60 protein-coding genes and 1 pseudogene (1 of these 61 cut by a window edge) are annotated in these 55,555 nt (G+C 62.7%); 54 read left to right on the top strand and 7 right to left on the bottom strand.

Annotated features, from left to right (window positions below):
* The 39 genes from rpoC to dsbD form a co-directional block, all read left to right on the top strand.
* On the top strand, positions 1–3,267 hold the 3' portion of the coding sequence (gene rpoC, locus G3N59_RS32685) for a DNA-directed RNA polymerase subunit beta' (protein ID WP_205986967.1). It extends 993 nt beyond the left edge of the window; 3,267 of the gene's 4,260 nt are visible here — the last part of the coding sequence; its start codon lies off the left edge, out of view; its stop codon occupies positions 3,265–3,267.
* Between the two features lie 281 nt (positions 3,268–3,548).
* On the top strand, positions 3,549–3,875 hold the full coding sequence (locus tag G3N59_RS32680) for a hypothetical protein (protein WP_205986966.1): 327 nt from the start codon (positions 3,549–3,551) through the stop codon (positions 3,873–3,875).
* A gap of 206 nt (positions 3,876–4,081) precedes the next feature.
* Positions 4,082–5,929: a DNA helicase RecQ gene (gene recQ, locus G3N59_RS32675; protein ID WP_205986965.1), complete on the top strand. Its 1,848-nt coding sequence runs from the start codon at positions 4,082–4,084 to the stop codon at positions 5,927–5,929.
* A 365-nt stretch (positions 5,930–6,294) separates the two neighbouring features.
* Positions 6,295–6,675, top strand: coding sequence for a 30S ribosomal protein S12 (gene rpsL, locus G3N59_RS32670; protein WP_027821136.1), 381 nt, complete (start codon positions 6,295–6,297; stop codon positions 6,673–6,675).
* 184 nt (positions 6,676–6,859) lie between these two features.
* Positions 6,860–7,330 carry a 30S ribosomal protein S7 gene (gene rpsG, locus G3N59_RS32665; RefSeq protein ID WP_006053291.1) on the top strand — a complete coding sequence of 157 codons (471 nt, stop codon included), beginning with the start codon at positions 6,860–6,862 and terminating at the stop codon, positions 7,328–7,330.
* Positions 7,331–7,478: 148 nt separating this feature from the next.
* Entirely contained in the window at positions 7,479–9,581 is a 2,103-nt protein-coding gene (gene fusA, locus G3N59_RS32660) for an elongation factor G (protein WP_167065681.1), read from the top strand.
* A gap of 83 nt (positions 9,582–9,664) precedes the next feature.
* The gene (tuf, locus tag G3N59_RS32655; RefSeq protein ID WP_205986964.1) at positions 9,665–10,855 is read left to right on the top strand and encodes an elongation factor Tu; all 1,191 of its coding nucleotides are present in this window, start codon (positions 9,665–9,667) and stop codon (positions 10,853–10,855) included.
* Between the two features lie 137 nt (positions 10,856–10,992).
* Positions 10,993–11,304, top strand: a complete 312-nt coding sequence (gene rpsJ, locus G3N59_RS32650) for a 30S ribosomal protein S10 (protein ID WP_027819357.1) — start codon at positions 10,993–10,995, stop codon at positions 11,302–11,304.
* A gap of 199 nt (positions 11,305–11,503) precedes the next feature.
* Entirely contained in the window at positions 11,504–12,163 is a 660-nt protein-coding gene (gene rplC, locus G3N59_RS32645) for a 50S ribosomal protein L3 (RefSeq protein ID WP_167065684.1), read from the top strand.
* Entirely contained in the window at positions 12,163–12,783 is a 621-nt protein-coding gene (gene rplD / locus G3N59_RS32640; RefSeq protein WP_027819355.1) for a 50S ribosomal protein L4, read from the top strand. The genes rplC and rplD overlap by 1 nt, the downstream gene beginning before the upstream one ends.
* Positions 12,780–13,094 carry a 50S ribosomal protein L23 gene (gene rplW, locus G3N59_RS32635; RefSeq protein ID WP_167065687.1) on the top strand — a complete coding sequence of 105 codons (315 nt, stop codon included), beginning with the start codon at positions 12,780–12,782 and terminating at the stop codon, positions 13,092–13,094. Before rplD ends, rplW begins: the two co-directional genes overlap by 4 nt.
* A gap of 2 nt (positions 13,095–13,096) precedes the next feature.
* Complete coding sequence (rplB, locus tag G3N59_RS32630; RefSeq protein ID WP_205986963.1) at positions 13,097–13,924, top strand: 50S ribosomal protein L2; 828 nt, start codon at positions 13,097–13,099, stop codon at positions 13,922–13,924.
* 10 nt (positions 13,925–13,934) lie between these two features.
* Positions 13,935–14,210: a 30S ribosomal protein S19 gene (gene rpsS / locus G3N59_RS32625; protein WP_027797286.1), complete on the top strand. Its 276-nt coding sequence runs from the start codon at positions 13,935–13,937 to the stop codon at positions 14,208–14,210.
* A gap of 12 nt (positions 14,211–14,222) precedes the next feature.
* Entirely contained in the window at positions 14,223–14,552 is a 330-nt protein-coding gene (gene rplV / locus G3N59_RS32620; protein WP_004199272.1) for a 50S ribosomal protein L22, read from the top strand.
* 11 nt (positions 14,553–14,563) lie between these two features.
* Positions 14,564–15,337: a 30S ribosomal protein S3 gene (gene rpsC / locus G3N59_RS32615; RefSeq protein WP_205986962.1), complete on the top strand. Its 774-nt coding sequence runs from the start codon at positions 14,564–14,566 to the stop codon at positions 15,335–15,337.
* A gap of 2 nt (positions 15,338–15,339) precedes the next feature.
* Positions 15,340–15,756 (top strand): 50S ribosomal protein L16, encoded by a 417-nt coding sequence (gene rplP, locus G3N59_RS32610; protein WP_205986961.1) that lies wholly within the window; start codon positions 15,340–15,342, stop codon positions 15,754–15,756.
* Between the two features lie 11 nt (positions 15,757–15,767).
* A complete protein-coding gene (gene rpmC, locus G3N59_RS32605; RefSeq protein WP_027819350.1) occupies positions 15,768–15,962 on the top strand; it encodes a 50S ribosomal protein L29 in 195 nt (64 codons plus the stop codon).
* Entirely contained in the window at positions 15,959–16,231 is a 273-nt protein-coding gene (gene rpsQ, locus G3N59_RS32600; protein WP_028206516.1) for a 30S ribosomal protein S17, read from the top strand. The genes rpmC and rpsQ overlap by 4 nt, the downstream gene beginning before the upstream one ends.
* 355 nt (positions 16,232–16,586) lie before the next feature.
* Positions 16,587–16,955, top strand: a complete 369-nt coding sequence (gene rplN / locus G3N59_RS32595) for a 50S ribosomal protein L14 (RefSeq protein ID WP_205986960.1) — start codon at positions 16,587–16,589, stop codon at positions 16,953–16,955.
* Between the two features lie 9 nt (positions 16,956–16,964).
* The gene (rplX, locus tag G3N59_RS32590; RefSeq protein ID WP_027819348.1) at positions 16,965–17,273 is read left to right on the top strand and encodes a 50S ribosomal protein L24; all 309 of its coding nucleotides are present in this window, start codon (positions 16,965–16,967) and stop codon (positions 17,271–17,273) included.
* 16 nt (positions 17,274–17,289) lie between these two features.
* Positions 17,290–17,829 (top strand): 50S ribosomal protein L5, encoded by a 540-nt coding sequence (gene rplE / locus G3N59_RS32585; RefSeq protein ID WP_028206519.1) that lies wholly within the window; start codon positions 17,290–17,292, stop codon positions 17,827–17,829.
* Positions 17,830–17,836: 7 nt separating this feature from the next.
* Positions 17,837–18,142 (top strand): 30S ribosomal protein S14, encoded by a 306-nt coding sequence (gene rpsN / locus G3N59_RS32580; protein WP_027819346.1) that lies wholly within the window; start codon positions 17,837–17,839, stop codon positions 18,140–18,142.
* A 14-nt stretch (positions 18,143–18,156) separates the two neighbouring features.
* Positions 18,157–18,552: a 30S ribosomal protein S8 gene (gene rpsH / locus G3N59_RS32575; protein WP_205986959.1), complete on the top strand. Its 396-nt coding sequence runs from the start codon at positions 18,157–18,159 to the stop codon at positions 18,550–18,552.
* Positions 18,553–18,570: 18 nt separating this feature from the next.
* A complete protein-coding gene (gene rplF, locus G3N59_RS32570; RefSeq protein ID WP_205986958.1) occupies positions 18,571–19,101 on the top strand; it encodes a 50S ribosomal protein L6 in 531 nt (176 codons plus the stop codon).
* Between the two features lie 12 nt (positions 19,102–19,113).
* Entirely contained in the window at positions 19,114–19,479 is a 366-nt protein-coding gene (gene rplR, locus G3N59_RS32565) for a 50S ribosomal protein L18 (protein WP_205986957.1), read from the top strand.
* 14 nt (positions 19,480–19,493) lie between these two features.
* Positions 19,494–20,012 carry a 30S ribosomal protein S5 gene (gene rpsE / locus G3N59_RS32560; protein WP_027819342.1) on the top strand — a complete coding sequence of 173 codons (519 nt, stop codon included), beginning with the start codon at positions 19,494–19,496 and terminating at the stop codon, positions 20,010–20,012.
* 10 nt (positions 20,013–20,022) lie between these two features.
* Positions 20,023–20,205: a 50S ribosomal protein L30 gene (gene rpmD, locus G3N59_RS32555; RefSeq protein WP_010106952.1), complete on the top strand. Its 183-nt coding sequence runs from the start codon at positions 20,023–20,025 to the stop codon at positions 20,203–20,205.
* A gap of 30 nt (positions 20,206–20,235) precedes the next feature.
* Positions 20,236–20,670: a 50S ribosomal protein L15 gene (rplO, locus tag G3N59_RS32550; protein WP_028222618.1), complete on the top strand. Its 435-nt coding sequence runs from the start codon at positions 20,236–20,238 to the stop codon at positions 20,668–20,670.
* A 59-nt stretch (positions 20,671–20,729) separates the two neighbouring features.
* Positions 20,730–22,076: a preprotein translocase subunit SecY gene (secY, locus tag G3N59_RS32545; protein ID WP_205986956.1), complete on the top strand. Its 1,347-nt coding sequence runs from the start codon at positions 20,730–20,732 to the stop codon at positions 22,074–22,076.
* Positions 22,077–22,082: 6 nt separating this feature from the next.
* Entirely contained in the window at positions 22,083–22,301 is a 219-nt protein-coding gene (infA, locus tag G3N59_RS32540; protein ID WP_004521905.1) for a translation initiation factor IF-1, read from the top strand.
* Between the two features lie 20 nt (positions 22,302–22,321).
* Positions 22,322–22,438 (top strand): 50S ribosomal protein L36, encoded by a 117-nt coding sequence (rpmJ, locus tag G3N59_RS32535; protein WP_205986955.1) that lies wholly within the window; start codon positions 22,322–22,324, stop codon positions 22,436–22,438.
* Positions 22,439–22,485: 47 nt separating this feature from the next.
* A complete protein-coding gene (gene rpsM / locus G3N59_RS32530) occupies positions 22,486–22,851 on the top strand; it encodes a 30S ribosomal protein S13 (protein ID WP_103706958.1) in 366 nt (121 codons plus the stop codon).
* A 28-nt stretch (positions 22,852–22,879) separates the two neighbouring features.
* A complete protein-coding gene (rpsK, locus tag G3N59_RS32525) occupies positions 22,880–23,284 on the top strand; it encodes a 30S ribosomal protein S11 (RefSeq protein ID WP_006052224.1) in 405 nt (134 codons plus the stop codon).
* 166 nt (positions 23,285–23,450) lie between these two features.
* Positions 23,451–24,074: a 30S ribosomal protein S4 gene (rpsD, locus tag G3N59_RS32520; RefSeq protein WP_205986954.1), complete on the top strand. Its 624-nt coding sequence runs from the start codon at positions 23,451–23,453 to the stop codon at positions 24,072–24,074.
* 124 nt (positions 24,075–24,198) lie between these two features.
* Positions 24,199–25,176 (top strand): DNA-directed RNA polymerase subunit alpha, encoded by a 978-nt coding sequence (rpoA, locus tag G3N59_RS32515; RefSeq protein WP_158951561.1) that lies wholly within the window; start codon positions 24,199–24,201, stop codon positions 25,174–25,176.
* A gap of 139 nt (positions 25,177–25,315) precedes the next feature.
* Positions 25,316–25,708, top strand: a complete 393-nt coding sequence (rplQ, locus tag G3N59_RS32510) for a 50S ribosomal protein L17 (RefSeq protein ID WP_167065719.1) — start codon at positions 25,316–25,318, stop codon at positions 25,706–25,708.
* 310 nt (positions 25,709–26,018) lie between these two features.
* Positions 26,019–28,454 carry a family 20 glycosylhydrolase gene (locus G3N59_RS32505; RefSeq protein WP_205986953.1) on the top strand — a complete coding sequence of 812 codons (2,436 nt, stop codon included), beginning with the start codon at positions 26,019–26,021 and terminating at the stop codon, positions 28,452–28,454.
* Positions 28,455–28,729: 275 nt separating this feature from the next.
* The gene (gene cutA / locus G3N59_RS32500; RefSeq protein WP_205986978.1) at positions 28,730–29,041 is read left to right on the top strand and encodes a divalent-cation tolerance protein CutA; all 312 of its coding nucleotides are present in this window, start codon (positions 28,730–28,732) and stop codon (positions 29,039–29,041) included.
* Positions 29,034–31,010, top strand: a complete 1,977-nt coding sequence (dsbD, locus tag G3N59_RS32495) for a protein-disulfide reductase DsbD (RefSeq protein WP_205986952.1) — start codon at positions 29,034–29,036, stop codon at positions 31,008–31,010. The genes cutA and dsbD overlap by 8 nt, the downstream gene beginning before the upstream one ends.
* A gap of 89 nt (positions 31,011–31,099) precedes the next feature.
* Here dsbD and hemB read toward each other — a convergent pair whose 3' ends face one another.
* Positions 31,100–32,098 carry a porphobilinogen synthase gene (gene hemB, locus G3N59_RS32490; protein ID WP_205986951.1) on the bottom strand — a complete coding sequence of 333 codons (999 nt, stop codon included), beginning with the start codon at positions 32,096–32,098 and terminating at the stop codon, positions 31,100–31,102.
* Between the two features lie 442 nt (positions 32,099–32,540).
* A complete protein-coding gene (gene yihA / locus G3N59_RS32485; protein ID WP_205986950.1) occupies positions 32,541–33,200 on the bottom strand; it encodes a ribosome biogenesis GTP-binding protein YihA/YsxC in 660 nt (219 codons plus the stop codon).
* A 236-nt stretch (positions 33,201–33,436) separates the two neighbouring features.
* On the opposite strand from yihA, the gene G3N59_RS32480 reads away from it, so the two are divergent.
* The 5 genes from G3N59_RS32480 (at position 33,437) to msrQ (ending at position 39,699) form a co-directional block, all read left to right on the top strand.
* Entirely contained in the window at positions 33,437–34,102 is a 666-nt protein-coding gene (locus tag G3N59_RS32480; protein ID WP_205986949.1) for a c-type cytochrome, read from the top strand.
* 177 nt (positions 34,103–34,279) lie between these two features.
* Positions 34,280–36,496 carry a cytochrome c biogenesis protein ResB gene (locus G3N59_RS32475; RefSeq protein ID WP_205986948.1) on the top strand — a complete coding sequence of 739 codons (2,217 nt, stop codon included), beginning with the start codon at positions 34,280–34,282 and terminating at the stop codon, positions 36,494–36,496.
* Between the two features lie 67 nt (positions 36,497–36,563).
* Positions 36,564–37,796, top strand: coding sequence for a c-type cytochrome biogenesis protein CcsB (ccsB, locus tag G3N59_RS32470; protein ID WP_205986947.1), 1,233 nt, complete (start codon positions 36,564–36,566; stop codon positions 37,794–37,796).
* 174 nt (positions 37,797–37,970) lie between these two features.
* Entirely contained in the window at positions 37,971–38,981 is a 1,011-nt protein-coding gene (gene msrP, locus G3N59_RS32465; protein WP_205986977.1) for a protein-methionine-sulfoxide reductase catalytic subunit MsrP, read from the top strand.
* Between the two features lie 25 nt (positions 38,982–39,006).
* The gene (gene msrQ / locus G3N59_RS32460; RefSeq protein ID WP_205986946.1) at positions 39,007–39,699 is read left to right on the top strand and encodes a protein-methionine-sulfoxide reductase heme-binding subunit MsrQ; all 693 of its coding nucleotides are present in this window, start codon (positions 39,007–39,009) and stop codon (positions 39,697–39,699) included.
* A gap of 116 nt (positions 39,700–39,815) precedes the next feature.
* Here msrQ and lysA read toward each other — a convergent pair whose 3' ends face one another.
* Together lysA and G3N59_RS32450 are read right to left on the bottom strand one after the other, a co-directional pair.
* Entirely contained in the window at positions 39,816–41,087 is a 1,272-nt protein-coding gene (lysA, locus tag G3N59_RS32455; RefSeq protein ID WP_205986945.1) for a diaminopimelate decarboxylase, read from the bottom strand.
* A 73-nt stretch (positions 41,088–41,160) separates the two neighbouring features.
* Positions 41,161–41,490 (bottom strand): lipoprotein, encoded by a 330-nt coding sequence (locus G3N59_RS32450; RefSeq protein ID WP_205986944.1) that lies wholly within the window; start codon positions 41,488–41,490, stop codon positions 41,161–41,163.
* A 35-nt stretch (positions 41,491–41,525) separates the two neighbouring features.
* On the opposite strand from G3N59_RS32450, the gene cyaY reads away from it, so the two are divergent.
* Positions 41,526–41,843, top strand: coding sequence for an iron donor protein CyaY (cyaY, locus tag G3N59_RS32445; protein WP_205986943.1), 318 nt, complete (start codon positions 41,526–41,528; stop codon positions 41,841–41,843).
* Positions 41,844–41,987: 144 nt separating this feature from the next.
* Here cyaY and G3N59_RS32440 read toward each other — a convergent pair whose 3' ends face one another.
* Positions 41,988–44,441, bottom strand: a complete 2,454-nt coding sequence (locus G3N59_RS32440) for a penicillin-binding protein 1A (RefSeq protein ID WP_205986942.1) — start codon at positions 44,439–44,441, stop codon at positions 41,988–41,990.
* 291 nt (positions 44,442–44,732) lie between these two features.
* Between G3N59_RS32440 and G3N59_RS32435 the strand changes: the two genes are divergently transcribed.
* The 8 genes and pseudogenes from G3N59_RS32435 to ugpQ all read left to right on the top strand — a co-directional run bounded on the left by G3N59_RS32435 (position 44,733) and on the right by ugpQ (position 53,002).
* The gene (locus G3N59_RS32435; protein WP_205986941.1) at positions 44,733–45,767 is read left to right on the top strand and encodes a pilus assembly protein PilM; all 1,035 of its coding nucleotides are present in this window, start codon (positions 44,733–44,735) and stop codon (positions 45,765–45,767) included.
* A complete protein-coding gene (locus tag G3N59_RS32430) occupies positions 45,764–46,453 on the top strand; it encodes a fimbrial assembly family protein (protein WP_205986940.1) in 690 nt (229 codons plus the stop codon). The genes G3N59_RS32435 and G3N59_RS32430 overlap by 4 nt, the downstream gene beginning before the upstream one ends.
* On the top strand, positions 46,450–47,331 hold the full coding sequence (locus tag G3N59_RS32425) for a hypothetical protein (protein WP_205986939.1): 882 nt from the start codon (positions 46,450–46,452) through the stop codon (positions 47,329–47,331). Before G3N59_RS32430 ends, G3N59_RS32425 begins: the two co-directional genes overlap by 4 nt.
* Positions 47,328–48,923 carry a type IV pilus secretin PilQ gene (gene pilQ / locus G3N59_RS32420; RefSeq protein WP_241024596.1) on the top strand — a complete coding sequence of 532 codons (1,596 nt, stop codon included), beginning with the start codon at positions 47,328–47,330 and terminating at the stop codon, positions 48,921–48,923. Before G3N59_RS32425 ends, pilQ begins: the two co-directional genes overlap by 4 nt.
* A 152-nt stretch (positions 48,924–49,075) precedes the next feature.
* Positions 49,076–49,630, top strand: a complete 555-nt coding sequence (locus tag G3N59_RS32415) for a shikimate kinase (protein WP_205986974.1) — start codon at positions 49,076–49,078, stop codon at positions 49,628–49,630.
* A gap of 72 nt (positions 49,631–49,702) precedes the next feature.
* Positions 49,703–50,794, top strand: coding sequence for a 3-dehydroquinate synthase (gene aroB, locus G3N59_RS32410; RefSeq protein ID WP_205986975.1), 1,092 nt, complete (start codon positions 49,703–49,705; stop codon positions 50,792–50,794).
* A gap of 275 nt (positions 50,795–51,069) precedes the next feature.
* Positions 51,070–52,197 (top strand): annotated as a pseudogene (locus G3N59_RS32405) (deoxyguanosinetriphosphate triphosphohydrolase); the annotation flags it as partial.
* Between the two features lie 49 nt (positions 52,198–52,246).
* A complete protein-coding gene (ugpQ, locus tag G3N59_RS32400; RefSeq protein WP_205986938.1) occupies positions 52,247–53,002 on the top strand; it encodes a glycerophosphodiester phosphodiesterase in 756 nt (251 codons plus the stop codon).
* A gap of 96 nt (positions 53,003–53,098) precedes the next feature.
* Here ugpQ and G3N59_RS32395 read toward each other — a convergent pair whose 3' ends face one another.
* Positions 53,099–53,476, bottom strand: a complete 378-nt coding sequence (locus tag G3N59_RS32395; protein WP_205986937.1) for a DUF883 family protein — start codon at positions 53,474–53,476, stop codon at positions 53,099–53,101.
* A 420-nt stretch (positions 53,477–53,896) separates the two neighbouring features.
* Complete coding sequence (locus tag G3N59_RS32390) at positions 53,897–54,622, bottom strand: OmpW family outer membrane protein (RefSeq protein ID WP_205986936.1); 726 nt, start codon at positions 54,620–54,622, stop codon at positions 53,897–53,899.
* A gap of 189 nt (positions 54,623–54,811) precedes the next feature.
* On the opposite strand from G3N59_RS32390, the gene G3N59_RS32385 reads away from it, so the two are divergent.
* A partial coding sequence (locus G3N59_RS32385; RefSeq protein WP_205986935.1) for a transposase occupies positions 54,812–55,555 on the top strand: 744 nt, incomplete at its 3' end.

Here is a 55,555-nt window from a genome sequence, read left to right as displayed (position 1 = left end):
AAGGGTAAGGGCGGTCGTTTCCGTCAGAACCTGCTGGGTAAGCGCGTGGACTACTCGGGCCGTTCGGTCATCGTGGTGGGCCCGACGCTCAAGCTGCATCAGTGCGGTCTGCCCAAGCTGATGGCGCTCGAACTGTTCAAGCCGTTCATCTTCAACAAGCTGGAAACGATGGGCGTCGCGACGACCATCAAGGCTGCGAAGAAGGAAGTCGAGAACCAGACGCCGGTGGTGTGGGACATCCTCGAAGAGGTGATCCGCGAACATCCGGTCATGCTGAACCGTGCACCGACGCTTCACCGTCTTGGCATTCAGGCTTTCGAGCCGGTGCTGATCGAAGGTAAGGCTATCCAGCTGCACCCGCTCGTTTGCGCGGCGTTCAACGCCGACTTCGACGGTGACCAGATGGCTGTTCACGTTCCGCTGTCGCTCGAAGCGCAGATGGAAGCGCGCACGCTGATGCTGGCGTCGAACAACGTCCTGTTCCCGGCCAACGGCGATCCGTCGATCGTGCCGTCGCAGGATATCGTGCTGGGCCTGTACTACGCCACGCGTGAAGCGATCAATGGCAAGGGCGAAGGCATGACGTTCACGGGCGTCTCGGAAGTGCTGCGCGCCTACGAGAACAAGGAAGTCGAGCTGGCTTCGCGTGTGAACGTGCGTATTACCGAAATGGTCCACAACGAGGACAAATCGGAAGGCGCACCGGCATTCGTGCCGAAGATCACGCTGTACGCGACGACTGTCGGCCGTTCGATCCTGTCGGAAATTCTGCCGCCGGGTCTGCCGTTCTCGGTGCTGAACAAGCCGCTGAAGAAGAAGGAAATTTCGCGCCTGATCAACACGGCATTCCGCAAGTGCGGTCTGCGCGAAACGGTGATCTTCGCTGACCAGCTGATGCAGTCGGGTTTCCGCCTGGCAACGCGCGCCGGTATTTCGATCTGCGTGGACGACATGCTCGTACCGCCGCAGAAGGAAACCATCGTCGGCGACGCCGCGAAGAAGGTGAAGGAATACGACCGTCAGTACATGTCGGGTCTCGTCACCGCGCAGGAACGCTACAACAACGTGGTCGACATCTGGTCGAACACGTCGGAAGCGGTCGGCAAGGCGATGATGGAGCAGCTCGCGACGGAACCGGTTATCGACCGTGACGGCAACGAAACGCGTCAGGAATCGTTCAACTCGATCTACATGATGGCCGACTCGGGCGCGCGGGGTTCCGCAACCCAGATTCGCCAGCTGGCGGGTATGCGCGGCCTGATGGCGAAGCCGGACGGCTCGATTATCGAAACGCCGATTACCGCGAACTTCCGTGAAGGTCTGAACGTGTTGCAGTACTTCATCTCGACCCACGGTGCACGTAAGGGTCTGGCTGATACGGCACTGAAGACCGCGAACTCGGGTTACCTGACGCGTCGTCTCGTCGACGTGACGCAGGATCTCGTGGTCGTCGAAGAAGATTGCGGCACGTCGAACGGCGTGGCGATGAAGGCACTCGTGGAAGGCGGTGAAGTCGTCGAAGCGCTGCGCGACCGTATTCTCGGCCGTGTGGCAGTGGCAGACGTCGTCAACCCGGAAACGCAGGAAACGATCTACGCTTCGGGCGACCTGCTCGACGAAGACGCGGTCGAAGAAATCGAACGCCTCGGTATCGACGAAGTGCGCGTGCGCACGCCGCTGACCTGCGAAACGCGTTACGGTCTGTGCGCATCGTGCTATGGCCGCGACCTGGGTCGTGGTTCGCGCGTGAACGTCGGCGAAGCTGTCGGCGTGATCGCAGCACAGTCGATCGGTGAACCGGGCACGCAGCTGACGATGCGTACGTTCCACATCGGTGGTGCGGCATCGCGTGCAGCAGTGGCTTCGTCGGTTGAAGCCAAGTCGAACGGTACGGTCCGCTTCACGGCGACGATGCGTTACGTCACGAATGCGAAGGGCGAGCAGATCGTCATTTCGCGTTCGGGCGAAGCCATCATTGCCGACGATCATGGCCGCGAGCGCGAGCGTCACAAGGTGCCGTACGGCGCGACGCTGCTGCAACTCGACGGCGACGTGATCAAGGCGGGTACGCAGCTCGCAACGTGGGATCCGCTGACGCGCCCGATCATCACCGAGTACGGTGGTACGGTGAAGTTCGAAAACGTCGAAGAAGGCGTGACGGTTGCCAAGCAGATCGACGATGTGACGGGTCTCTCGACGCTGGTCGTGATCGACGTGAAGCGCCGTGGTTCGCAGGCTTCGAAGAGCGTGCGTCCGCAGGTCAAGCTGCTCGACGCGAACGGCGACGAAGTCAAGATCCCGAACACCGAGCATTCGGTGCAGATCGGCTTCCAGGTCGGCGCTCTGATCACGGTGAAGGACGGTCAGCAAGTGCAGGTCGGTGAAGTGCTCGCACGTATCCCGACTGAAGCGCAGAAGACGCGTGACATTACCGGTGGTCTGCCGCGTGTGGCGGAACTGTTCGAAGCACGTTCGCCGAAGGACGCAGGTATCCTGGCGGAAGTCACGGGTACGACGTCGTTCGGTAAGGACACGAAGGGCAAGCAGCGTCTCGTTATCACGGACCTCGAAGGCAATCAGCACGAGTTCCTGATCGCGAAGGAAAAGCAGGTTCTGGTTCACGATGCACAGGTCGTCAACAAGGGCGAAATGATCGTGGACGGCCCGGCCGATCCGCACGACATCCTGCGTCTGCAGGGTATCGAAGCGCTGTCGCGTTACATCGTTGACGAAGTGCAGGACGTGTACCGTCTGCAGGGCGTGAAGATTAACGACAAGCACATCGAAGTGATCGTGCGTCAGATGCTGCGCCGCGTTCAGATTACCGACAACGGCGATACGCGTTTCATCCCTGGCGAACAAGTCGAGCGTTCGGACATGCTCGACGAAAACGACAAGATGATCGCGGAAGACAAGCGTCCGGCGACGTACGAGAACGTGCTGCTCGGTATTACGAAGGCATCGCTCTCGACCGACTCGTTCATCTCGGCGGCATCGTTCCAGGAAACGACCCGCGTGCTGACCGAAGCGGCGATCATGGGCAAGCGCGACGATCTGCGTGGCCTGAAGGAAAACGTCATCGTCGGCCGTCTGATTCCGGCTGGTACGGGTCTCGCCTTCCACAAGGCGCGCCGTGCGAAGGAATCGTCGGATCGCGAGCGTTTCGACCAGATCGCAGCGGAAGAAGCGTTCGAATTCGGTACGCCGGAAGCCCCGGCCGCCGAAGAGCCGCAAGTGCAGCCGCAGCAACATACGACGGACGAGTAAAGCGAAACGTTACGGCTGGCGGTGCAAACCGCCTGCTGTAGCGCTCGTAGCGCAAGTACGTCACCAAGCCGTCTGGTTCACGCCAGACGGCTTTTTTATTGGCGCAATCGTTTAGGTGTTCTGTATAACGTCATCGCGAGTATGCGGCGTCGCGCCGCAGTGCTGGCAGGGTCGCTGCGCGCGGCGGCGCCACGTGCTAACGTAGCGCGCCACGTCCGACTTTGCGCGTTGTTTCGTACTACCGGACAGGCGGCATCTATCTGAATCTGGAGGCGGTAATCATGTGGTTCGTCGGGATCGGTCTCATCCTGAATCTGGTGGCGTGCATCGCCAACTTTTCGCATCTGCTGCATTTCGTCGGCAAGGAACAGGCCGCGAACTTCTTCGCCACGTTCCTCGTTTTGTGGGCATTCCTGATCATCGGCTTCATCATGCAGCTCGCACGCAAGGCGAAGATGGGCGCGTTGCTGCTGATCGTCGGCTCGCTCGTGTTCATGGTGGGCAGTGCCATGATGTTGCCGCTCGGTTTGCTGGTGGCGGTGTCGTTCGTCGCGGGGATCGTCACGATCATCGGCGCGCTGCAGGTCATGCGCCGGCGCGAGGCTTGAACGCGCGGCGCAATGGCGCCGGCTGATTCGAGCGTGTTTTGACTGAAGGGCGTGCATGTTTCGTGCACGCCTTTTTGCATTTCTGCAGCCGTTTTCTGCCGTTCAACCCTGGCCGGATGGCCAATCTTCGTGACCGCGGCGGTTAAGGCGCGTGAGGGTTGGTAAAATCCGGTCCACCGCCTTCGCTCCACTCAGTCGCCGCCTTCATGTCCCGTTCCCTCGAAATCCTTAACGAAGTCTTCGGTTATCCCGCTTTTCGAGGGCAGCAAGGCGAGATTGTCGAACACGTCGCGGGCGGGGGCGATTCGCTGGTGCTCATGCCCACCGGCGGCGGCAAGTCGCTCTGCTACCAGATTCCGGCGCTCGTGCGCCATGAGGCCGGGCAGGGCGCGGGCATCGTCGTCTCGCCGCTGATCGCGCTGATGCAGGATCAGGTGGCGGCGCTCACCGAAGTCGGCGTGCGCGCGGCGTATCTCAATTCGACGCTCAGCGGCGCCGAAGCGGCGGCCACTGAGCGCGCGCTGCGCGAAGGCGATCTCGACCTGCTTTACGTGGCGCCGGAACGTCTGATGACGTCGCGCTTTCTCGATCTGCTCGAACGCACCCGCATCGGCCTGTTCGCGATCGACGAGGCGCATTGCGTGTCGCAATGGGGGCACGATTTCCGCCCCGAGTACATCCAGCTTTCGGTGCTGCACGAGCGTTTCCCGAACGTGCCGCGCATCGCGCTCACGGCCACCGCCGACGCCATCACGCGCGACGAGATCGTGCATCGTCTCGCCCTCGACGACGCGCGCATCTTCGTTTCCAGCTTCGATCGGCCGAACATCCGCTATCGCATCGTCGAAAAAGACAACGCGCGCACCCAGCTGCTCGACTTTATCCGCGCGGAGCACACGCGCGCGGACGGCACGACCGACGCCGGCGTGATCTATTGCCTGTCGCGACGCAAGGTCGAGGAAACCGCCGAGTGGCTAAAGGGCCAGGGCATCCGCGCGCTGCCGTATCACGCCGGCATGGAATTCGAGGTGCGCCAGAAGCACCAGGAGCTGTTCCAGCGCGAAGAAGGCGTGGTGATGTGCGCGACCATCGCGTTCGGCATGGGTATCGATAAACCCGATGTGCGCTTTGTCGCTCACCTGGATCTGCCCAAGAGCGTGGAAGGCTACTACCAGGAAACCGGCCGCGCGGGCCGCGACGGGCTGGCGGCCAATGCGTGGATGGCCTACGGTCTCGGCGACGTAGTGCAGCAGCGCAAGATGATCGACGAGTCCGACGCCGACGATCAGCACAAGCGCGTGCAGACCGGTAAGCTCGACGCGCTGCTCGGCCTGTGCGAGACGGCCACCTGCCGGCGCGTGCGTCTGCTCGCGTATTTCGGCGAAGAGAGCAAGCCGTGCGGCAACTGCGATAACTGTATCGAGCCGCCGGCGACCTGGGATGCCACGCGCGAGGCGCAGATGGCGCTGTCCTGCGTGTTCCGCGCGCAGCGTGCGAGCGGCTTCAATTTCGGCGCCGGGCATCTGATCGACATTCTGCGCGGCAATCGCAGCGAGAAGATCATGCAGCGCGGGCACGAGAAGATTTCCACCTTCGGCATCGGCGCCGCGCTGTCCGAACCCGAATGGCGCGCGATCTTCCGGCAACTGGTGGCGTTCGGCTATCTCACCGTCGATCACGACGGCTACGGCGCCCTCGTGCTCACCGAAGCCAGCAAGGCGGTGCTCAAGGGCGAGCAGAACGTCACGATGCGCCGCTATGTGAAACCTACGCGCACGCGTGCGTCGTCGAGCCGCACCAGCGAGCGCGCCGATCCGACCCTGGGCATGAGCCCGCGCCAGCGTTCGCGCTGGGAGCGCCTGCGGCTGTGGCGCACGGAAACCGCGAAGAGCGAGGGCGTGCCGGCCTACGTCATCTTCCATGACGCCACGCTGGCGGAAATTGCGCGTAACGGTCCCGAATCGGTGGACGAGCTGCGTGACATCCCGGGCATCGGCGCGCGCAAGCTCGAGCGTTTCGGCGAGGAGCTGGTCGAAGTCGTCGGCGACGATTGAGCGCGGGGTTGCGCGCCGTCCCATCGGCTCTGCGTGCCGTATCGCCGCTATTTAGCGCGCCGATTAACGGTGAGCGGTGGTTTTAATGCGGCCGCACCGTCGCGCTTCTGTCATATTCTCTGTCGTCCGAAATACCTCAAGTCGTTGACTTGCTTGGTATTTTCGGAATATCATGCTGGGTTCCGGTTCTTGGGATGTCTGCGCTCGTCGACAGTTTCGCCAATCCGTTGGCGAATCGTGGTGGATCTGGCGCAGATGTCGATGCTGTATTCCAGACCCGGAGTTCTCGTAAGAGTTTAGATGCGTGGTTTTCCGCTTTGCCCGGAAATAAATGCGTCGATTTTGTTCAATTTCAGGAATAAACAATGCCAACCATCAATCAACTGGTTCGCAAAGGCCGCACTTCGGAAGTCACGAAGAGCAAGTCGCCGGCCCTGCAGGACTGCCCTCAGCGTCGCGGCGTGTGCACCCGCGTGTACACGACGACGCCGAAGAAGCCGAACTCGGCACTTCGTAAAGTTGCAAAGGTTCGTCTGACGAACGGCTTCGAAGTCATTTCGTACATCGGCGGTGAAGGCCACAACCTGCAGGAACACTCGGTTGTGCTGATCCGCGGCGGCCGTGTGAAGGACTTGCCGGGTGTGCGTTACCACATGGTTCGCGGCTCGCTGGATACCCAGGGCGTCAAGGATCGTAAGCAGGCTCGTTCGAAGTACGGCGCGAAGCGCGCGAAGGCTGCGAAGTAAGAGTCGAGCGTCGTCTGCGCTTTCGGGCGTTGGCGATACAAGCGACAGGTGCCGGATTGGCCGGTGCTGTCGAGTAAGTGGTCACCCGACCAGGCTGGTAAGTCGTAATGGATGAATCGGGTTAGTTGGTGGCCGCGGAGCGTGGGTTGATCCCCGCTTCAACTGAAAAGTTAAAGGAAGAAACATGCCGCGTCGTCGCGAAGTCCCCAAGCGGGAAGTGTTGCCGGATCCGAAGTTCGGTAACGTTGATGTAGCCAAGTTCATGAACGTGCTGATGCTCTCCGGCAAGAAGTCGGTTGCCGAGCGTATCGTGTACGGCGCTTTCGAACAGATCCAGACCAAGGGTGGCAAGGACCCGCTGGAAGTGTTCACTGTCGCGCTCAACAACGTGAAGCCGGTGGTGGAAGTGAAGAGCCGCCGCGTTGGTGGTGCGAACTATCAGGTTCCGGTCGAAGTGCGCCCCTCGCGTCGTATGGCATTGGCGATGCGTTGGCTGCGTGAAGCCGCGAAGAAGCGCAGCGAGAAGTCGATGGCCCTGCGTCTGGCAGGTGAACTCTCCGAAGCGGCCGAAGGCCGTGGCGGCGCGATGAAGAAGCGCGACGAAGTTCACCGGATGGCAGAAGCGAACAAGGCGTTCTCGCACTTCCGCTTCTAAGAGAAACCCCTTCTGGGGTTGGCTCAAAAGACGGAAAAAATTCCGGGCGGGTGCGCTTATCAAGCGCCTCGCCCGTTTGTGTTCAGGCGCGTTGGGATCGACCCAGTCGGGTTCGACCCCGGCGCGCACCTCCCGATAGAGGATCAAAGTGGCTCGCAAGACTCCTATCGAGCGCTACCGTAACATCGGTATTAGCGCTCACATCGACGCCGGCAAGACGACGACGACCGAGCGCATTCTGTTTTACACCGGCGTGAACCACAAGATTGGTGAAGTTCACGACGGCGCCGCGACCATGGACTGGATGGAGCAGGAGCAGGAGCGTGGCATCACGATTACCTCCGCTGCTACGACCGCGTTCTGGAAGGGCATGGGCGGTAACTACCCTGAGCACCGCATCAACATCATCGACACCCCGGGCCACGTCGACTTCACGATTGAAGTTGAGCGCTCGATGCGCGTGCTCGACGGTGCATGCATGGTTTACTGCGCAGTGGGCGGCGTTCAGCCCCAGTCGGAAACCGTGTGGCGCCAGGCTAACAAGTACAAGGTTCCCCGTCTCGCGTTCGTCAACAAGATGGACCGTACGGGCGCAAACTTCTTCAAGGTCTACGACCAGCTGAAGACGCGTCTGAAGGCGAACCCGGTTCCGGTCGTTGTGCCTATCGGCGCAGAAGACACGTTCCAGGGCGTGGTCGACCTGATCAAGATGAAGGCGATCATTTGGGACGAAGCGTCGCAAGGCACGAAGTTCGACTACGTCGACATCCCCGCAGAACTCGTTGACTCGTGCAACGAATGGCGCGAAAAGATGATCGAGTCGGCTGCTGAAGCCAGCGAAGAGCTGATGGAAAAGTACCTCGGCGGCGAAGAGCTGTCCGAAGCGGAAGTCGTCAAGGCCATCCGCGACCGTACCATCGCTTGCGAAATCCAGCCGATGCTGTGCGGCACCGCGTTCAAGAACAAGGGCGTGCAGCGTATGCTCGACGCCGTGATCGACTTCCTGCCGTCGCCGGTGGACATTCCCCCGGTCACGGGCGAACTCGAAAACGGCGAGAAGGCAGAGCGCCGCGCAGCTGACGACGAAAAGTTCTCGGCACTCGCGTTCAAGATCATGACCGACCCGTTCGTCGGCCAGCTGATCTTCTTCCGCGCGTACTCGGGCGTCGTCAACTCGGGCGACACCGTGCTGAACTCGACCAAGGGCAAGAAGGAACGCCTCGGCCGTATTCTGCAGATGCACGCGAACAACCGTGAAGAAATCAAGGAAGTTCGTGCAGGCGACATCGCCGCAGCCGTTGGCCTGAAAGAAGCAACCACGGGCGACACGCTGTGCGACCCGCAAAACCCGATCATCCTGGAACGCATGATTTTCCCGGAGCCGGTGATTTCGCAGGCCGTCGAGCCGAAGACCAAGGCTGACCAGGAAAAGATGGGCCTCGCCCTGAACCGCCTGGCACAGGAAGACCCGTCGTTCCGCGTCCAGACGGACGAGGAATCGGGCCAGACCATCATTTCGGGTATGGGCGAGCTCCACCTCGAAATTCTGGTCGACCGTATGAAGCGTGAATTCAACGTGGAAGCGACCGTCGGCAAGCCGCAGGTTGCATACCGCGAAACGATCCGCTCCACGGCGAAGGACGTCGAAGGCAAGTTCGTCAAGCAGTCGGGCGGTCGCGGCCAGTTCGGTCACGCTGTCATCACGCTTGAGCCGAACGAGCAAGGCAAGGGCTACGAGTTCCTGGACGAGATCAAGGGTGGTGTGATCCCCCGCGAATTCATCCCGGCAGTGGACAAGGGTATCCAGGAAACGCTGAAGGCAGGCGTGCTGGCGGGCTTCCCGGTTGTCGACGTCAAGGTTCACCTGACGTTCGGTTCGTACCACGACGTTGACTCGAACGAAAATGCGTTCCGCATGGCCGGTTCGATGGCGTTCAAGGAAGCAATGCGCAAGGCGCAGCCGGTCATCCTCGAACCGATGATGGCCGTCGAAGTCGAAACGCCGGAAGACTACATGGGCAACGTGATGGGCGACCTGTCGGGCCGTCGCGGTATCGTCCAGGGCATGGAAGACATGGTTGGCGGCGGCAAGATCGTTCGCGCCGAAGTGCCGCTGTCGGAAATGTTCGGCTACTCGACGTCGCTGCGCTCGCTGTCGCAAGGCCGCGCAACGTACACGATGGAATTCAAGCACTACGCAGAAGCACCGCGTAACGTGGCCGACGCGATCATTAGCGCGAAGGCGAAGTAAGCATCGGCGCAAGGCGAGTCCGGCATGGGCTGGACTCGCCCCGCACTGTCACCGATTCACCACTTTTTTGAAAGAAGAGAAACATGGCAAAAGGTAAATTCGAACGGACCAAGCCGCACGTCAACGTCGGCACGATCGGTCACGTTGACCACGGCAAGACCACGCTGACGGCAGCAATCACGACGGTTCTGACGCAGAAGTTTGGCGGCGAAGCGAAGGCATACGACCAGATCGATGCAGCGCCGGAAGAAAAGGCACGTGGTATTACCATCAACACCGCACACGTCGAGTACGAAACGGCTAACCGCCACTACGCACACGTCGACTGCCCGGGCCACGCTGACTATGTGAAGAACATGATCACGGGCGCGGCACAGATGGACGGCGCGATCCTGGTTTGCTCGGCAGCTGACGGCCCGATGCCGCAGACGCGTGAGCACATCCTGCTGGCACGTCAGGTTGGCGTTCCGTACATCATCGTCTTCCTGAACAAGTGCGACATGGTCGACGACGCCGAGCTGCTCGAGCTGGTCGAAATGGAAGTGCGCGAGCTTCTCTCGAAGTACGACTTCCCGGGCGACGACACCCCGATCGTCAAGGGTTCGGCCAAGCTGGCGCTGGAAGGCGACAAGGGCGAACTGGGCGAAGTGGCGATCATGAGCCTGGCAGACGCACTCGACACGTACATCCCGACGCCGGAGCGCGCAGTTGACGGCGCCTTCCTGATGCCGGTTGAAGACGTGTTCTCGATCTCGGGTCGCGGCACGGTGGTGACGGGTCGCGTTGAGCGCGGCATCGTCAAGGTCGGCGAAGAAATCGAAATCGTCGGTATCAAGCCGACGGTGAAGACGACCTGCACGGGCGTGGAAATGTTCCGCAAGCTGCTCGACCAGGGTCAGGCAGGCGACAACGTCGGTATCCTGCTGCGCGGCACGAAGCGTGAAGACGTCGAGCGTGGCCAGGTTCTGGCCAAGCCGGGTTCGATCCAGCCGCACACGCACTTCACGGCTGAAGTGTACGTGCTGAGCAAGGACGAAGGCGGCCGTCACACGCCGTTCTTCAACAACTACCGTCCGCAGTTCTACTTCCGTACGACGGACGTGACGGGCTCGATCGAGCTGCCGAAGGACAAGGAAATGGTCATGCCGGGCGACAACGTGTCGATCACGGTGAAGCTGATCGCTCCGATCGCGATGGAAGAAGGTCTGCGCTTCGCAATCCGCGAAGGTGGCCGTACCGTCGGCGCTGGCGTCGTCGCGAAGATCATCGAGTAAATCGAGTAGAATACTCGGCTTGCTGTAGAAGTTGATGTACCCAGGGACCACCCCGCGGCGCCTTGCCGCGGGGTGGTCCTACGCTCTTTATATTGTCTGGCGGCGCAAGTCCGCCTCGCTCTTTTTAAGGAATCATCATGCAGAACCAAAAAATCCGTATCCGCCTGAAAGCTTTCGACTACCGCCTGATCGACCAGTCGGCTGCTGAAATCGTCGAAACGGCGAAGCGTACGGGCGCAATCGTTCGCGGTCCGGTGCCGCTGCCGACGCGTATCCAACGTTTCGACATCCTGCGTTCGCCGCACGTCAACAAGACGTCGCGCGACCAGCTCGAAATCCGCACCCACCTGCGCCTGATGGACATCGTCGACCCGACGGACAAGACCGTTGACGCGCTGATGAAGCTGGACCTCCCGGCTGGCGTGGACGTCGAAATCAAGCTGCAGTAAGAGTCTCCAGCGCGGCCAGGATAGCCTGATCGCGCTAAGTCTTTGATTGCTTGCGGAAAACGTGGGAGGACGTTATACTTGACGTCTTTTCGCGCATTCGCGCAAAAAATCGGTGTGTCTTTGCGGGCCTTTACCCCGGAAACATGCCGGTACTTTGTAAATTAGCCCCGACCAATCGCAGTCGGGAATGGAGAAAACGATGAGCCTTGGACTCGTAGGTCGCAAGGTTGGCATGACGCGTATCTTCACGGCTGACGGGGATTCGATTCCCGTGACCGTGCTGGACGTGTCCGACAACCGCGTGACGCAGATCAAGACTGTTGAAACCGACGGCTACACGGCCGTTCAGGTTGCGTTCGGTACGCGCCGCGCTTCGCGCGTGACGAAGCCGATCGCAGGTCATCTCGCCAAAGCCGGTGTTCAAGCCGGTGAAATCCTCAAGGAATTCCAGATCGATGCCGCCAAGGCAGCCGAGCTGTCGAATGGCGCCGTGATCGGTGTGGATCTCTTCTCGGAAGGCCAGAAGGTCGATGTGCAAGGCACCTCGATCGGTAAGGGCTACGCCGGTACCATCAAGCGTTACAACTTTGCTTCGGGTCGTGCTTCGCACGGTAACTCGCGCTCGCACAATGTGCCGGGCTCGATCGGTATGGCGCAGGATCCGGGTCGTGTTTTCCCGGGTAAGCGCATGACCGGTCACATGGGTGACGAAACCGTGACGGTGCAAAACCTCGAAATCGCCCGTATCGACGCAGAGCGCAAGCTGCTGCTGGTCAAGGGTGCTGTCCCCGGTGCTAAGGGTGGCAAGGTTTTCGTGACGCCGGCTGTCAAGGCACGCGTCAAGAAAGGAGCGCAATAATGGAACTGAAGCTCCTGAACGCTAATGGTCAGGATGGCGCAGCAGTTAACGCGTCGGACGTCGTGTTCGGCCGTGACTACAACGAAGCGCTGATTCACCAGATCGTTGTCGCCTATCAGGCGAACGCGCGCAGCGGTAACCGCGCGCAGAAGGACCGTGAGCAGGTCAAGCACACCACCAAGAAGCCGTGGCGTCAGAAGGGTACGGGCCGCGCTCGTGCCGGTATGTCGTCGAGCCCGTTGTGGCGTGGCGGTGGTCGCATCTTCCCGAATTCGCCGGAAGAAAACTTCGCTCACAAGGTCAACAAGAAGATGCATCGCGCAGGCCTCTGCTCGATCTTCTCGCAGCTGGCCCGTGAAGGCCGCATCTCGGTCGTCGAAGAGTTTTCGCTCGAAGCACCGAAGACGAAGCTGCTGGCCGAAAAGTTCAAGGCCATGGGTCTCGAATCCGTGCTGGTCATCACCGACACGGTCGACGAGAACCTGTTCCTGGCGTCGCGCAACCTGCCCCACGTGGCAGTCGTTGAGCCGCGCTTTGCCGACCCGCTCTCGCTGATCTACTTCAAGAAGATCCTGATCACGAAGGCTGCGGTTGCCCAGATCGAGGAGTTGCTGTCATGAGCGAGATTCGCAAGAACGATCATCGTTTGATGCAGGTCCTGCTCGCACCGGTGATCTCCGAAAAGGCGACCCTGGTGGCTGAGAAGAACGAGCAAGTCGTCTTCGAAGTCGCGCCGGACGCGAACAAGCAGGAAGTCAAGGCTGCTGTCGAGCTGATGTTCAAGGTCGAAGTCAAGTCGGTGAACATGCTTGTCCAGAAGGGCAAGGCCAAGCGTTTCGGCCGTTTCAACGGTAAGCGCAAGGACGTCAAGAAGGCGTATGTCTGCCTGAAGCCCGGCCAGGAAATCAACTTTGAAGCGGAGGCCAAGTAATCATGGCAATCGTTAAAGTTAAGCCGACTTCGCCGGGTCGCCGCGCGATGGTCAAGATCGTCAACAAGGACCTCCATAAGGGTGCGCCGTTCGCAGCGCTGCTCGAAAAGAAGTCCTCGAAGGCCGGTCGTAACAACAACGGTCGTATCACGACGCGTCACCAGGGTGGTGGTCACAAGCAGCACTACCGCGTGATCGATTTCCGTCGCAACAAGGACGGTATCGCAGCGAAGGTTGAGCGTCTTGAATACGATCCGAACCGTAGCGCGAACATCGCGCTGGTTCTGTACGCAGACGGCGAGCGCCGCTACATCATCGCGCCGAAGGGCGTGACGGTTGGCACGGCTCTCATGTCGGGTTCGGAAGCGCCGATCCGCGCAGGTAACACCCTGCCGATCCGCAACATTCCGGTCGGTACGACGATCCACTGCATCGAAATGCTGCCGGGCAAGGGCGCGCAGATCGCGCGTTCGGCTGGTACGTCGGCAATGCTGCTGGCACGCGAAGGCATCTACGCTCAGGTTCGCCTGCGCTCGGGTGAAATCCGCCGTGTGCACGTTGAATGCCGCGCAACGATCGGTGAAGTCGGCAACGAAGAGCACAGCCTCCGTCAAATCGGTAAGGCTGGCGCGAACCGCTGGCGCGGTATCCGCCCGACGGTCCGTGGCGTTGCAATGAACCCGGTCGACCACCCGCACGGTGGTGGTGAGGGCAAGACTGCTGCTGGTCGCGATCCGGTTAGCCCGTGGGGCACGCCGGCTAAGGGCTACCGCACCCGCAGCAACAAGCGCACGACGAGCATGATCGTCCAGCGCCGTCACAAGCGTTAAGGAGTAGGCAATGGCACGTTCTATTAAGAAAGGTCCGTTCTGCGACGCCCATTTGCTGAAGAAGGTTGAGGCGGCTGCAGCAACGCGCGACAAGAAACCGATCAAGACCTGGTCGCGTCGTTCGACGATCCTGCCGGATTTCATCGGCCTGACGATCGCCGTTCATAACGGCCGTCAACACGTTCCCGTGTATGTCACGGAAAACATGGTCGGCCACAAGCTTGGCGAGTTCGCACTGACCCGTACGTTCAAGGGTCACGCAGCCGACAAGAAGGCCAAGAAATAAGGGGCAATCAAGATGGAAGTGAAGGCAATTCATCGCGGTGCCCGCATCTCGGCGCAGAAGACGCGTCTTGTGGCTGACCAGATCCGCGGTCTGCCGGTCGACAAGGCACTGAACGTTCTGACGTTCTCGCCGAAGAAAGCGGCAGGCATCGTGAAAAAGGTTGTGCTGTCGGCAATCGCCAATGCAGAGCACAACGAAGGTGCTGACATCGACGAGCTCAAGATCAAGAGCATCTACGTCGATAAGGCTGCTTCGCTGAAGCGTTTTACCGCACGCGCTAAGGGTCGCGGTAACCGCATCGAGAAGCAATCGTGTCACATCACTGTGACGGTCGGGAATTAAGGAGCCATACGATGGGACAGAAAATTCATCCGACTGGCTTCCGTTTGGCCGTCAGCCGCAATTGGGCTTCGCGTTGGTACGCGAACAACAACAATTTCGCGGCGATGTTGAAGGAAGACATCGGTGTTCGTGAATACCTGAAGAAGAAGCTGAAGAACGCTTCGGTGGGCCGTGTTGTGATCGAGCGTCCGGCTAAGAACGCTCGTATCACGATTTACAGCTCGCGTCCGGGTGTGGTTATCGGCAAGAAGGGCGAGGACATCGAACTCCTCAAGGCCGAACTGCAAAAGCGCATGGGCGTGCCGGTTCACGTCAACATCGAAGAAATTCGCAAGCCGGAAACGGATGCGCAACTGATCGCCGACTCGATTACGCAACAGCTCGAGCGCCGCATCATGTTCCGTCGCGCAATGAAGCGCGCGATGCAGAACGCGATGCGTCTGGGTGCCCAAGGCATCAAGATCATGAGCGCCGGCCGTCTGAACGGTATCGAAATCGCACGTACCGAATGGTACCGCGAAGGTCGAGTGCCGCTTCACACGCTGCGTGCTGACATCGACTACGCAACCTCGGAAGCGAAGACGACGTACGGCATCATCGGCGTGAAGGTTTGGGTCTACAAGGGCGACACGCTCGGCCGTAACGACGCACCGGTGGTTGAAGAAGTCGCCGAAGAAAAGCGTCCGCGCCGCAACGCTCGTCCGGGTGGCGACCGTCGTGGCCGTGAAGGCGCGCCGGGTGCCCGTCGTGGCGCACCGCGTCGTGACGGCAAGACTGGAGAATAACGATGCTGCAACCGAAACGCAGGAAGTATCGCAAAGAGCAGAAGGGTCGTAACACCGGCGTCGCAACTCGCGGCAACGCAGTTTCGTTCGGTGAATTCGGTCTGAAGGCTATCGGTCGTGGTCGTCTGACCGCACGCCAGATTGAGTCGGCACGTCGTGCAATGACGCGTCACATCAAGCGTGGTGGCCGCATCTGGATCCGTATCTTCCCGGATAAGCCGATCTCGCAAAAGCCGGCGGAAGTACGTATGGGTAACGGTAAAGGTAACCCTGAGTACTACGTCGCTGAGATTCAGCCGGGCAAGATGCTGTATGAAATGGATGGTGTGTCCGAAGAACTGGCCCGTGAAGCCTTCCGTCTGGCTGCAGCCAAGCTGCCGCTGAAGACGGTCTTCATGGTTCGCCAGCTCGGCGCCTAAGGAGTGATTTGATGAAGGCATCTGAACTTCTTCAGAAAGACAAGGCCGCGCTCGATCAAGAGCTGTCGGACCTCTTGAAGGCGCAATTCGGCCTGCGCATGCAACTCGCGACCCAGCAGCTCACGAACACGAGCCAGCTGAAGAAGGTTCGTCGCGACATCGCACGTGTGCGGACCGTCCTGACTCAGAAGGCGAACCAGAAATGAACGAAAGCGTGAAAACCTCGCTTAAGCGGACGCTGGTCGGCAAAGTCGTCAGCAACAAGATGGACAAGACGGTCACCGTTCTGGTCGAGCGCCGCGTCAAGCACCCGATCTACGGCAAGTACGTCGTGCAGTCGAAGAAGTACCACGCTCACGACGAAGCGAACACGTACAACGAGGGTGACCTCGTTGAAATCCAGGAGACCCGTCCTCTCTCGAAGACGAAGGCCTGGACCGTGTCGAAGCTGATCGAAGCAGCACGCGTCATCTAAAAAATGACGCAAACCCCGGGGAGCCGAAGTTGGCACCATCCCCGGGGAGTAGAAGTTGTTGAAATCGCTAAAGATTTCGCTTGCGAGACCAAGATTATAGAGTTATAGTCTTGGTCTTCCCTCTTTATGGGCGCGTTGTTGGCAAAGCAACGGGCGGTGTAGTGAGGGAAGTGGTTCGGACGCCAGTCCGGATCTGCAAGATTCACCGGAATGCGATGGCCGGTTTCGTTTGCCGTCGCTGCTGTTCTTACCCAAGCAGCTGAGCGGTCGTTCTAGTGGCGGCGCGGCTGACGGGACCAAGACTGACCGGATGTGCCATGGTGGCGCAACCGGATTAAGTTGGGAAAGATAAACCATGATCCAGACCGAAACTCGGCTTGAAGTAGCCGACAACACGGGTGCGCGTGAAGTCATGTGCATCAAGGTGCTCGGCGGCTCGAAGCGTCGTTATGCCAGCATTGGCGACATCATCAAGGTGACCGTCAAAGAGGCAACGCCGCGTGGGCGCGTGAAAAAGGGCGAAATCTACAACGCTGTTGTGGTTCGCACCGCGAAGGGCGTGCGCCGTCAAGACGGCTCGCTGATCAAGTTCGATGGCAACGCCGCCGTGCTTTTGAATACCAAGCTTGAGCCGATCGGCACCCGTATCTTCGGGCCGGTTACGCGTGAGCTGCGTGGTGAACGATTCATGAAGATCGTTTCGCTTGCGCCGGAAGTGCTGTAAGGAGTCGCGATGAACAAGATTCGCAAGGGTGACGAAGTTATTGTCGTCACTGGCAAAGACAAGGGCAAGCGCGGCGTCGTAGTGGCGATTGGCGAAGAGCGCGTTACTGTCGAAGGCATCAACATTGCTAAAAAGCATGTTAAGCCGAACCCCATGAAGGGTACGACGGGTGGCGTGGAAGCCAAGGCTATGCCGCTGGCTATCTCGAACGTCGCATTGGTCGACGCGAACGGCAAGCCGTCGCGCGTGGGCATCAAGGTCGAAGGGGACAAGAAGGTTCGTTTCCTGAAGACGACCGGTGCTGTCCTGAGCGCCTGACGCTGCGGAGTAAAAAATGGCACGTTTGCAAGAATTTTACAAAGAGAAGGTCGTTCCTGGCCTGATCGAGAAGTTCGGTTACAAGTCGGTCATGGAAGTGCCGCGCCTCACCAAGATCACCCTGAACATGGGTGTTGGTGAAGCCGTCGCTGACAAGAAGGTCCTTGAGCACGCCGTTGGCGACCTCACGAAGATCGCCGGCCAGAAGCCTGTTATCACCAAGTCGCGTAAGGCAATCGCTGGTTTCAAGATCCGCGAAAGCTACCCGATTGGCACGATGGTTACCCTGCGTGGCAATGCCATGTACGAATTCCTGGACCGTTTCGTTACGGTTGCGCTGCCCCGCGTGCGCGACTTCCGTGGCGTGTCGGGCAAGGCATTCGACGGCCGTGGTAACTACAACATCGGTGTGAAAGAGCAGATCATTTTCCCCGAAATCGACTACGACAAGATCGACGCACTGCGTGGGCTGAACATCAGCATCACGACGACCGCGAAGACTGACGAAGAAGCAAAGGCACTGCTCGCCGGCTTCAAGTTCCCGTTCCGCAACTGAGGTTACCGTGGCTAAACTGGCACTGATCGAACGTGAAAAGAAGCGCGCTCGTCTGGCAGCGAAATTTGCACCGAAGCGTGCAGAGCTGAAGGCGATCATCGACGACCAAAGCAAGTCGGAAGAAGAGCGTTACGCAGCTCGCCTCGAACTGCAACAACTGCCCCGTAACTCGAACCCGACCCGCAAGCGTAACCGCTGCGCGATCACGGGTCGTCCGCGTGGCACGTTCCGCAAATTCGGTCTCGCACGTAACAAGATTCGTGAAATCGCGTTCCGTGGTGAGATCCCTGGCATCACCAAGGCGAGCTGGTAATAGGAGAAACATAAATGAGCATGAGTGATCCTATCGCCGATATGCTGACTCGCATCCGCAATGCGCAGATGGTCGAGAAGGTTTCGGTTGCTATGCCCTCGTCGAAAGTGAAGATTGCGATTGCGCAGGTTCTGAAGGACGAAGGTTATATCGACGACTTCGCGGTGAAAACCGAAGGTGCGAAGTCGGAATTGAACATCGCGTTGAAGTACTACGCTGGCCGTCCGGTTATCGAGCGCATTGAACGCGTTTCGAAGCCTGGTCTGCGCGTGTACCGCGGCCGCAACGACATCCCGTCGGTCATGAATGGCCTGGGTGTTGCGATCGTCTCGACGCCGAAGGGTGTGATGACGGACCGCAAGGCGCGCGCTACTGGCGTCGGCGGCGAAGTTATCTGCTACGTCGCTTAAGACCTAAGGAGAAGAAACATGTCTCGAGTAGGTAAGAGCCCGGTCGCGCTGCAAGGCGCAGAAGCGACGCTCAGCGACGAGAAGATTACCGTCAAGGGCGCGCTGGGTACGATTTCGCAAGCTGCGAACGGCCTCGTGAAAGTGGTCAACGACAACGGCGTGCTCAAGTTTGAGCCGGCGGACGACAGCCGCGAAGCGAATGCGATGTCTGGCACGATGCGCGCGATCGTCGCGAACATGGTGCATGGCGTGACGAAGGGTTTTGAGCGCAAGCTGACGCTGGTTGGCGTTGGTTACCGTGCTCAGGCACAAGGCGACAAGCTGAACCTGTCGCTGGGTTTCTCGCACCCGGTGGTGCACCAGATGCCGGAAGGCGTGAAGGCTGAAACCCCGTCGCAAACGGAAATCGTGATCAAGGGGATCGACAAGCAGAAAGTTGGCCAGACCGCAGCCGAAGTGCGCGGTTATCGCCCGCCGGAGCCCTACAAGGGCAAGGGTGTGCGTTACGCCAACGAGGTCGTGATCCTCAAAGAAACGAAGAAGAAGTAAGGGTGCGCAATCATGGATAAGACTCAAACTCGCCTGCGCCGCGCTCGTCAGACGCGTCTCAAGATCGCTGAGCTGCAGGTCGCGCGCCTGGCCGTGCATCGCACGAACACGCACATCTACGCGCAAGTGTTCTCGCCGTGCGGCACCAAGGTGCTCGCCAGCGCGTCGACGCTTGAAGCCGAAGTGCGTGCGCAACTGGCTGACCAGTCGGGCAAGGGCGGCAACGTCGCGGCAGCCTCGCTGATCGGCAAGCGTATTGCAGAAAAGGCTAAGGCCGCCGGCATCGAATCCGTCGCCTTTGACCGCTCGGGTTTCCGCTATCACGGCCGCGTCAAGGCGCTGGCTGATGCTGCGCGCGAAGCCGGGCTCAAGTTCTAAGGAAGGAATTCGTCATGGCAAAGATGCAAGCGAAAGTTCAGGCTGACGAACGCGACGACGGCCTTCGCGAAAAAATGATTTCGGTCAATCGCGTGACCAAGGTTGTGAAGGGCGGCCGTATTCTCGGTTTCGCCGCTCTGACCGTGGTTGGCGATGGTGATGGCCGCGTCGGTATGGGCAAGGGCAAGTCGAAAGAAGTGCCGGTTGCTGTCCAGAAGGCGATGGAACAAGCTCGTCGCAACATGTTCAAGGTGCCCCTGAAGAACGGCACCCTGCAACACGAAGTGCACGGCAAGCATGGCGCATCGGTCGTCCTCCTCGCTCCGGCGAAGGCAGGTACGGGCGTGATCGCCGGCGGCCCGATGCGCGCAGTGTTCGACGTGATGGGCGTGCAGAACGTCGTGGCAAAGAGCCACGGTTCGACGAACCCGTACAACCTCGTGCGTGCAACGCTGGACGGTCTGCGCAAGCAGTCGACGCCGGCTGACATCGCGGCGAAGCGCGGCAAGTCCGTCGAAGAAATTCTGGGCTAAGGTGGGCACCATGTCTGAAAAAACTGTCAAGGTTCAGCTCGTCAAGAGCCTGATTGGGACCCGCGAAACGCACCGTGCCACTGTGCGCGGTCTCGGCCTGCGCCGCCTGAACTCGGTTTCCGAGCTGCAGGACACGCCGGCTGTGCGCGGCATGATCAACAAGGTCTCGTACCTCGTTAAGGTCATCGGCTAAGCGGTCGACCAAAGACTCCAGGAGTTGAAAATGGAATTGAATAACCTGAAGCCGGCAGAAGGCGCGAAGCACGCTAAGCGTCGTGTCGGCCGCGGCATCGGCTCTGGCCTCGGCAAGACCGCAGGTCGTGGTCACAAGGGTCAGAAATCGCGTTCGGGCGGCTTTCATAAAGTCGGCTTCGAAGGCGGTCAGATGCCTCTGCAGCGTCGCCTGCCGAAGCGTGGCTTCACCTCGCTGACGAAGGAATTCGTCGGTGAAGTGCGCCTTGCTGACATCGAGAAGCTGCCGGTCGACGAAATCGATCTGTTGGCTCTCAAGCAGGCAGGTCTCGTTGGCGAAATGACCCGTTCCGCAAAGATCATCGCTACTGGCGAGATCAAGCGCAAGGTCGTGGTCAAGGGCCTGGGTGCGACGAAGAATGCGCGTGCTGCGATTGAAGCAGCAGGCGGTTCTTTTGCCGAGTGATTGTGAGTGGTGCGTGCGGGCTTGCCCGCCGTCACTAACATCTGCATCGGAGAAGGTACTTGGCTAACAGCCCGAGTCTCGCAAAAACCGGTCGCAGCGCTCCGAAGTTCGGCGACCTGCGCCGGCGTGCAATGTTCTTGCTGCTGGCGCTGGTCGTTTATCGTATCGGTGCGCACATTCCGGTGCCGGGCATCGACCCGGATCAACTGGCGAAGCTCTTCCAGAGCCAGTCAGGCGGCATCCTTGGCATGTTCAACATGTTCTCGGGCGGCGCACTGTCTCGCTTTACGATCTTCGCGCTGGGTGTGATGCCGTATATCTCGGCGTCGATCATCCTGCAGCTGATGGCGATCGTCTCGCCCCAGCTCGAGGCGCTGAAGAAGGAAGGGCAGGCTGGACAACGCAAGATTACGCAGTACACGCGGATCTTCACGGTAGTGCTGGCGACCTTTCAGGCCTTCGGCATTGCAGTCGCGCTGGAAAATCAGCCGGCACTCGTGATCGATCCGGGCATGGTGTTCCGTCTGACGACGGTCGTGACGCTGGTGACGGGCACGATGTTCCTGATGTGGCTTGGTGAGCAGATCACGGAACGCGGGCTTGGCAACGGTATCTCGATCATCATCTTCGGCGGTATCGCAGCGGGTTTCCCGAACGCGATTGGCGGTCTCTTCTCGCTGGTGCAAACCGGCTCGATGGGCCCCGTCTCGGCGATCATCATCGTGGCGCTGATTGCAGCCGTGACGTACCTGGTGGTGTTCATCGAACGCGGCCAGCGCAAGATCCTCGTGAACTATGCGAAGCGTCAGGTTGGCAACAAGATCTACGGTGGGCAGTCGTCGCACCTGCCGCTCAAGCTGAACATGTCGGGCGTGATTCCGCCGATCTTTGCATCGTCGATCATCTTGTTCCCGGCAACCATCCTGAACTGGTTCAGTTCGGGTTCGCGAGACAGCTGGTTCGCGAACACGCTGCACAACGTGGCCGAAGCCCTCAAGCCTGGCCAGCCCGTGTACGTGTTGCTGTATGCGTTGGCGATCGTCTTCTTCTGCTTCTTCTACACCGCTCTGGTGTTCAACAGCAGGGAAACGGCCGACAACCTGAAGAAAAGTGGCGCGTTCGTTCCTGGCATCCGTCCGGGCGATCAGACGGCACGTTATATCGACCGCATCCTCACGCGTCTGACGCTGGCCGGTGCGATCTATATCGTGTTTGTCTGTCTACTGCCTGAGTTTCTGGTGCTGCGCTGGAATGTGCCGTTTTATTTTGGTGGAACGTCGCTGCTGATCATTGTCGTCGTCACAATGGACTTCATGGCGCAGGTGCAGTCGTACGTCATGTCGCAACAATATGAATCGCTGCTCAAGAAGGCCAACTTCAAGGGTGGCGGAGTCCCGATGCGTTAAGGACCTATGGCCAAAGACGATGTAATCCAGATGCAGGGTGAGGTGATCGAAAACCTCCCCAACGCTACCTTTCGGGTGAAGCTGGAAAACGGCCATGTCGTTCTAGGGCATATTTCCGGAAAAATGAGGATGCACTACATCCGCATTCTTCCGGGCGACAAGGTGACGGTTGAATTGACGCCTTACGATCTGTCGCGTGCGCGGATCGTGTTCCGGGCGAAGTGATTTAGAAAAAGGGTAATATCATGAAAGTGATGGCATCGGTAAAGCGCATGTGCCGTAACTGCAAGATCATCAAGCGTAACGGCGTCGTTCGCGTGATCTGCAGCACGGAGCCGCGCCACAAGCAGCGTCAAGGCTGAGTGATTTAAGCGCACTTTTGCCTGCGCTTTTTGTTTGAGGAAAAACAATGGCTCGTATTGCAGGGGTTAACATCCCGAACCACCAGCACACTGAAATCGGCCTGACGGCAATTTTCGGTGTCGGTCGCACGCGTTCGCGCAACATCTGCGTTGCCGCGGGTGTGCCGTTTAACAAGAAGGTCAAGGACCTGAACGACGCGGATCTGGAAAAGCTGCGCGAGGAAGTGGGCAAGTTTGTTGTCGAAGGCGATCTGCGCCGTGAAACGACGATGAACATCAAGCGCCTGATGGACCTCGGCTGCTACCGCGGCGTGCGCCATCGCAAGGGCCTGCCCCTGCGTGGCCAGCGTACGCGCACCAACGCACGTACGCGCAAGGGTCCGCGCCGCGCAGCACAGTCGCTGAAGAAGTAAGCGGTTCTGACAGTTACAGGAAAACGTAATGGCTAAGGCTTCGAACAACTCCGCGGCGCAACGCGTTCGCAAGAAGGTTAAGAAGAACGTCGCCGAGGGCGTAGTTCACGTTCACGCGTCGTTCAACAACACGATCATCACGATCACCGATCGTCAAGGCAATGCTCTTGCCTGGGCAACGTCGGGTGGCCAGGGCTTCAAGGGTTCGCGTAAGTCGACCCCGTTTGCAGCTCAGGTCGCAGCGGAGTCGGCTGGCCGTGTTGCAATGGAATACGGCGTCAAGAACCTCGAAGTGCGTATCAAGGGCCCCGGCCCGGGTCGCGAATCGGCGGTGCGCGCGCTGCATGGTCTTGGCATCAAGATCACCGCGATCTCCGACGTTACGCCGGTCCCGCACAACGGCTGCCGTCCGCCGAAGCGCCGTCGTATCTAAGGCGTCGCATAAGCCGACTGCCTGAGCCGCCGGTAACGGCGTCCCAGGCTCTCGGCGTTATTGAATTGACTAAGCCCACCGTTCGGTCCAAAGGGCCGGACTAGCGCGAGCCGCGGGGTCTCCCCGTTCCAAGGCTTTGCGTGATCAATTATCGAAGGAAAGCAACGTGGCACGTTATATCGGCCCGAAGGCCAAGCTGTCCCGCCGTGAAGGCACCGACCTCTTCCTGAAGAGCGCACGCCGCTCGCTCGCTGACAAGTGCAAGCTCGACAGCAAGCCGGGTCAGCATGGCCGCACCTCGGGCGCCCGCACGTCCGACTACGGCACGCAGCTTCGCGAAAAGCAAAAAGTGAAGCGTATCTACGGTGTCCTCGAGCGCCAGTTCCGCCGCTACTTCGCGGAAGCTGACCGTATCAAGGGCAACACCGGCGAAAACCTGCTGCAACTGCTCGAATCGCGTCTCGACAACGTCGTGTACCGCATGGGCTTCGCATCGACCCGCGCTGAAGCGCGTCAGCTCGTGAGCCACAAGGCTCTCACGCTGAACGGCGTCGTCGCGAACATCCCGTCGATGCAAGTGAAGGCAGGCGACGTCGTTGCTATTCGCGAAAAGGCGAAGAAGCAAGTGCGTATCGTCGAAGCGCTCTCGCTGGCTGAGCAAGGTGGCATGCCGGGTTGGGTTGCGGTCGACGCGAAGAAGTTCGAAGGTACGTTCAAGAGCGTGCCGGAGCGCAGCGACATCGCTGGCGACATCAACGAAAGCCTGATCGTCGAATTGTATTCGCGTTAATCGGATTGACGGCCGGGGTAGCCTCTGTGCTTCGCGCAGGAGGTGGCCTCGGCTGTTTTTTTCAGGTTGTGGCCATCTCAGCCTTATCGGTGTAACGAGCCGAGGGTATTGAAAAGGAAAACCTATGCAAACCAGTTTGTTGAAACCCAAGATCATCGCTGTGGAATCGCTCGGCGACAACCACGCGAAAGTGGTCATGGAGCCGTTCGAACGCGGTTATGGCCATACCTTGGGTAACGCGCTTCGGCGCGTTCTGCTGTCGTCGATGATCGGCTATGCGCCGACCGAAGTGACGATCGCAGGCGTCGTGCACGAGTACTCGACGCTCGATGGTGTGCAAGAGGATGTGGTCAACCTGCTGTTGAACCTGAAGGGCGTGGTCTTCAAGCTGCATAACCGTGACGAAGTGACGGTTACGCTGCGCAAGGAAGGCGAAGGCGTTGTCACCGCTGGCGACATCGAACTCTCGCACGACTGCGAAGTCATCAACCCGGAACACGTCGTTGCGCATCTGACGAAGGGCGGCAAGCTCGACGTCCAGATCAAGATCGAGAAGGGCCGCGGCTACGTGCCGGGCAACGTGCGCCGTTACGGCGACGAATCGGCCAAGATCATCGGCCGTATCGTCCTGGACGCGTCGTTCTCGCCGGTTCGCCGTGTGAGCTACGCCGTGGAAAGTGCGCGTGTCGAACAGCGTACCGACCTCGACAAGCTCGTGATGAACATCGAAACCAACGGCGTGATCTCGCCTGAGGAAGCGATTCGCCAGTCGGCGCGCATCCTCGTGGATCAGCTGTCGGTGTTCGCTGCACTGGAAGGCACCGAAACGGCAGCGGAAGCGCCGTCGCGTGCGCCGCAGATCGATCCGATCCTGCTGCGTCCGGTGGACGATCTCGAACTCACGGTTCGCTCGGCGAACTGCCTGAAGGCCGAGAACATCTACTACATCGGCGACCTGATCCAGCGTACCGAGAACGAGCTGCTCAAGACCCCGAATCTGGGTCGCAAGTCGCTCAACGAGATCAAGGAAGTGCTTGCTTCCCGCGGTCTCACGCTCGGCATGAAGCTCGAAAACTGGCCGCCGGCTGGTCTCGACAAGTAAGTAATGTGGCAGCGACGCGGATTTTCCTTTAGAATCCGCGTCTTGCCTTTTTCTGTACCGGCCCGTGCCTTGGTCGGGGTTGCGAAACCCGCGAGGCGATAGAAGAGCTGGACTAAAACTTTGTTTCAAGGAAATTGAAATGCGTCACCGTCATGGTCTGCGGAAACTGAACCGCACGAGCAGCCACCGTCTGGCAATGCTCCGTAACATGTCCAACTCGCTGATCGAGCACGAAGTCATCAAGACGACGCTGCCGAAGGCGAAGGAACTGCGTAAGGTTGTCGAGCCCCTCATCACGCTCGGCAAGAAGCCCTCGCTGGCAAACCGTCGTCTGGCGTTCAACCGCCTGCGCGATCGTGACTCGGTCACGAAGCTGTTCGAAGTTCTGGGTCCGCGTTTCGCGAACCGTCCGGGCGGCTACCTGCGTATCCTGAAGTTCGGTTTCCGTGTTGGCGACAACGCACCGATGGCACTGGTCGAACTGCTCGACCGTCCGGAAGTCACGGAAGAGAACGTCCAGGAAGCGGAATAAGCTTCTAGTCGCTTGATCCCCGGATCAAGCGGCGCGCGAAAAAGCCAGGCCTAGCCTGGCTTTTTTGTTTTTGGCGTCCCCGGCTGCGATGCGCGCAGCCAAATGCCGTCGAGCTTGATCTACCGCCACCTTCGGGTTGAGTCGTCAACTTATAGTAAGGGTCTGAGCGGGCGTCGCCGGCAATGGGGGAGACATGTCTTATTATTCGGGAATTATTTTAGGATTCCGTAGTAATCGCGAGGCCGAACGGGGGCGATTGTCCGTGCGTTCGGCCATTCGATTTTTGGCTGCGTTGTGCGCGTTGACGGCCATGCTGGCGCTGACCGCGTGCGGCAGTTCCGTGGATAAAACGGCGGGCGCGACCGTTCAGGCCGCCAAGCTGGCCGACAGCCTGAAACTGAGCGTCGCGATCGATACCAACGACGCGAGCCAGGCGGGCGTGTCATGCGCGAACCTCGGCGCGGACTGGGCGAGTTGCGCGCGTGGCCGCTTGATCCTCGAAAATCTGGGCTCGGAGCCGATCAAGGCCGGCGGATGGACGCTCTATCTGCACAGCATCCGCCGCGTGCTCGCCATCGATAACGCAGCGATTGTCTGGCGTCACATCACTGGCGATCTGTACGCGCTTTCGCCCGCGCAAGGCGCATTTACGCTCGCGCCGGGACAACGCATCGAAGTGCCGTTCGTGGGCGAGTACTGGTATCGGCGCTATAGCGATTTGCTGCCGCGTGCTTACGTGGTGGTCGAAGGCGCGACGCCCGTCGTCCTCAAGGCGAACAATACCGACGACGAAACCCAGTACGTCGAAAGCCTGCCGCCCAACCCCGATAGCGCGGCCGATTTCACGCAAACGCCCGCGCAAATCCAGCGTGCGCGCGCCGAGGCCGCGGCGCCGTCCGCGCAGCAGGTCGCCGGGCGTGCCGTTCCCGCTGTCCTGCGCGAAGAGAGCGGCGACGGCGATCTGAACGTCGCCGGCGTGGCGCTCTCGTTGCCGGGACTGCAGGCCGGGCAGCTTGCTTCGTTGCAGTCGCGGGCATCGGCGCTTGGGCTGACAGGTACGCCCGTGACCGTGACCGGCCGCATCGTGCCCGCTGCCTTGCCCGCCGACGTGGCCGTGTCGGGCGGTTATCGCCTGACGATCGCGCGCGATGGCGTGAGCATCGACGGCTACGACGCAGCAGGCGTCTACTACGGCGTCCAGACGCTCTTTTCGCTGACGCCTGCAGGCGGCGGTCGCGTGCCCGCGCTGACGATCGAGGATGCGCCGCGCTACACGCATCGCGGCATGATGGTCGATCTCGCGCGCAACTTCCGCCATCCGGCGACGCTGCAGCGCCTCATGGACCAGATGAGCGCCTACAAGCTCAATCGCCTGCACCTGCATCTCTCCGACGACGAAGGCTGGCGCATTCAGATTCCCGGCTTGCCCGAGCTGACCGACATCGGCGGCCAGCGCTGCCATGATCTCGACGAAAACCGCTGTCTCCTGCCGCAACTGGCATCGGGTCCGAACAACGAGTCGGGCGGCGGTTACCTGAGTCGTGCCGATTACGTCGCGCTCGTGCGCTACGCGTCGGATCGCTTTATCGAGGTCATTCCCGAAATCGACATGCCGGCGCACGAGCGTGCCGCCGTGGTGTCGATGGAAGCTCGCTACCGCAAACTACACGCGCAGGGCGACGAACAGGGCGCCAACGAGTACCGGCTGCTGGACCCGCAGGACACGTCGAACATCACGTCGGTGCAGTTCTACGACCGGCGCACGGCGCTCAATCCGTGTTCCGACAGCGCGCGTCGTTTCGCCGGCAAGGTGATTGGCGAAATCGCGGCGATGCATCGCGAAGCCGGCGCGCCGCTATCGGTCTGGCACTTTGGCGGCGACGAGGCGAAGAACATCCTGCTCGGCGCGGGCTTCCAGGCGCTCGACGGCAGCGACGCCGGCAAGGGGCGCATCAATCTCGCCGCGCAGGACAAACCGTGGGCGCGCTCGCCGTGGTGCACCGCCTGGGTCCAGCAAGGCAAGGTCGCTTCTGTCGATGAACTGCCGACGAAGTTCGCGATCGATGTCAGCCAGCTTGTCAGCGCCAATGGCATCGGCGCGATGGCGGCCTGGCAGGACGGCGTGAAGCACGCCAATGGTCCGCAGGACTTCGCTACCGGCAGCGTGATGGTGACGCTCTGGGACACGCTCTACTGGGGCGGCGCGGATACGGTGCAGTCGTGGAGCCAGAAGGGGTATCGCGGCGTGCTCGCCTTGCCGGATTATCTCTACTTCGACTTCCCGTACACGATCGATCCGCACGAGCGCGGCTATTACTGGGGCTCGCACGCGACCGACAGCTTCAAGGTATTCTCGCTCGCACCCGACAACCTGCCGCAGAACGCCGAAATCATGCCCGATCGCGACGGCAAGCCGTTCGAGATCGTGACCACGGGCACGGCGCCGCATATCGAAGGCATGCAGGGGCAGGCGTGGGCCGAGGTGATCCGCAACGACCAGCTGTTCGAGTACATGGTGTATCCGCGTCTGCTCGCGCTGGCCGAACGTTCCTGGCACCGGGCGTCATGGGAGTTGCCGTATCGGGTGGGCGAGCGCTTCAAGCTCGGCGATACCGATAAGGTCGACAAGGCCGCACTGGCGCAGGACTGGGCCGCGTTCATGCGCGTGCTGGAGACGCGCGAGATTGCCAAGCTGCAGCGCACGGGTGCGATCGTGCGTCCGTCGCTCAGACTTTCCAGCAACTAACGGGAAAGAGCGGACAAAAAACGGAGCGCGATCATGCGTCGCGCGATGTCCAGGAAAGCCAGGCCAGCCCTGGCTTTTTTGTTTGCGTCGCGGGAATAAACGCCAGGTGGGCGCGTTTGCCACTCACGGGCGCCGCAGGTGCATGAGTAAAGCCAATCGGCGCCGGTGGTACGATAACGTTCTGCCTTTCCTGGCCTTGGCGCGCACGCGCGCAGCAACGAGGCCGCCTGCCGGAGTTCGTCGTGACCCTCAATGTGATCCCCAGCGTAACCCTGATGCTGACCACCGTGCCCGACGAGGACATCGCCGAAAAGCTCACTGCCGGTGTACTGGCGCAGCGGCTCGCGGCCTGCGTGACGCGTCTGGGCGCGGTGCATTCGCAGTATCACTGGCAGGGCAAGATCGAATCCGGCGACGAGATCCAGTTGCTTTTCAAGACGAGCCTCGCGCGCGCGGCCGAGCTCGAACAGTTCATCCAGACCGAGCATCCCTACGAAACGCCCGAGATTCTTTCGTGGCAGGTCACGGCGTCGAACGCCTATGGCCAGTGGGTTCATGCCGAGACACAGCGTCCCATTCATGTCTAACCGCTTCGATCGGCGCCTGCGCGCCGCGCCGTACGCCCCGTTGCTGGCCTTTCTTGCGTTCATCGCTTGCCTGCTGCCGCTGTTGTTCGGCGCCGCGCCTGCCCACGCCGACGACGATTTCCTGCCGCCCGATCAGGCCTTTACCTTCAGCGCGAGCGAAGAGCCGGGCATGGTCGATGTGCATTTCAAGATCGCTGATGGCTACTACATGTATCGGGAACGTTTCGCCTTTGCGGCGCGCAATGCGGCCAACGGCGGCACGGCCACGCTCGGCGATGCGCAGATCCCGCCCGGCCACGTGAAGTTCGATCCGACCTTCAACAAGAACGTCGAGACCTATCGCAAGGAACTGACGATCCGCGTGCCCGTGAAGGCCGCGAGCGCCGCGTTCGATCTCGCGGTGACCTCGCAGGGTTGCGCCGATGCAGGCATCTGCTATCCGCCTGCCGAACACGTCTACCACGTGAGCGGAGCCGCGTTGCAAGCGGCGGGTGCGCCTCACGGCGCCGCGCCCAGCGTCGCCGCCGACTCCGCCCTGCCGTGGTACGAGCGCGCCACCAGCGCCGATTACGCGCAATCGCTGCTGCAAGGCGGCGGTTTCTTCGCGGTTGTCGGCCTCTACTTCGTCGCGGGCATGGTGCTGAGCCTGCTGCCCTGTTCCTATCCGATGATCCCGATCCTCTCGGCGATCATCGTCGGCGAGGGCGCGCAGGTCACGCGCGCGCGCGGCTTCGCGCTGTCGTTCGTCTACGTGCTCGGCATGGCGCTGGTCTACACCGTGCTCGGCATTGCCGCCGCGCTGGTCGGACAGAGTCTGGGCGCGTGGCTGCAGAATCCGTGGGTGCTGGGCGCTTTCGGCATCCTGCTGACGGCCTTCGCCATGATGCTGATCGCCGGCTACGACATCGCGCTGCCGCAGCGCTGGCAGGACGGCGCCTCGCGCGCGTCGCAGGGCCGCTCGGGCGGCAAGTTCGCCGCCGTTGCGCTGATGGGCGCGCTGTCCGCGCTCGTGGTCGGCGCCTGCATGACCGCGCCGCTCTTCGCCGTGCTCGCGTTCATCGCCCATACGGGCAACGCCGTGCTCGGCGGCGCGGCGCTGTTCGCGATGGGCATCGGTCTTGGCGTGCCGCTGATGATTCTCGGCCTGGGCGCGGGCACGCTGCTGCCGCGCGCGGGCACGTGGATGGACGGCGTGAAGGTGTTCTTCGGCGTGGTGCTGCTGGCGGCGGCGCTGTGGATCGTCTGGCCGGTGCTGGGCGCGACCGCGCAGATGCTGCTGGCCGCGCTCTGGCTGCTGCTGGCGGCCGCCGCGCTGGGCCTGTTCACGCCGAACGCCGGGCCCGCCAATGTCTGGCGCCGGCTCGGCCGCGGCGTGGGCGCGGCATTCGCCATCTGGGCCGCGACGCTGATCGTCGGTCTGGCTGCCGGCTCGGTCGACCCGCTGCGCCCGCTCGCCGTGCTGGCGGCACATGAAGGCGCGGCCGGTGCAGCGCAGACGGCTAGTGCGCCGGCTGATGCATTGAGCTTTGCGCCCGTGCGCTCGTCGGCGCAACTCGACGCGGCGCTCAAGACGGCGGGCAAGCCGTCGATGCTCGACTTCTACGCCGACTGGTGCGTGAGCTGCAAGGAGATGGAGAAGTTCACCTTCAGCGACCCGCGCGTGCAGGCGAAGCTCGCGCAACTGGGCCTGCTGCGCGCCGACGTGACCGCCAACAGCACCGACGATCAGGCGCTGCTCAAACGCTTTGGCCTGTTCGGGCCGCCGGGCATTATTTTCTTCGATACGAAGGGCAACGAAGTGCTGCGCGTGGTCGGCTATGAGAACGCCGATAAATTCCTCGCACGTCTCGATCGCGTGTCCGCAGCGCCGGCATCGTCGGCACCTGCGCCCGATGCCAATGCGCAGACGCCATCTGCATCGGTCGTGCCGTCGCGCGATCTGCTCAAACTGCCGGGAAATCAGTCGTAAATCCGTCGCAATGCGCCCGCGCAAACGAAAAAGGCACGTCTCGCGACGTGCCTTTTTGCATGGCGTATTGCCCGTAAGCGGCGTGCCGCTTACTTCTGCGCGCGCAACAACCGTGCGGCGTCCAGCGCGAAATACGTCAGGATGCCGTCCGCGCCCGCGCGCTTGAACGCGAGCAGCGATTCCATCATCGCCTTGTCGTGATCGAGCCAGCCGTTTTGCGCGGCGGCCTTGAGCATCGCGTATTCGCCGCTGACCTGGTACACGTAGGTCGGGAAGCGGAATTCGTCCTTCACGCGGCGCACGATGTCCAGATACGGCATGCCGGGCTTGACCATCACCATGTCCGCGCCTTCCTCGATGTCGAGGCGCACTTCACGCAGCGCTTCGTCCGAGTTCGCCGGGTCCATCTGGTAGGTCATCTTGTTGCCCTTGCCCAGATTCGAGGCCGAACCCACCGCGTCACGGAACGGACCGTAGAACGCCGAAGCGTACTTGGCCGAGTAGGCCATGATCTTCGTGTGGATGTGGTTCTCGCTTTCGAGCATCTCGCGGATCGCGCCGATACGGCCGTCCATCATGTCCGAAGGCGCGACGATATCGACGCCCGCTTCGGCCTGCGTGCGCGCCTGCGCAACGAGGATCTCGATGGTCTGATCGTTGATGACGTAACCGTTCTCGTCGAGCACGCCGTCCTGGCCGTGGCTCGTGTACGGGTCGAGCGCGACATCGCAGAGCACGCCCAGATCCGGGAAGCGCTTCTTGAGTTCGCGCACGGCACGCGGGATCACGCCGTCGGGGTTGGTCGCCTCGATGCCGTCGGGCGTCTTCAGCGCCGGATCGACGGCGGGGAAGAGCGACAGCACGGGCACGCCCAGTTCGACGCATTGTTCGGCCACGCCCATCAGCAGATCGACCGAAACGCGCTCGACGCCGGGCATCGACGGCACGGCTTCGCGCACGTTTTCGCCCGCGACGACAAACACGGGATAGATCAGATCGTTGGTGGTGAGGAGGTTTTCGCGCATCAGGCGGCGCGAGAAGTCGTCACGGCGCATACGGCGGGGACGATGATGCGGGTAGAAGCTCATGTCGGCGGATTATCTTGAAACAAAACGCGCTTCCGGAGCGCAGGAAACTTTTCAGGACAATGGTATATCATACCGATCGAGCGAGGCGCCTTGCGCCAGACTCCCCGCTTCTCCTCCCTGAGCGGGTGCCTGTCGTTTTTCGATAAGGCTGTTTAGCCCGCCGGCACTTACGGCGGGTTTTTTTATGCGCGGCCAAAAATTGCGTTTTGCATGATATTTGCCTAATTAACAGGCAGATTCGAGACGAGTGCGCGCCGCACGCGACCCGGCTATGTGGGTTTGCGTACGTTTGGAAGCAGAAAGTGGCGGGGGAGTGCGCGAGGCGGCCAGAGTCTGGCCGTGCGCCGGACCGGCGATGGCCCAGGTACGAGCACGCACGGGGCTTCGCGGCCCGATCGCCCCGCCTGAACGGAAGCGACCGGCGCGGCACCGCGCGCGAAGATCAGGACGCGGAAAGGTCCGTTTCGCCGGTATCGGCCTTCGGCGCGATCCAGCTTTCGATGACTTCGTGCGCTTCGTCGAGCCCGACACGCTTGAGCGCCGAGAACAACTGCACGCTCAGCTTGCCTTGATAGCCCTGCTTGCGATATTCGTCGAACTCTTTGTTCGTGTTGCGCAGCGCCAGGACGCTTTCTTGTCGCGTCAATTTGTCGCACTTCGTCAACAGCGCGTGGATCGGCTTACCGGACGGCTCGAACCACTCAATCATACGGCGGTCGAGTTCGGTCAGCGGGCGGCGCGCATCCATCATCAGCACGAGGCCGTTCAGCTGCGCGCGCGTCTGCAGATAGAGCGCGAGCAGTTGCTGCCAGTGCTGCTTGGCCGATTCCGGCACTTCGGCGTAACCGTAGCCGGGCAGGTCGACCAGATAGCCGAGCGGCTCGTCGGCGGGACCGACCGAGAAATAGTTGATGTGCTGCGTGCGGCCCGGCGTCTTGGACGCGAAGGCGAGACGCTTCTGGTTGCACAGCAGATTGATCGCGGTGGATTTGCCTGCGTTCGAGCGCCCGGCGAACGCAACCTCGGGCCGCGCCGTAGCGGGCAGGTCGCGCAGATGATTCACCGTCGTGAAGAAACGGGCTTGATGCAGCAGGAAGGCCATCGTGAGAACCACAGTAGAAAAATACGAGGCGGCAGGTGCGCCAAGCCCGGATGAGCCCGGGAAGGATCTGGAGATATCGGGGGCAGGCCCGACTGGCGCCGTGGCGCCTTGCGCGCTATTGTACAATGCGACGGTTTACTGAATACCCGTGAGGGCGGCGCGGGCCTTCGCAGGTAGAGTGGTCGCTGTCGTAGTTTGCAGAACCTGATTCCCACAAGACGAAACAAGGTGCGCGAATGAATCGACTGAGCAAGTCCTTGAAGGTACTCGAATTTGCGATAGCGGCAGGTCTCACAGCAGGTGTTTCGATGATGGCGATGGCGGCGGACCCGGCGACTCCGGCCAAGCCCGACCTCGCCCGGGGGCAGGCAATTGCCGCGCAGGTCTGCGCGGCCTGTCACGCGGCCGACGGCAACAGCACGGGCGGCGCCTATCCCAAACTGGCGGGCCAGCACGCCGAATATCTCGTCAAACAGCTCAAGGATTTCAAGCCTCAGCCCGGTGGCAAGCCCCCTGCACGTAATAATGCAATTATGTCCGGCTTCGCCAGCGCGCTTTCCGATCAGGATATGATCAACGTCGCTGCCTGGTTCGCCTCGCAGACACCCAAGCCCGGCTTTGCGCGCGACGCGAAGACCGTGCCGGAAGGCCAGAAGATCTGGCGCGCCGGTATCGCCGATAAAGGCGTGCCCGCCTGCGCGGCCTGCCACGGCCCAACCGGCCAGGGCATTCCGATCCAGTACCCGCGCCTTTCGGGCCAGTGGTCGGAATACGTGGTTGCGCAGTTGCAGGCATTCCAGCAAGGCACGCGCAACAATAACGAGCCGATGCGCCAGATCGCGCACCGTCTATCGGATGACGAAATCAAGGCCGTCGCCGATTACGCAGCCGGTTTGCATTGATTCGGCTGTATTGACCCGATATTGACCTGACTCTCGTGTAGAGTCGCGTTGTCTCGAAAAGCGGTCGAAGAACAAGAAAAGGGTGTGGGCGCCGTGCAGATGCGGCGGTCCTGCACCCTTTTTTGCTGTCGTGCCCGTAGTGCATGGCGGCTGGATGGATCAAGAAGCGGAGTTTGAATGAGCGTCACCACGCAGGGTTTGCAGTTGAATGTCCGCCAGAGAGCGGTGAGAAGCGCAATCGAGCTGCTCAGTTCGATGCGCTTTGCCATTGCCCTGCTGGTGGTGCTGGCCATCGCGAGCATCATCGGGACCGTGCTCACGCAGGACGATCCGTACCCGAACTACGTCAATCAGTTCGGTCCGTTCTGGGCCGATATCTTCCGTTCGCTGAGCCTCTACACCGTCTATAGCGCGTGGTGGTTCATGACCATCCTCGGCTTTCTGGTGGTGTCGATCTCGCTGTGCGTGATCCGCAACGGTCCGAAGATGATCGCGGACATGAAGAGCTGGAAGGACAAGGTCCGCGAAGGCAGCCTGCGCGCGTTCCATCACAAGGGTGAATTTTCGCTGGACGACACGAGCCGCGAGGAAACCGCCGCGAAGCTCGGCAAACTCGCGCAGCGCATGGGTTATCGCTTCGTCACGCGCGAAACCGACGGCGCGACGCTGATCGCCGGCAAGCGCGGCGCGCTCACCAAGATCGGCTATATCTTTGCTCACCTGGCGATCGTGGTGATCTGTATCGGCGGGCTGCTCGACAGCAATCTGCCGATCAAATTCCAGATGTGGCTGTTCGACAAGTCGCCGATCCGCAGCAACGCGGTCATCAACGACATCGCGCCCGAGCACCGTCTCTCGCAGTCGAATCCCACGTTCCGCGGCTACGCCTGGGTGCCGGAAGGCCAGTACGTCTCCACGGCCATCCTGAACCAGCCGGACGGCTCGCTGATCCAGGATCTGCCGTTCTCGATCCAGTTGAACAAGTTCATCGTCGATTACTACTCGACGGGCATGCCCAAGCTGTTCGCGAGCGACATCGTCGTGATCGATCACAAGACGGGCAAGCGCGTTCCGGCGCGTATCGAAGTCAACGAGCCGTTCGAGTACGACGGCGTGTCGATCTATCAATCGAGCTTCCAGGACGGCGGCTCGCAGATGCAGATGACCGCCTGGCCGATGAGCGGCGCGAGCACGAAGAGCTTCCCGTTTGGCGGCACCATCGGCAATTCGGCGCCGCTGAAATTGCCGGCGGGCGAGAGCGTGCCGGGCGTCGACGGTCAGACGATCGAATTCGCCGATTTCCGCGCCATCAACGTCGAAAACACCTCGAACGGCAGCGGTCAGAACGATGCGCGCGGCGTCGCGCATCAGAGCCTGAAGGAAGCCTTCGACGAGCGTCTGGGTTCGGGCGCCAAGACGTCGAAGCCGCTCGATCTGCATAACGTCGGGCCGTCGGTGCAGTACAAGGTGCGCGACAAGGACGGCCAGGCGCGCGAGTACAACAACTACATGCTGCCGGTCGACGTGAGCGGCGCGCGCATGTTCCTCGCCGGCATGCGCGAGAACCCGGACGACCCGTTCCGCTACCTGCGCATTCCCGCCGACAGCGGCGGCACCATGAAGGAATGGATGCTGCTGCGCGCCGCATTCGAAGATCCGGCGCTGCGTGCCAAGGCTGCGCATGAATTCGCCGCACGTTCGGTCCCCGATTCGAATCGCGATCTCCAACAACACCTGGAAGACAGCGCATCGCGTGTGCTGACCCTTTTCTCGGGCACCGATCCGTCGATGCAGGGCGCGCCGGGTGTGAACAAATCAGCGCAGATGGGCGGCTTCCAGGCCGTCGCCGCTTTCATCGACAAATCCGTGCCGAAGGAGCAGCAGGAGAAGGCTGCGGGCCTGCTGCTGCGCATGCTGGAAGGCGCGACCTGGGATCTCTGGCAGCTCGCGCGCGCCCAGGCCGGCGAGCCCGCGCTCACGCCGGATGCGCAATCCGCGCGCTTCGTGCAGGACTCGATCAACGCGGTTTCGGACAGTTTCCTGTACGGATCGCCTGTCTATCTACAGCTCGATTCATTCAAGCAGGTGCAAGCTTCGGTATTTCAGTTGACGCGCGCGCCGGGTAAGAAAGTCGTGTATCTTGGCAGCCTGTTGCTCGTGCTCGGCATCTTTTCGATGTTCTACGTGCGCGAGCGCCGTCTGTGGTTCTGGCTGAAGGAACGCAGCGGGACGGACGGTCGTGGCGTCGACGTCATCATGGCGATGTCGACCGCGCGCCGCACGCTCGACTTCGAGAAAGAGTTTGCCCGTACCCGCGACGCGGTTTCGCGCACGCTGGGCGCACAGCCCGGCAGTGCCAGCGAAAGCGACAGCGGGACGGACCGTAACGCTTGATCCACGCGCCTCCACGCGATGCGTGACGCGCACTTTACGGACACTCAAGATCAACCCCGGTAAGCCCATGGACCTGACTCAAGTTTCTTCTACCGCCAAGACCCGCCGCGCCGACCGCGCAGCGGCGACTGCGGCTCAGGACGCGCGCGGCGCGTCCAGTCTCGACGACATCCTCTTCGACGAACGCCCCTTGCTGCGCCGCCTGACGGTGCTCGACTGGGTGTTCGCGCTGGCGATGGTGGCGGGCGCGGCGTTCGCGCTCTCGCGCTACCACGCGCACATGAACTACTACGACAAGCTGGTGCTCTGCGGCACGGTGCCGGCGCTGGTCGTGCTCGGCTGGCGCTGGAAGCCCGCGCGCCTGCTGATGGCCGCGATCGCGGTGATGGCGATTGGCGCGATCCAGATCTATCAGGGCGATCTCGCCCGCGCGGATCAGGCCTTCTTCCTCAAGTATTTCCTCTCCAGCCAGTCGGCCATCCTGTGGATGAGCGCGCTGTTCGTGCTGGCCACGCTGTTCTACTGGATCGGCCTGCTGTCGCGCTCGCCCTCGGGTGGCTCGATCGGCTCGAAGCTCACGTGGGCGGCGGTGCTGATGGGCTTCACCGGCCTGATGGTGCGCTGGTACGAGTCCTACCTGATTGGCGCGGATGTCGGCCATATTCCTATCTCGAACCTGTACGAAGTGTTCGTGCTGTTCAGCCTGATTACGGCGCTGTTCTATCTGTACTACGAGAAGCATTACGGCACGCGTGCGCTCGGCGCCTTCGTGCTGCTCGTGATCAGCGCGGCCGTCGGCTTCCTGATGTGGTACTCGATTTCGCGTGACGCGCAGCAGATCCAGCCGCTCGTGCCCGCGCTGCAAAGCTGGTGGATGAAGATCCACGTGCCGGCGAACTTCATCGGCTATGGCAGCTTTGCGCTTTCGGCGATGGTGGGCGTGGCCTACATCATGAAGGAGCGCGGCGTGCTGGCGGACCGCCTGCCCGAACTCGATGTGCTCGACGACCTCATGTACAAGTCGATCGCCGTCGGCTTCGCGTTCTTCACGATCGCCACGATCCTGGGTGCGCTGTGGGCCGCGCAGGCGTGGGGCGGGTACTGGAGCTGGGACCCGAAAGAAACCTGGGCGCTGATCGTCTGGCTCAACTACGCGGCCTGGCTGCACATGCGCCTGATGAAGGGTCTGCGCGGCGGCGTGGCCGCCTGGTGGGCGCTGACCGGCCTGCTGGTCACGACCTTCGCCTTCCTGGGCGTCAATATGTTCCTGTCGGGTCTGCATAGTTACGGCAAGCTGTAACCGGATCGCCTCACCGAACGAACTAACCGCCGGATGCCTCGTGCACCGGCGGTTTTTTTTCGTGCTGGCGGGAAGGATTCCAGATTGCTCGCGTTAGCCTGCATGACGGACTCCAAAACGCGGCGCAGCGATCAAGGCGCGGTGGCGGCGGGGCCAGACTTCAGGAGCATCGACATGTGGATCAAGCGCAGCAGCACGATCATCCTCAACGGCGACGATATCGCCGCGCACGAGATCACGCCGCAAAAAGTGTTCGAACAGCGGCGGCGTTTCATGAAGGCAGCGGGCGCGCTGGCGCTCGGCGGCATGGGCGCGGGCCTGGGTCTGTTCGATCCGCGCGACGCCTTCGCCGAATACGCCTCGCCCGACGCCAAAGCGATGAAACTGGCCGCGAAGACCAACGCGAAATTCGTCGCGCTCGACAAGGCCACGCCGTTCAAGGACGTCACGACCTATAACAACTTCTACGAGTTCGGCACCGACAAGGCCGACCCGGCGCAGAACGCGCACACGCTGCGTCCGCGCCCGTGGAAGGTGAGCGTGGAAGGCGAGATCAAGAACCCCAAGGTCTACGATATCGACGACATCCTCAAGCTCGCGCCGCTCGAAGAGCGCGTGTACCGGCACCGCTGTGTGGAAGGCTGGTCGATGGTGATTCCGTGGATCGGCATCTCGCTGTCCGAGCTGATCAAGCGCGCGCAGCCCACCGGCAACGCGAAATACGTGCAGTTCATCACGCTCGCCGACCGCTCGCAGATGCCGGGTCTCGCCGAGCCGATTCTCGACTGGCCGTACTCCGAAGGCCTGCGCATGGACGAGGCGATGAACCCGCTCACGCTGCTCACCGTCGGGCTGTACGGGCAGGTGCTGCCGAACCAGAACGGCGCGCCCGTGCGCATGGTGCTGCCGTGGAAATACGGGTTCAAGAGCGCGAAGTCGCTGGTAAAGATCCGCTTTGTCGAGAAGCAGCCGCCGACGAGCTGGAACACCTACGCGTCGAACGAATACGGCTTCTTCTCGAACGTGAATCCGAACGTCGATCACCCGCGCTGGAGCCAGGCGACCGAGCGGCGGATCGGCGAGGACGGCTTTTTCACGCCCAAGCGCAAGACGCTGATGTTCAACGGTTATGGCGATCTGGTGGCGTCGATGTATCAGGGCATGGATCTGCGCAGGAACTTCTGACCGGCGAGTGCAAGAGGAAAAAGCGATGGAATCGACGACGACAGCAGCGAGCACGGCAAAGCGCGCACAGTCCGCACGCAGCGGCGCGCAGGGTGCGAAAGTCACGACTGGCCCGCGCTGGCTGCCCTGGGCGAAGGTCGCGGTGTTTGTCGCGGCGTGGTATCCGCTCGCGCGCATTGTGTTCTTCGGCCTGACGGACCGGCTGGGCGCGAACCCGATCGAGTTCATCACGCGCTCGACCGGCCTGTGGACGTTCGTGTTCCTCTGCATCACGCTGGCGGTCACGCCGCTGCGGCGGCTGACGGGCTGGAACGCGCTGCTGCGGTTCCGGCGCATGCTCGGCCTGTATGCGTTCTTCTACGCGACGCTGCACTTCACCACCTACATCTGGTTCGACAAATGGTTCGACGTGGCCGCGATGCTCAAGGATGTGGGTAAGCGGCCGTTCATCACGGTCGGTTTCGCGGCTTTTGTGCTGCTGATTCCGCTGGCCGTGACGTCGACAAAAGCGATGGTGCGCAAGCTCGGGCGCCGCTGGCAGAGCCTGCACCGGCTGATTTACGCGATCGGCGTGCTGGCGATCCTGCACTTCTGGTGGCTCAAGTCGGGCAAGCACGACCTCGTGCTGCCGAAGATTTACGGCGCGATCATGCTGGCTTTGCTCGGCTGGCGGCTTGCCGTCTGGCTGATTGCGCGGATGAAAGCGCGACAGGCGTGATGACTTGCACGGCTCATCGGCGATAAGGCGGCAATGAGCCGGCAATAAAGCGCGGCAATAAAAAAGCGACGCTCGAGGCGTCGCTTTTTTCATGGCGTGCGGATCAACCGCGCGGCTCAATCCGGCAGCAGATGCTCGCCCGCCAGAAGCTGCTGCACGGTCTCGCGCTCGCGCGCGACGTGCACGCGCGTGCCGTCGACCAGCAGTTCGGCCGCGCGCGGGCGCGTGTTGTAGTTCGAGCTCATCGTGAAGCCATAAGCGCCCGCCGAGCGGATCGCCAGCACGTCGCCCGGTTCGATCGCGAGCGTACGGTCGCGGCCCAGCCAGTCGCCGCTTTCGCACACCGGACCGACGATGTCGTACGCGTGCGCTTCACCGGCGCGCGGCGCGACCGGCTCGATCGCGTGGAACGCCTCGTACATCGCGGGGCGCGCGAGATCGTTCATCGCCGCATCGACGATGGCGAAGTTCTTTTCCGCGCCCGGCTTCAGGAATTCGACCGTCGTGAGCAGAATGCCCGCGTTGCCGACCAGCGAGCGCCCCGGCTCGAACCAGACTTCGCGCGCCTTGCCGGTCTTCGCGCCATGCGCCTCGATGCGATCGAGCACGGTGCGCACGAACGCGCCGATATCGGGCGGCGTTTCGTCGTCGTAGCGAATGCCAAGGCCGCCGCCCACGTCGACGTGATGAATCGCGATGCCGTCCGATTCGATCTGGTCGACCAGTTCGAGCACCTTGTCGATGGCGTCGAGATAGGGCGCGACTTCGGTGATCTGCGAACCGATATGGCAGTCGATGCCCACGACCTGCAGATTCGGCATGGCCGCCGCCGCGCGATAGGTTGCGCGCGCGTCTTCGAACGCGATGCCGAACTTGTTCGACTTCAGGCCGGTGGAAATGTAGGGATGCGTCTTCGCATCGACGTCCGGGTTCACGCGCAGCGAAACCGGCGCTTTCTTGCCGAGCGCGCCCGCGACCGCGTTCAGGCGGTCGAGTTCAGGAATCGATTCGACGTTGAAGCACTTCACGCCCGCTTCGAGCGCAGTCTTCATTTCGTCGGCATGCTTGCCCACGCCCGAGAACACGGTGTTTTCCGCTTTGCCGCCCGCAGCCAGCACGCGTGCGAGTTCGCCGCCCGAGACGATGTCGAAGCCCGCGCCTTCGCGTGCGAACACATTGAGCACGGCGAGATTGCTGTTGGCCTTGACGGCGACGTGCACCGCGGCGCGGCGGCCCGCGCAGGCGTCTGCGTAGGCGTGCCACGTGCTGGTGAGCGCCGCGCGCGAGTAGACGTAGAGCGGCGTGCCGTACTGGGCGGCGAGATCGGCGGCGGGCACGCCTTCGACGAAGAGTGCGCCGTCGACGCGATGGAAAGCGGGCTGGGTCATGCGAAGTTCAGGTTGGGCGCGAGCATCCGCAGACAGGAGCGCGCGCGGGGTATCGAAACGTGTTGCGCTGGCTTTATTGCGCCGGCGTCGCTGCGGAAGCCGGCTGTGCGCCTGAAGCGGACGCGGGCGCGGAATTCAGTTCGGCGTCCGGCGACAGCGAGAGCGGCGTGCCCGAGGTGTCGGGAACCGAGCCGGCTTCGGCGTCCGAGCCTGCGCGCGCCTGATCGGCGGGCTGCGTCTCGTAGTTGGGCTTCTGCGGCATCGGCGGCACGGTCGGCATGTAGAGCGGGCCTTTCTGGCCGCAACCCGCGAGCGACACTGCGCCAAGCGCGAAAGCAGCTAGAATCGCGGCGGACGTCGAAACGCGGGATGCCCGTGCGCGCATCCGGGAATTGACACGCATAATTGTCCCTGAATGATTAACTGGTGGAGTTTAGCATGGCAGATAGTGACTACCTGAGCCGCGCGGAGGCCGTGCTGGCGGCGGTGGAACGCGCTGTGGACGAGGTCGAAGCCGATATCGAGCTCGAGCGCAGCGGCAACGTTCTGACACTCGAATTCGAGAACCGCTCGAAGATCATCATCAACCTGCAGCCGCCGATGAAAGAGATCTGGATCGCGGCGAAAGCGGGCGGTTTCCATTACCGCTTCATCGACGGCCAATGGCTCGATACGCGCACGAACACCGAATTTTTCTCGGCGCTCACCGCATACGCAACCGAGCAGGCCGGCGAGCCGGTGACGTTCGCGCCGTAATGCAGGCGATGACCGCGCGGGATCGGCGGGCATAAAAAACGGGCACCTGCGGGTGCCCGTTTCGTTTGTACGAACCGCGGTCATGAACCGCAGACGTGAACCGCTGACGTGAACCGCTGACGTGAACCGCTGACGTAAACCGCGTTAATGCCCGCGGAACAGGTTCATGATGTCTTCCTTCTCCTTGGCGTTGACCTGTTCGGGCGCGGGCGCCGCACCCGCATCGCCTTCGCCGCCCGAGGCCGAACCGCCGCTGGCCGCCGCTTCCAGCGCCGCCTGGCTGATGCCCACCGTGGAGACGAAGCCGCGTCCCGGCGTGGCATCGGCGTAATACAGTTCGTCGCCGAGCGTGACGATGCCGTCGGGCATCGGCATCTTGTAGTCGGGCACGCCGTTGAGCGCCTTCTGCATGTAGTCGATCCACACCGGCAGGGCGAGGCCGCCGCCGGTTTCGCGATCGCCCAGACTGCGCGGATTGTCGTAGCCGATCCACGCAATCGCCGCGAGCGTGTGCTGGTAGCCCGCGAACCAGGCGTCGCGCGAATCGTTGGTCGTGCCGGTCTTGCCGCCGAGATCGGTGCGCTTGAGGACGTTCGACTTCGCGCCCGTGCCGCGCTGCGCGACGCTCTGCAGCAGGCTGTTCATGATGTAGGCATTGCGCGGATCGATCGCGCGCGGCGCGTTTTCGCCCGCCACGAGCGGCTGCGCCTGCGCGACCACCACGCCGCGCTGATCGGTGACTTCGGCGATCAGATACGGATTCACGCGATAGCCGCCATTGGCGAACACCGCGTAGCCGCCCGCCATCTGCAGCGGCGTGACGAGGCCCGCGCCCAGCGCCATCGGCAGATAGGCCGGATGACGGTCCGCGTCGAAGCCGAAGTGCGTGATGTACTGCTGCGCGTACTTCGTGCCGATGTGGTTGAGGATGCGGATCGACACGAGGTTCTTCGACTTCATGAGTGCGGTGCGCATGCTCATCGGGCCGTCGAAACCGCCGCCGTAGTTCTTCGGCTCCCACGCCTGGCCGCCGGTTTCAGCCGCGCTGAAAAAGAGCGGCGCGTCGTTGATGACGGTGGCCGGCCCGAGACCCTTGTCGAGCGAAGCCGAATAGATGAACGGCTTGAAGCTCGAACCCGGCTGCCGCCACGCCTGGGTGACGTGGTTGAACTTGTTCTTGTTGAAGTCGAAGCCGCCCACCAGTGCGCGGATCGCGCCGTCCTGCGGCACCACCGAAACGAACGCGCCTTCGATCTGCGGCAACTGCGTGATCGACCATTCGCCCGCGTTGTTACGCGCCACGCGGATGATCGCGCCGGGGCGGATCTTCTGGCTCGGCTGGGCGCGCGTGCTCAGGTTGTACTGCACAAAGCGCAGCCCGTCACCGACGATGCTGGCGGTGTTGCCGTCCATGAACGTCGCTTTCACTTCCTTCGGGCTGGCGGCCGTGACCACGGCCGCGACCAGTTCGCCGTTGTCCGGGTGTTCGAGCAGGGCGTCGTCGATGGCCTGCTCGCGGTCGTCGGTGTCGGTGGGCAGGTCGATGAAGGCTTCCGGTCCGCGATAGCCGTGGCGGCGCTCGTAGTCCATCAGCCCCTTGCGCAGCGCGCGATAGGCGACGTCCTGATCGGCCGAATCGATTGTCGTAACGACGTTCAGACCACGCGTGTAGGCCTCTTCGTGGTACTGCGCGTACATCATCTGACGCACCATTTCCGCGACGTACTCCGCGTGGACGCTGAATTCCTTGCCCTGGCCCTTGACCACGAGCGGTTGCGCGGCGGCTTCCTCGTACTGTTCCTGCGTGATGTAACGCAGTTCCAGCATGCGTTCCAGGATGTATTCCTGGCGCACCTTGGCGCGCTTCGGATTCACCACCGGGTTATACGCCGACGGCGCCTTGGGCAGACCCGCGAGCATCGCGCATTCGGCCAGCGTCAGATCCTTCAGATCCTTGCCGAAGTAAACGCGCGCGGCACTGGCGAAGCCGTAGGCGCGCTGACCCAGATAGATCTGGTTCATATAGACCTCGAGGATCTGGTCCTTCGAGAGCTTCGACTCGATCTTATAGGCGAGCAGCATCTCGTAGACCTTACGCGTGTAGGTCTTTTCGCTCGACAGGAAGAAGTTGCGCGCCACCTGCATGGTGATCGTGCTCGCGCCCTGCGACGCGTGGCCGTTGGTCAGCGCGACGATGCCCGCGCGCGCAATGCCGGTCAGATCGACGCCGCCGTGCTCGTAAAAGCGCGCGTCTTCGATCGCCAGAATCGCGTTCTTGAGGTTGCCCGGCACGTCCTGGAAATGGACGATGTCGCGCCGCTCCTCGCCGAATTCGCCGATCAGCACGTGGTCGCGCGTATAGATGCGCAGCGGCACCTTGGGCCGATAGTCGGTGAGCGCGTCGAGCGAAGGCAGGTTCGGCGTGGCGACGATCAGCGCATAGCCGAGCATCAGCGCCACGCAGACCGCGCCGCCCGCGATCAGTACGAAGAAGCCGATCAGCAGCCGCGCCCACCAGGGCCGGCGACGCTTTTTCGGCGCGGCGGGTTCGGGCGGCGTGGACGGCGGAACGGACGAGGGAGGCTGGGCTTCTTGCATACGGACACCGAAAAAACAGTCCCGCGATTATAGCCGCCCACCTTCGCGCGCTTTCGGAATGCTTACGTATGACGAGGCGGGCTGGGGTGGGCGCAGAGCTGCGGGGACTGCGCGAAAGCGAGGGTACAGAAGCACTCTAGCCGCGTCTCGAATGCGCGAGAAGGCCGACGCTCAAGCTGGCCGCAAACATTGGCCATCTGGCCGAGTGTTCGGCAACGGTGCCGCTTCGCACAATTTCTCCCAGGGCGCGCCGCGAATCGTTCGCGGCGCCACGCACAAGGGAGAAAGGCGATGAGCCTGCTCAATCCGCTGTTGTTGGGGGCGCGCCGTTACGCGGCGGGCGTCGATGTGCACGCGCGCGGCGTCACGCTGGTCGTGCTGAGCCAGCGCGTATTCGGCGGCGGACCGCTGCGCATCGAATGGCTGGGCCGCGTGCCGCTGGCGAACGAAGTGCTGGCGGGCGCGGAAATCGTCGATCGTGCGGCGCTGGTGGCGGCGCTGCAGGCAGCCTTCGGCGCGATGCCGCGCGTGTGCGCCGAAGCCTCGCTGCGCTGCGCGATGGCGCTGCCCACGGGCGCTACCTTGATGGCGTCCGTGCCGTTCGGGCGGCTCGTGCCGAAGGTGCCAACGCTGCCGGGTGGTTCCGGTGCGGCGGGAGCGACGGACCCGTCGGGGCTGTTCACGCAACTGGAGCCGCTGGTGCTGGCCGAAGCGGAGCGCGTGGCCGGCATCGAGCGCCACGAGCTGGCGGTGGACTGGCGCGTCGGGCCGCTTGCGCTCGACTGCGGCGTGGCGGGTACGCAGGAGGCGCGCGTCATGATCGCGGCCACGGCGCGCGCCTATCTCGAATCGCGGATCGAATGCGCGGCGATGGCGGGCGTGGCACTTTGCGCGCTCGACGACGAAGGCCACGCCGCCCTGCGCGCGATGCGTCACGCGGCGAGCTTCGAGCTGCCGCCGCACGAACCGTGGGTCGCGCTCTGGGTGGGCACGGACGGCGTGCACGGCTGGTTTATCGACGACGATTCCATCACCCGCACGATGCGTTTCCCGGCGCTGGAACATGCCGATCTTGTCGAAGCGCTGCGCGATCTGGCGGACGGCGATCAGGCCGGTTGCGCGCTGGTGGCGGGCGACCTTGCCTTGCTGCATGGCGTGCACTTTTCGCTGGCCGATATTGGCGATGTGCTCGGCTGCCCGGTGCTGCCGTTCGAATGCGCGCCGCTCGCCGATGCCGATATCGGCGTCGCGCTCGACGGCCATCTGTTGCACGACCCGGCGTGTGCCGTGGCGTTTGGACTTGCCATGCGCGGGGTGCACGAATGAACGCGATCGCTTGGGAGGGCTTCAATCTGCTGCCGTGGCGGCTTGCGGCGGTGCGCCGCTTGCGCAGGCGGCGTGCGTTCGAATGGCTGGCCGCGCTGGTGATCGGCTGTGCGCTGGGTTCGCTGGCGGCGGGCTGGCAAACGTTCGAGCGCAATCGCGCCGAGGCGCGCCGCGCAGCCATCGAGCAGCAGCTTGCGCAACTGGGCGCGCCGCTTACGCAGGCCAGGCGTCTCGCGCGTGAAGCGGACGAACGCGCCGCTGCGCTGCGCGAGGCGCAGCAAAAGGCCCGGCCGCTCACGCGTCTATTCGTGCTGGTCGAGGCGCTGGCGCGGGCGCGTACGGAAGGCATCGTGCTCGATCAACTCGTGCAGCACGCCGATGAAACCGAACTCCAGGCCAGCGCCACCGACGAAGCCGCGGCGGCGGCGTGGCTCGAGCGCCTGCATGCGATCCGGGATATCGCGGCGGTCCACGTGCGCGAGATGACGCGTGCGACCCAGACAGGCGGCAAGCGCGTTGCCGCGCGTGAGGGCGCAGCGCACAGCGAGCCGATTCACGTCGCTGCCCGGCTTGTCTGGAAGGGCGCGGTGGATAAGTTGGTGGATAACGTAGTTGATAAGGCGGTGCATAAGCCGGTGGATAAAACGGGCGGCGTGCGTGAAGCCAGCGCGAAGGGGGCCAAATGACTGAATTCGGCTCTAGCGTGCTGACTTTGCCCCGCGCGCATCGCGGTGATCTCGGCTCAGCCATGTTGCGCGGCTGGCGGCCTTTGCATGGCTGGAGCGCGCGTCGTCGCCTGGCGGTGGGATTGGCGCTCGTGATGTTGGCCGCCGGGTTGAGCGCCGCCGCGTGTATCACGATGGACCTGGGCGGACGCGAGACCGCGCACGTCGCACTCGCCGATGCCGAAGGGCGCCTTGCCAGCGCGCGTCAGACTTTGGCGCGACTGCCCACCTTGCGGCGTGACGCGCAGGACTGGCCGCAGCGCCTGCATCCCGGCAACGCCGCCGACGACATCCGTAATGTCTCGCAACTCGCCGCGCAGGCCGGGCTCGCCTTGATCGCGCTTGAACCTGCGCCGTCGGGCGGCGCAAAAGCGCAGACCTTTCGCGCGACGAAGCTCGTGGCGCAGGGCGGTTTCGCGCAGTTACGCGATTTTCTCGATGGCCTTGCGGAGTTGCCCGAACTCGCCGTCCCGATGGACCTGTCGCTCAGGCGCGGCGTGGGCGGCCTGGCCATCGCCGCGCAGTTGCAGGTGTTCGACGGCTTGCCGGCGATCGCCATCGCGCAAGGCACGGACCTAAGCGATGCCTCCGCCGATCCGTTCGCCGCCCGCTTCGGCGGCATGCCGGGCGGGAAGGGCGACGAAGCGATACGCCTCGCAGGCATGCTGATCGAGCGTGGCCGCGCCGTCGCGCTGCTGGAAACCGCCGACGGCACCACGGCCGTGCAGGCGGGCAGCACGATCGCGGGCGCGCGCGTGCTCGAGGTGAATCCCGGGCGCGTGCTGCTGTCGATGGACGGCACGACCCAGACCTTGAACTGGACGCAGGAGGGCAAATGATGCGTCGCGCGTTCGCTCTCGTTATGACGCTGTTTATCGCGGCCGCACAGGCTGCCGTGCCGCCGCCGCTTCCTGCCTGGCAAGGGGCGGCGGTCAAGACAGCGCTCGCTCAATACGATGTGCCGCCTTTGCCTGAGGGCGCGCCGGAGGCGCCCGCGAACTGGGTCGCGAATCCATTCCTGCCCGACAAAGACGGCGCCGACAAGACAAACGCGGCAAATGAAACCGCGCCGCCGAATCCTGCATCGGCCGCAGCGCTCGCCGAACCGCTCGAAGGCCCGCCAACGCCGCTGCCCGCAATGGCGCGTCTGAGCGATGTCCGGCCTGGCGACGACGGCCTGCCGCCCGATCGCCCCATATCGCTGAACTTCCAGCGCGCCGAACTCACGGCGGTCCTGCACGCCTTCGCGCAGTTCACGAAGCTCAATATCGTCGCGAGCGAGCGCGTGCGCGGCCAGGTCACGCTGCGGCTCGACCGCGTGCCGTGGCGTGCGGCCTTCGACCTGCTGCTGGCCTCGAACGGCCTTGCGCTCGAACGCACCGGCAACGTGCTCTGGGTCGCGCCCGCTGCCGATCTGGCCGCGCGCGAGCGGCAGCGCTACGAGGCGCATGCGCGTGCCGCCGACCTCGAACCGCTCGCCAGCCGCGCGTTCGAGCTTCAATACGCCCGCGCCGAAGACCTGCGCAAGCTGCTGACCGGCTCAGGCACGCAGCGCGCGCTCTCGAAACGCGGCGCCGCCGTCGCCGATACACGCACGAACCTGCTCTTCGTCACCGATCTGCCCGCGCGGCTCGACCAGATCGCCGCGCTGATCCATCGGCTCGACGCGCCCGCGCGCCAGGTGCTGATCGAGGCGCGCATCGTCGAAGGCGACGAAGGGCTGTCGCGCGAACTGGGTGTGAGGCTAGGCGTGACGCCGTACACCGGCGACGATGTGACCCGGGGCCTGCGCGGCGGCACAGGGGACAGCAGCGCTGACAGCACAGGCAGCACGAGCAGCGCCGGCAAGATATTCGACCTGGGCGCGGGTGCGCTCAACGGTTTCGGCGCCGCGCAACTCGGCCTGACGCTGCTGGCCGCGCGCGCGACGCGGCTGCTCGACATCGAATTGAGCGCGCTGGAGGCGCAGGGGCGCGGCCGCGTGGTGTCGAGCCCGCGCGTCGTGACCGCCGACCGCACCAAGGCCGTGGTCGAGCAGGGCACCGAATTGCCATATCAGGCCAAGGTCGGGCAGGGTGTATCGGGCGTGCAATTTCGGCGCGCGAGCCTGAAACTGGAGGTCGAGCCGCAGATCACGCCCGATGGCCGCGTGATTCTCGATCTCGATGTCGCGAAGGACAGCGTGGGCGAACAGACGGCCGCGGGACCGGCGATCAACACCAAACATGTGCAGACGCGCGTGGAAATCGAGGACGGCGGAACGGTCTCGATTGGCGGTATCGACGCAAGCGATGACAGGGATGATGTGACGCGCGTGCCGCTCCTGGGCAAAATACCGCTTTTGGGCGCGCTTTTTTCGCATCGCGCACACTGGGACAAACGCAGCGAACTGGTCGTATTCATCACGCCGCGCGTCGTCAGTGCGGATTGACCGGATTTCGTGCGCAGACCGCGCAGGAATTGGCCCCAAAAGAGTGAAAAACTGCGCAGGACGGCCGAAAGGGGCCTGAGCGCGTGGTCCGCAGGCTCGACAACGCCGCTGCTTTGCCAGTAAGCTGCTGCACCAATCTTTTGTAGGAAACGCTGCAAGTGCGGGACGCAAACGCCAATGTATTTTTCGTAGGGCTCATGGGCGCCGGTAAGACGACCGTGGGCCGGGCGGTCGCGCGCCGGCTTGAGCGTCCGTTTTTCGATTCCGATCACGAGGTCGAAGCGCGCACCGGCGCGCGCATCCCGGTGATCTTCGAACTCGAAGGCGAGTCGGGTTTCCGCGACCGCGAAGCCCAGATGATCGACGAGCTGAGCGCGCGCGAAGGCATCGTGCTGGCCACGGGCGGCGGCGCGGTGCTGCGGCCCGAGAACCGCGCGGCGCTCAAGGAGCGCGGCTTCGTCGTCTATCTGCGCGCCCATCCGCACGACCTGTGGCTGCGCACGCGCCGCGACAAGAACCGGCCGTTGCTACAGACCGAAGATCCGAAAGGACGCCTCGAAGCGCTTTACGAACAACGCGACCCGCTTTATCGCGAAGTCGCGGATTTCGTCATCGAGACGGGCCGGCCTTCGGTGAACGGCCTCGTCAATATGGTGCTGATGCAGCTCGACATGGCCGGCGTGCTGCGTTCTCCGGCGAGCGAGTAGCTTTTCCCGCGCCCGGCACGCGGCGCGGTTTCACCGCATCGTTTCAGTGAAGCGTCCCCACACTTTGAACTACTGCCTGGCATGATTACCGTCAACGTCGAACTGGGCGATCGCGCCTACCCCATCCACATCGGCTCCGACCTGATCGGCCAGACGGCGCTGTTCGCGCCGCATATCGCCGGCAAGTCGGTGACGATCGTCACCAATACCGTCGTTGAGCCGCTGTATGGCGAAAAGCTGCGCGCCGCGCTCGCGCCGCTCGGCAAGGATGTCCACACCGTCGTGCTGCCCGACGGCGAAGCGCACAAGAACTGGGAAACGCTCAACCAGATCTTCGACGCGCTGCTCACCTCGCGCGCCGACCGCAAAACCACGCTGATCGCGCTGGGCGGCGGCGTGACCGGCGACATGACCGGTTTCGCAGCGGCCTGCTACATGCGCGGCGTGCCGTTCATCCAGGTGCCGACCACGCTGCTTTCGCAGGTCGATTCGTCGGTGGGCGGCAAGACCGGCATCAATCACCCGCTCGGCAAGAACATGATCGGCGCGTTCTACCAGCCGCAGGCCGTGATCGCCGATATCGCCGCGCTGCGCACGCTGCCCGCGCGCGAACTGGCGGCGGGCGTGGCCGAAGTCATCAAGACCGGCGCGATCGCCGACGCCGAATTCTTCGACTGGATCGAAGCGAACGTCGAAGCGCTCAATCGTTGCGAGCCCGAGGCGCTGGCTCACGCGGTCAAGCGCTCGTGCGAGATCAAGGCATCGGTGGTGGCCGCCGACGAACGCGAAGGCGGCCTGCGCGCGATTCTGAACTTCGGTCACACCTTCGGTCACGCGATTGAAGCGGGCCTCGGTTACGGTGAGTGGCTGCACGGCGAGGCCGTCGGCTGCGGCATGGTGATGGCGGCGGATCTTTCGGTGCGCATGGGCATGCTCGACGAAGCCTCGCGCGCGCGGCTCGTGAAGGTCGTGAAGGCCGCCCATCTGCCGGACGTCGGGCCCGCGCTGGGCGCAGACCGCTACGTCGAACTGATGCAGGTCGACAAGAAAGCCGAAGGCGGCGCGATCAAGTTCATCCTGCTCAAGCGCTTTGGCGAAACGCATATCGGCAGCGCGCCGGATGAAACCGTGCAGGCCACGCTGGCGGCCACGGTCGAGGGCTGATGCGCCCGCGCCGTGCCGCGTGCGTACTACGCGATACGGCGCAAAGCATGGCAGTGCCGATGTTGAGCTGAACGGCGGCCCACGCCCACGAGGCCGCGGCCGTCTACTTTGCGATCCGTGCGGAGGACCCGTTGAGCGACACCCGCAGCGACACTCACGGCGCGCCGGCTGAAGAAGCGCGCGCCGCAGGCATCAAGACCGACTCACTGACATCCGCGTCGCAGGCAAGCGAAGCCACGCAGGAAGCCGAACTCGAAGCCGCGCTGGTGGCCGAGCTGGACGCCGGCCTCGCGCCTTACGCGGCGCACTCCTCGCAATCGCGCGGCCGCCGCTTCGCGGAACCGCCGCCTTCGGCACGTAGCGAATTCCAGCGCGACCGCGACCGCATCGTCCATTCCACGGCATTCCGCCGGCTCGAATACAAAACCCAGGTGTTCGTGAACCACGAAGGCGATCTCTTTCGCACGCGGCTCACGCATAGCCTCGAAGTCGCGCAGATCGCGCGTTCGGTGGCGCGCAACCTGCGGCTGAACGAAGACCTCGTCGAAGCGATTTCGCTGGCGCACGATCTCGGCCATACGCCGTTCGGCCATGCGGGCCAGGACGCGCTCAACGAATGCATGCGCGGCCACGGCGGTTTCGAACACAACCTGCAAAGCCTGGCCGTGGTGGACGAGCTGGAGGAGCACTACGGCGCGTTCGACGGGCTGAACCTCTGCTTCGAAACGCGCGAGGGCATTCTCAAGCACTGTTCGCGCGAGCATGCGCGGCAGCTTGGCGAACTGGGCGAGCGCTTTCTGCACGGGCGTCAGCCGTCGCTCGAAGCGCAGATCGCCAATATCGCCGATGAAATCGCCTACAACAATCACGACGTCGACGACGGGCTGCGCTCAGGTCTGCTGACCATCGAGCAGCTCGCCGAAGTCGAACTCTGGCAGAGCCATTACGAAGCCGCGCGCGCCGAGTATCCGCAGATCGAAGGGCGGCGGCTCGTGCACGAGACCGTGCGGCGCATCATCAACACGCTGATCGTCGATCTGATCGGGCAGACGCGCCGCAATCTGGCCGCGCACGCGCCGCAATCGCTCGACGACGTGCGCGCGGCGCCGCCGCTCGTCGCGCACAGCGAGCGCATCGCCGCGCAGGCTGCGGCGCTCAAGCGTTTTCTCTATCGCAATCTGTATCGCCACTATCGCGTGATGCGCATGGCGAACAAGGCGCAGCGCGTCGTGAAGGGGCTGTTCGAAGCGTTCAGCGACGATCCGCGCCTGCTGCCGCCGGCGTACCAGACGCAGGACGCCCAGACGCAGCCGCGCCTGATCGCGCATTACATCGCGGGCATGACCGACCGCTACGCGCTCAAGGAGTACCGGCGTCTGTTCGTCGTGAGCGACGAGGTCTGAAGCTCGCACGCCGTTCACCTACAGTCCACCGTTTTTCTGGAGTTTTTCGATGACAAGCTGGCCGTATCCGCGCGTCGCCGCTCACCGTGGCGGCGGCGCGCTCGCGCCTGAAAACACGCTCGCGGCCCTGTGCGTGGGCGCTGGTTTCGGGCACACGATGGTGGAATTCGACGCCAAACTGTCCGCCGATAACATCGCCTTCCTGCTGCACGACGACACCGTCGATCGCACCTCGAACGGGCGCGGCGCCGCAGCGCAGTTGCGCTATGCGCAGATTGCGGCGTTCGATGCCGGTAGCTGGTGCGATCCGCGTTTCGAAGAGGAGCACATGCCGACGCTCGCCGAGGCCGCGCAATGCTGCCGCGAGGAAGGGCTGATGGCGAACGTGGAGATCAAGCCGTGTCCGGGGCGGGAGAAGGACACGGGGCGCATCGTCGGGGCGGAAACGGCGAAGCTCTGGCTGGGCAAGAAGGCCGTTGGCGTGCCGCCGCTGCTGTCGTCGTTTTCGTTCGAAGCGCTCGAAGCCGCGCGCGAGGCCGCGTCCGATCTGCCGCGCGGCATTTTGTTCGAGCGCGTGCCCGACGACTGGCGCGAACAGACCGCCGCGCTCGGCTGCGTGTCGCTGCATGCGAGCCATCGGCATCTGGATCAGGCGCTGGTCGCCCGCATCAAGGAAGCGGGGCTGTTCGTGCTGGCCTATACGGTCAACGAACTGGAGCGCGCGCGCGAACTGGCGAGTTGGGGCGTGGACACGATCTGCACCGACCGTATCGATCTGATCGGGCCGCACGCGCTCGACGGCTGAGCGCCGAGGCGCGGCGGACCAGGCTCATCGCGATGGCAACGTTGAGCCTGAGCGACGAGCCAGCGATTAGCAGCCTCTAGCAGCGATTCGCAGCGTTTAGCGGCAGCGCGCGAGAATCGCGCCCGCGACCAGCGCGACGCCGCCCACGATGGCAATTGCCTGCCACGGATTGGCGTGCACGTAGTCGTCGGCATTGTCCATCGCGACGCCAGCGCGCTCGCGGGTGGCGGCCCGGGCGACTTCCAGACGTTCGCGTGCGGCGTCGAGGCGCTTGCGCACATCGGCGCGCAGCGCCTGGGCATCGGCTTGCGTGCCTTCGCCCAGCGTGGTTTCCAGTTCGCCGAGCAGGTCTCGCAATTCGTCGGCGATATCGGCGGCGGCACTGCGGCCGCGTCGCGCAATGCGCTTTGCATGGCGGCCCGTGCGGGTCCAGGATTCTCCGAGGGCGTCTCGCGTGTTCGGGAATGCGCTCATGAATGGCTCCGTTTTGGCAATCTCAGGTTCGGGGCTCGTGGCGTCCGCGCGAAAAAGGGCAGGACGCTCGAGAAGGAGTCGAGTATTGCGCAAATCGGGTGCCCGAAGCGGCAAGGTGCGCAGCGAAAAAATATTGGAGCCCCGTCTGGCGCGGCTGCGCGGCCGATACGGCGGGCATTTCCGGGCTTGCGTATTGCCGTGTTTGCGACAAATGATTACGGGGACAGCACGGTTTTTCCCAGAAGCATAGAATCAGGAAAAGCCAGTCGGTTTGTCAGGAACAACCGGTGCTGAAGTAGGTGGCTGGGATTGAGCGGGAGTGGGAGCGGGAAGGGAGACGCCGCACTCCGTCGGATGCCGCGAGGGCGCGACGGAGGCGGATGAAGAAGGGAGAGGGTGATGCCGCAAGCGCAGAGCGCTTTAGAACATGTAACCGACCTTCAGATACGTCACGAGCGGATTCAGGTGAATCTTCGCTTCGGCCTTCTGCGAGACCGTGCCTACCTGCGTTTCCTTCTGGGTGTTGAGCGTCGCAATCACGCTGACCGGAATGTACGAGAGCGAGAAGCCCGCGAACCAGTGCTTCGTGAAGTTGTAGTTAAAACCGACGTTGAACACCGGCGCCCAGGAACTGTCCGTCGAAACGCTGGTCGGACCCCCAAGTGCGGAACTGTTGATGAAGTTCTGGTTGGTGATCTTCGCGTCCGAGAACGAAATGTGCGTGACGCCCAGACCGACGTACGGATGGAACTTCGCTTCAGGCTTGTTGAAGTAGTACTTGAAGATCAGCGCCGGGCTCCAGAGTTTCGCCTCGCCAATCTTGCCGTACGCACCGAGCGAGCCTTCGCCGTTCAGGTCGAATTTGGGCGGAATGCCCAGTTCGACTTCAGTGGCCAGGTGATCGGTGATGAAGTAACCAAGGCTGAAACCCAGCGTATCGGAAGTGCCGATGCCGGCACCCGTACCCGGGAAGGCCTGGTTGACGGACCGCCCGGCGACATCATCGATCTTCAGCGGATCGCTGCCGTCCTGCGGCATGAAATGGAACCACCCCGTTGTAACGTAGAAGGTGTTGGCCGATTGCGCGTGAGCCCCCGACATGCAGGCGAGCGCGGCGACTGCTGCCAGCGCCTGTTTTAATTTCATATATGTGCTCCTCCATTAAAGGCCTGCTCATTATGAACACAACGTTTGCAACAAACCATATGCGACCGTTAGAGCTTTTTCCCTAAGCGCCGCGAGGTCTCCGCCCGAGTCGCAACGCCCGCGAGAACAAGCGCTGGCGCGGCCCTGGCGGGTCTGCGGGTATTCACCAACGGACCAGGAAAATCGAGCATGGCACGGCTTGCACGTCTTTATGTCCCCGACCAGCCGCAGCATGTGATTCTGCGCGGACTGGATCAGCAGCCCGCATTCGTCGACGACCAGGACTACGAACTGTTCATCGACTGCCTGAAGGCAGCGGCGCGCGATCACCACCTTGCGGTGCATGCCTGGGTTTTGATGCCCGGCGCGGTGCAACTGCTCGTCACGCCATCCGACGAATCGAGCCTTCCCAAGGCCATGCAGGCGGTCGGCAGACGCTACGTGGCGCACTTCAACCGCCGTTACGCGCGGCGCGGCACGCTCTGGGAAGGGCGTTACCGCGCGACCGTCATCGAGGGCGAGCGCTTCTTTCTGCTGGCGAGCCGCGTCGTCGAAATGGCGCCGGTGCGCAACGGCCTCGTGGCGGCGGCGGAGGACTATCGCTGGTCGAGTTACCGGCATCACATCGGGCTCACCGTCGATAGCCTCATCACAGATCACCCGCTGTATTGGGCGCTCGGCAATACGCCTTTCGAGCGCCAGCGCGCCTATCGCGAGCTGTGCGAGCAGCCGTTCGACGAGCGCGAAACCAATCAGCTGATGCAGGCCACGCTCAAGGGCTGGGTGCTGGGCAGCGATACCTATCGCGACTGGGCTTCGCGTTCGGCGAACCGGCGCGTTTCGCCGCTGCCGCGCGGGCGGCCGCGCAAGGTGAGGGAAGCGCCGGGCGCGACGGCCGCGCCCGCCGGACCGGCTGGCGTAGCCGGCGCGCTG

The organism is Paraburkholderia sp. Ac-20340, from assembly GCF_017104965.1.
Classification (GTDB): domain Bacteria; phylum Pseudomonadota; class Gammaproteobacteria; order Burkholderiales; family Burkholderiaceae; genus Paraburkholderia.
Note: the sequence above shows the minus strand (reverse complement) of the source record. Positions and strands in the feature narration are given on the sequence as shown.

Coding starts and splice junctions, on each gene's coding strand:
- G3N59_RS32680 (WP_205986966.1), top strand. CDS start 3,549: ATGTGGTTCGTCGGGATCGGTCTCATCCTGAATCTGGTGGCGTGCATC.
- recQ (WP_205986965.1), top strand. CDS start 4,082: ATGTCCCGTTCCCTCGAAATCCTTAACGAAGTCTTCGGTTATCCCGCT.
- rpsL (WP_027821136.1), top strand. CDS start 6,295: ATGCCAACCATCAATCAACTGGTTCGCAAAGGCCGCACTTCGGAAGTC.
- rpsG (WP_006053291.1), top strand. CDS start 6,860: ATGCCGCGTCGTCGCGAAGTCCCCAAGCGGGAAGTGTTGCCGGATCCG.
- tuf (WP_205986964.1), top strand. CDS start 9,665: ATGGCAAAAGGTAAATTCGAACGGACCAAGCCGCACGTCAACGTCGGC.
- rpsJ (WP_027819357.1), top strand. CDS start 10,993: ATGCAGAACCAAAAAATCCGTATCCGCCTGAAAGCTTTCGACTACCGC.
- rplC (WP_167065684.1), top strand. CDS start 11,504: ATGAGCCTTGGACTCGTAGGTCGCAAGGTTGGCATGACGCGTATCTTC.
- rplD (WP_027819355.1), top strand. CDS start 12,163: ATGGAACTGAAGCTCCTGAACGCTAATGGTCAGGATGGCGCAGCAGTT.
- rplW (WP_167065687.1), top strand. CDS start 12,780: ATGAGCGAGATTCGCAAGAACGATCATCGTTTGATGCAGGTCCTGCTC.
- rplB (WP_205986963.1), top strand. CDS start 13,097: ATGGCAATCGTTAAAGTTAAGCCGACTTCGCCGGGTCGCCGCGCGATG.
- rpsS (WP_027797286.1), top strand. CDS start 13,935: ATGGCACGTTCTATTAAGAAAGGTCCGTTCTGCGACGCCCATTTGCTG.
- rplV (WP_004199272.1), top strand. CDS start 14,223: ATGGAAGTGAAGGCAATTCATCGCGGTGCCCGCATCTCGGCGCAGAAG.
- rpsC (WP_205986962.1), top strand. CDS start 14,564: ATGGGACAGAAAATTCATCCGACTGGCTTCCGTTTGGCCGTCAGCCGC.
- rplP (WP_205986961.1), top strand. CDS start 15,340: ATGCTGCAACCGAAACGCAGGAAGTATCGCAAAGAGCAGAAGGGTCGT.
- rpmC (WP_027819350.1), top strand. CDS start 15,768: ATGAAGGCATCTGAACTTCTTCAGAAAGACAAGGCCGCGCTCGATCAA.
- rpsQ (WP_028206516.1), top strand. CDS start 15,959: ATGAACGAAAGCGTGAAAACCTCGCTTAAGCGGACGCTGGTCGGCAAA.
- rplN (WP_205986960.1), top strand. CDS start 16,587: ATGATCCAGACCGAAACTCGGCTTGAAGTAGCCGACAACACGGGTGCG.
- rplX (WP_027819348.1), top strand. CDS start 16,965: ATGAACAAGATTCGCAAGGGTGACGAAGTTATTGTCGTCACTGGCAAA.
- rplE (WP_028206519.1), top strand. CDS start 17,290: ATGGCACGTTTGCAAGAATTTTACAAAGAGAAGGTCGTTCCTGGCCTG.
- rpsH (WP_205986959.1), top strand. CDS start 18,157: ATGAGCATGAGTGATCCTATCGCCGATATGCTGACTCGCATCCGCAAT.
- rplF (WP_205986958.1), top strand. CDS start 18,571: ATGTCTCGAGTAGGTAAGAGCCCGGTCGCGCTGCAAGGCGCAGAAGCG.
- rplR (WP_205986957.1), top strand. CDS start 19,114: ATGGATAAGACTCAAACTCGCCTGCGCCGCGCTCGTCAGACGCGTCTC.
- rpsE (WP_027819342.1), top strand. CDS start 19,494: ATGGCAAAGATGCAAGCGAAAGTTCAGGCTGACGAACGCGACGACGGC.
- rpmD (WP_010106952.1), top strand. CDS start 20,023: ATGTCTGAAAAAACTGTCAAGGTTCAGCTCGTCAAGAGCCTGATTGGG.
- rplO (WP_028222618.1), top strand. CDS start 20,236: ATGGAATTGAATAACCTGAAGCCGGCAGAAGGCGCGAAGCACGCTAAG.
- infA (WP_004521905.1), top strand. CDS start 22,083: ATGGCCAAAGACGATGTAATCCAGATGCAGGGTGAGGTGATCGAAAAC.
- rpmJ (WP_205986955.1), top strand. CDS start 22,322: ATGAAAGTGATGGCATCGGTAAAGCGCATGTGCCGTAACTGCAAGATC.
- rpsM (WP_103706958.1), top strand. CDS start 22,486: ATGGCTCGTATTGCAGGGGTTAACATCCCGAACCACCAGCACACTGAA.
- rpsK (WP_006052224.1), top strand. CDS start 22,880: ATGGCTAAGGCTTCGAACAACTCCGCGGCGCAACGCGTTCGCAAGAAG.
- rpoA (WP_158951561.1), top strand. CDS start 24,199: ATGCAAACCAGTTTGTTGAAACCCAAGATCATCGCTGTGGAATCGCTC.
- rplQ (WP_167065719.1), top strand. CDS start 25,316: ATGCGTCACCGTCATGGTCTGCGGAAACTGAACCGCACGAGCAGCCAC.
- G3N59_RS32505 (WP_205986953.1), top strand. CDS start 26,019: ATGCTGGCGCTGACCGCGTGCGGCAGTTCCGTGGATAAAACGGCGGGC.
- cutA (WP_205986978.1), top strand. CDS start 28,730: ATGCTGACCACCGTGCCCGACGAGGACATCGCCGAAAAGCTCACTGCC.
- dsbD (WP_205986952.1), top strand. CDS start 29,034: ATGTCTAACCGCTTCGATCGGCGCCTGCGCGCCGCGCCGTACGCCCCG.
- hemB (WP_205986951.1), bottom strand. CDS start 32,098: ATGAGCTTCTACCCGCATCATCGTCCCCGCCGTATGCGCCGTGACGAC.
- yihA (WP_205986950.1), bottom strand. CDS start 33,200: ATGGCCTTCCTGCTGCATCAAGCCCGTTTCTTCACGACGGTGAATCAT.
- G3N59_RS32480 (WP_205986949.1), top strand. CDS start 33,437: ATGAATCGACTGAGCAAGTCCTTGAAGGTACTCGAATTTGCGATAGCG.
- G3N59_RS32475 (WP_205986948.1), top strand. CDS start 34,280: ATGAGCGTCACCACGCAGGGTTTGCAGTTGAATGTCCGCCAGAGAGCG.
- ccsB (WP_205986947.1), top strand. CDS start 36,564: ATGGACCTGACTCAAGTTTCTTCTACCGCCAAGACCCGCCGCGCCGAC.
- msrP (WP_205986977.1), top strand. CDS start 37,971: ATGTGGATCAAGCGCAGCAGCACGATCATCCTCAACGGCGACGATATC.
- msrQ (WP_205986946.1), top strand. CDS start 39,007: ATGGAATCGACGACGACAGCAGCGAGCACGGCAAAGCGCGCACAGTCC.
- lysA (WP_205986945.1), bottom strand. CDS start 41,087: ATGACCCAGCCCGCTTTCCATCGCGTCGACGGCGCACTCTTCGTCGAA.
- G3N59_RS32450 (WP_205986944.1), bottom strand. CDS start 41,490: ATGCGTGTCAATTCCCGGATGCGCGCACGGGCATCCCGCGTTTCGACG.
- cyaY (WP_205986943.1), top strand. CDS start 41,526: ATGGCAGATAGTGACTACCTGAGCCGCGCGGAGGCCGTGCTGGCGGCG.
- G3N59_RS32440 (WP_205986942.1), bottom strand. CDS start 44,441: ATGCAAGAAGCCCAGCCTCCCTCGTCCGTTCCGCCGTCCACGCCGCCC.
- G3N59_RS32435 (WP_205986941.1), top strand. CDS start 44,733: ATGAGCCTGCTCAATCCGCTGTTGTTGGGGGCGCGCCGTTACGCGGCG.
- G3N59_RS32430 (WP_205986940.1), top strand. CDS start 45,764: ATGAACGCGATCGCTTGGGAGGGCTTCAATCTGCTGCCGTGGCGGCTT.
- G3N59_RS32425 (WP_205986939.1), top strand. CDS start 46,450: ATGACTGAATTCGGCTCTAGCGTGCTGACTTTGCCCCGCGCGCATCGC.
- pilQ (WP_241024596.1), top strand. CDS start 47,328: ATGATGCGTCGCGCGTTCGCTCTCGTTATGACGCTGTTTATCGCGGCC.
- ugpQ (WP_205986938.1), top strand. CDS start 52,247: ATGACAAGCTGGCCGTATCCGCGCGTCGCCGCTCACCGTGGCGGCGGC.
- G3N59_RS32395 (WP_205986937.1), bottom strand. CDS start 53,476: ATGAGCGCATTCCCGAACACGCGAGACGCCCTCGGAGAATCCTGGACC.
- G3N59_RS32390 (WP_205986936.1), bottom strand. CDS start 54,622: ATGAAATTAAAACAGGCGCTGGCAGCAGTCGCCGCGCTCGCCTGCATG.